The sequence below is a fragment of the Pseudomonas sp. dw_612 genome, from assembly GCF_018449725.1.
Taxonomy (GTDB): Bacteria; Pseudomonadota; Gammaproteobacteria; order Pseudomonadales; family Pseudomonadaceae; genus Aquipseudomonas.
Genome location: NZ_JAAVVC010000015.1, coordinates 57,451 through 112,675, shown reverse-complemented (window position 1 = coordinate 112,675; position 55,225 = coordinate 57,451). Strand labels below are relative to the sequence as shown.

The following is a 55,225-nucleotide window of genomic DNA, read 5'->3' as shown; positions in this document are numbered from 1 at the left end:
AGTGCTTGACGAAGGTGATGATGCGTTCGCTGGCCATTTCGATCAGCGACGCATAGGGCCGGGCATAAATCGAATTGCTGGCGGCGATCCAGTGCATGGGATAGTGCGCCAGTTCGAGGTTGCGCACGCTTTCGTGGCGGATCAGGTCGGTCTGGAACACGATGTCCAGATAGCCCTTTTGCAGTTGTTCGCAGAGGTTGCGCGCGGCGTCGGCGGTGATTTCGATTTCCACGGCGGGGAAGGTTTGCATCAGGGTCGACATCAACGGGCTGAGCCAGGTGTGGATGACCGTGTCCATCACGCCGATGCGCACCAGGCCCTGTTGCGGACTGGTGTTGTCCAGCGAGTGCTTCAACGCACGCTGGACCTCAAGCATTTGCTCGGCATAGTCGAGCACCTTCAGGCCTTCGGGCGTCAGCGACACCCCGCGCGAGTCCCGCACAAACAGGCGCAGGCCCAACTCGTCTTCCAGCGCCGCGATCCGGCTGGAGATCGCGGCCTGGGTGCTGAACATTTTCTCGGCGGTCAGGCTGAAGCTTTGCAGGCGGGCGACCCAGACGAAGGTTTCGAGGAATTTGAGGTTCATGGCGGCGCTCTTGGTGTTGTGGTTCTTATGAAGAGGACTGGTTGCAATTGTTACTCCAGAGTCGGCCATTGAGCGCATCAAATTTTCTTATGCCTGACCTCGCTTTTTTCCCGTTTGACGCCGCCGCGCCCTGACGCGAAGAATCCGCTCCCGACGCCGTTCATTGCGTCAGCTCCCCCATGACCACTTTATAAAAACAATATCGGACGCGACGCCACGCCCCCGAGAGGGTCCGCTCGTGTCTGCAAAAGGAGCACGGCATGCGCCATTTCAATTCCCCCCAGCGGCTGTACACCCCGGTCGGCACCTTGCTCGGCTTGAGCCTGATCGGTGTGCCCAGCGCCCAGGCGGATTTTATCGCTGACAGCAAAGGCAGCCTCGAAGCGCGTAACTTCTACTTCAACCGCGATTTCCGTCAGGACGGTTCCCGGGACAAAGCCGAGGAGTGGGCCCAGGGTTTTCTGCTGCGGATGGAGTCCGGCTACACCGCCGGCACCCTGGGTTTTGGCCTGGATGCGCTGGGCATGGCCGGTTTCAAACTGGACTCCGGCGGCGGTACGGCAGGCACTAATCTGTTGCCACCGGATTTGTCCGGCGGTTCGCAGGATCAATATGGCGAACTGGGCCTGACCGCCAAAGTGCGCTTGTCCAACAGCACGCTGAAGCTGGGAACGTTGCAGATCAAGGACCCGGTGATCAGTTCCAACGACACGCGTCTGTTGCCCGGTACGTTCAAGGGCGGATTGCTCAGCGTGCAGGAAATCGACCGTTTGAAGCTGACCGCCGGGCAAATCACCCAGATCAACTTTGTCGATTCCACCGACTATCAAGACATGACCGCCAACCGCATTGGCGGCAACAGCGACAAGTTCCAGTTCGCCGGGGCGGACTATCAGTTTCTGCCGAACCTCACGGCGCAATACCGCTACGGCAAACTGGAAAACATCTACCAGCAGAATTACCTAGGGTTCGTCCACACCCTGGACCTGGGCGCTGGCCATTCGTTGAAAAGCGACGTGCGCTATGCCCGCAGCGCTGAAGACGGCAGCTTTCGCAAGATCGATAACCAAGCGCTCGGAGCGCTGTTGACCTACAGCCTCGGCGGCCATGCCCTGGGTTTCGGCTACCAGCGCATGAGCGGCGACGATCCGTTTCCGTACATCGGCCGCAGCGATCCGTACCTGGTCAACTTCGTGCAGATTGGCGACTTCGCCAATATCGACGAACGCTCCTGGCAAGCCCGCTATGACTACAACTTTGCCGCACTCGGTGTGCCGGGACTGACCTTCATGACCCGCTACATCTCCGGCGACAACGTGCAGCGCAGCGCGCCGGGGGAGGGTAAGGAATGGGAGCGCAACACCGATATCGCTTATGTGGTGCAGGACGGCACGTTGAAAGGGCTAGGGGTTAAATGGCGCAATGCGTCGGTGCGTTCGAACTTCGGGAATGATCTGGATGAAAATCGGCTGATCGTCAGCTATACCGTGGGGCTTTGGTAACTCCGTTACTCAAGAAAATCTTGAGGCAACGAAGATACCTGTGGCCCAGCCCTCTCTCTGTAGCAGCTGGCGCAGCCTGCGTCCGGCTGCGCAGCAGTCGTAAACCCGGCGCTGCGGTCCGTCAGGCACACCGCGTGTAAAGGATTCACGACTGCTGCGCAGCCGAACGCAGGCTGCGCCCGCTGCTACGGGATCGCCAACCATTCGCCAACCACTTTTTGATAGTTGCCGGTGACCTTGCTCAAGTGCAGCCACTGATCAACATATTGCTTCCACGTCATGTCATCCCGCGGCAGCAGATAAGCCTTCTCGCCATACTGGAAATACTGACTCGGGTTCACAGCACACAACCCGGGCTTGAGTTTCTGCTGGTACAACGCCTCGGACGCATCGGTAATCATCACGTCAGCTTGCTTGTCGAGCAGCGCCTGAAACAGCGTCACATTGTCGTGAAGCATCAACTGCGCCTTGGGCAGGAAGGCATGCACGAACGCTTCATTGGTGCCGCCGGCCGGTTCAATCAGCCGCACCGATGGCTGGTTGATCTGCTCGATGGTCTGGTAACGCGACTGGTCTTCACAGCGCACCAGCGGCACCTTGCCATCGACGTCGAGGGTGCTGCTGAAGAAGGCTTTTTTCTGCCGCTCCAGCGTCACCGAAATCCCGCCCATCGCGATGTCGCATTTACCCGCCAGCAGGTCGGGCATCAGGGTTTTCCAGGTGGTCTGTTCCCATTTCACCTTGACCCCGAGGCTGTCGGCCAGCGAACGGGCCATCGCGATGTCGATGCCTTCGTACTCACCGTTTTCATTTTTGTAGGTGTAGGGCTTGTAGTCGCCGGTGGTGCAGACCGTCAGCAAGCCTTGCTGGATGACGCTGTCCAGGTGCGACGGCGTTTCCTGTGCGTGTACGCCCAAGGACAGGGCGAGTAATCCGCAGAGGAGCAACAGTTGTTTTTTGTTATTCATCGGTTTGGCGCTCACTTTCAAATCCTATGAGAGGTGCGCCGAGTATCGCTGAAAGCGTCAACGATGGGGGAGCGAAAGACACCCCAAGCCTGTCAGGGTGGCTTCGACCGCTTGTTCCAGCGGCGTGTGCGGCTCGGTTCCGAGCACCGCCAGCAAACGGCTGTTGTCCATGCGCAGCGGGTGTTGCCACAGGTAGCGCATCTCCAGCAGTTCACGCAGGGTGGTCACGAATGGCGCGACCAGACGCGCCAGCCACCACGGAAACGCCCGCACTTTCGCTTGGCCGCCATGCTGTTCGACGCATCGGGCAATGGCGGCGGCAATCCGGGTGCCGTCCGCGTCCCAATGCCCGGCCATGTGGAAGGACGAGAAGGGCGCCAGATTTTCCCGAACATTCAACAATTGCACGATGGTTTGCGCGGCGTCCGGCAAATAGGCCCACTGATGGCCCACGCCGGGATCGTTCGGCAGGTGAATGCGTTTCACCGCTCGCCCAGGCTTGATCATCCCCTGGGAGAACCAACTGTTGCCGGCCCGTGGACCAAAAAAATCCCCGGCCCGCAGCACAATCGCCCGCGCGCCTTGCTCGGTCGCGGTGCGCAAGCGTTGTTCGAGTTCGACGCGGATCCGGCCTTTGCGGGTTTGTGGATGCTGCGGCGAGTCCTCGGTCAACACCGGAAAGGCATCCGGGCCGAAGTTGTAGACCGTGCCCGGCAACACGATGATCGCGCCTTCCTGCAGGGCCGCGGCGATGCTGTTGTCCATCATCGGCAGCACCCAGTCATTCCAATGGTGATAGCCGGGCGGATTGACGGCGTGGATCAACACGCTGCAACCCTGTGCGGCACGCAGTACATCCTCGCGATTCAGCGCATCGCCGCGCAGATACAGAATGCCCTCGCGGGTTTCGCTGCTTTGGGTGAGCCCGCGCTGCAGCGCCTGGACGTGCCATTCTGCATCGCGCAACTGACGGGCCACTTCACCGCCGATGCCGCCCGTTGCGCCCAATACCAGAACCTTTTGCGTCATATCACCTGCTCCCGAATCAGAAACTCATTTTGACGGGGCTCGGGGATGAAAGAAATTGCTGAAAATCCACCACTAGCTATACATTTATGTATGACTAAATCCATTGGCTGGGAACTCTATCGAAGCTTTCTGGCGGTGCTGAACCACGGCTCGCTGTCCGCTGCCGCGCGGGCGCTGGGCATTACGCAGCCCACCGTGGGCCGGCACATTGCCGAGCTGGAAGCGTCGTTCAAACACACCTTATTCACCCGTTCAAGGACCGGGTTGATGCCCACCGAGGCGGCGTTGACCCTGCGCAGTTACGCCGAAGCGATGAGCAGCAACGCGGCCGCCCTGGAGCGGGCGATGGCCGGGCAGGGGCAAGCCACTGGCGGCACGGTGCGCATTACTGCCAGCGAAGTGATTGCCGTGGAGGTGCTGCCGCCCGCATTGGCGCGGCTGCGTCAGGCGCATCCGCAACTCACCCTTGAAGTGGTCGCCAGCAATCGTGTGCAGGATTTATTGCAACGGGAAGCCGACATCGCGGTGCGCATGACCCCGCCGAAACAGGAGCACCTTATTGCCCGCAGTGTCGGCAACGTCGAGATCGGGCTTTACGCCCAGGCTGAATACCTGGACCGACAGGGCACGCCTGAGAGGCCGGCGGATCTGGCACGGCACACGTTAATTGGTTTCGATACTGAAACGCCGTTCGTGCGTGCCGCGAGCAAGCTTGCACCGGGCTGGACCCGCGAAGGCCTGGCCCTGCGCTCCGACAGCGACCTGGCCCAACTCGCGATGATCCGCGCGGGTGCCGGCATCGGTTTTTGCCAGTCGCCACTGGCCAGGCGCGACGCCAATCTGGTGCGGGTTTTGCCCGAGCAGTTCGCCTTCCAACTGGACGTCTGGATCACCATGCATGAAGACCTGCGCAACAGCCCGCGCTGCAAGGTGGTTTTCGATGCCTTGGTCCAGTGTCTGCTGGCGCATACGGCTATTTGACGGCATACACCTTGCGCACATACCGCGTACTTTTCCACGCGCAGCTTGCACCCTGCGGCACGAACACGCTGTCGCCGGTGTTGACCGTCACGCTCGAGCCATCCGCGACCAGCAACGTCACGCTGCCTTCGATCAAGTGCATCAGCTCATTCAGCTTGTGCGCTCGGCCGTGGCGTTCGTAAGGCGTCGAGTCCCAGACGCCGACGCGCAGATCGGTTGCCGCGTCTTCGAAGGCATTGCGTGACCGGCATTGCGGCGTCGGGCCAATCAGTATTTGCGGCTCCGGTGCCGCTGAAGGCGAGAGCATCGCCAGTGGATCAAGCATGGTCAGGCCGGGTGTCGGCGCCTCGGTGTGCATGGCACAAAAAGCCCACTGCGTGCCGGGGTGCGCTTCGATCCGCAACGCTGTGCCGCGACCGATCACCGCGCTGGCGCCAACCCCCAGCTCCAGCGTCTGCTCCGGGGTTTTCAACACCACGTGGCCGGCGTGGACCACCAGCACTTCGGTGTGCGGGAAATCCTCGATGTCAAACACGTCGCCGGTTTCAACGATGCCGGCAGACACGCCATCGACGCCTGACCAAGCCACCTGGCGACGGTCCATAAACGGATCATTCGCATTCAACGGGAGCGTTTTGAAAGGCGTGACAACGCGGCTGCCGTCGGCGCGCGCCAACAGCAGAACGGTAGGTTGGGACATACGGGTAACGCTCCAGACAAATAAAAGGGGTGGGTCAGGTCATCAGCCGATGGCTTGGGTGACCAAAGCGAACTGGGACAGGCCGTCGGCGGCTTGTGGCGGCGTGCCACGGGCCATTTGCGCCACGGTGTCGACTGGCTTGAGACCGGCGGTTTCCAGCCAGTCGCTCAAACCGCAGTCCGCCGGGATATCGATGCGCACGAACGTCTCCGGCACCTGGGCCAGCAACACCGCGATCAGGTGTTGGGCTTGTTCGAGGTTTTCGGCAACCACCGGACCAACGCCGCGCCCTCGGCCGTAGGGACGCAACATGGCAAAGGCGCGCAGCTGGCCGTCACGCTCGATGCCGACCGAAGACTCGATGACATCGAACAGATCAGTGATCACCGTTCGGCGATCCAGCCCGGTCCCGGCGTTGGCCAGTTCCAGCACCCGCGCCTGATCAGCGTTGCGCAGTGCACGACAGGTTTCACTCTCCGCCAGCGGCTCAAGATTCGGAGCCTGCACCAGACCCTGATGTTGCTGAACCCGCCCGAATTCAACGAAGCCCTGACTGACGTACAGCGGCGCGCCGGCGAGGGTCGCGTTCAAGATCGGTGTGCGTGACTGGCACGCCTCAAGCGCTCGCTCCATCAACTGGCGACCGATGCCCTTGCCCTGATAGTCGTCGCTGACGATCACCAAGCCGATGGTGGCGAAATCCCCTTGGGGGCAGGCGAACGCCGTACCGATCAGACGCTCGCCATCGAGCGCCACAAAGCCGTCGCTGATGCGCAGCACCATCGCCCAATCGTCCAGCCGATGGGGCCACTTCAATTGCACGGACAAGGCATGGGCAGCGGTCAGATCGGCAGCGGTCATCGGTCGATAAAGGTAAGGGGCGGACATGGCGAGTCTCCGTTGAACAAGGTACGCGTGCGGCCGGTTGTCCGGCGTGATGGTGCCTGTATCCCATCTGCGTGAAGGCCTGACAAGTGGCCTCGGAACATTCGGCAGATTCCGCGAGGCAGAGGCCACAAGACCACACTTACTACTAAATTGCACCGCAAGGTCGGCAGCAAATGCCAGGGCTTTTTTTCTACGATGGAAGCCTGAGTCAATGACTCGCCGACCCTATTTGGAGTGCTCCATGGATAGCTTCGATCCTCGTCTTATCGCTGTGCGCAGCGCTCACTTTATCGGCGGCCAATACCGCGATGCGCCATCGGGGCTGGAGGTGGTGCGCCCGTCCGACGGCGAGGTCTACGCCGAGCTGCCGATCGCCGATGCCGACCTGGTGGACGAAGCCGTCAACAATGCCTGGCAGGCCTTCAACCGCAGCGATTGGGCCAGCCGTCCGCCCCGGGAGCGCGCGCGAGTGATGCGGCGTTGGGCCGATTTGATCGAAGCGGACGCCGAGATCCTTGCACCGCTGGAAGCCGTCGGTTCGACCCGCCCGCATAAAGATGTGATCGCCTGGGACATTCCTTATGTCGCCGAGGGCATTCGCTTCTTTGCCGAATTGGCGGACAAGCATGGTGGTCAGGTTGCGGCGACCCAGACCGATCGGCTCGGCCTGCAGATCGCCGAACCCTACGGCGTGATTGCGGCCATCGCGCCGTGGAATTTCCCGTTGAGCATGGCTTCCTGGAAGGTCGCGCCAGCACTGGCAGCAGGCAATGCCGTGGTGCTCAAGCCCTCGGAACTGACGCCATTCTCCAGCCTGCGTTTTGCCGAACTGGCCTTGCAAGCGGGGATTCCGGCGGGGATTTTCAATGTGGTGCAGGGCGATGGACGCACCACGGGCGATGCCTTGTGCCGTCACCCGCGGGTCGGCAAGGTGACCTTTACCGGCTCCACCGCGACCGGGTCGAGCATCATGTCCACCTGCGCGCTGGTCGGGCCGAAACCGGTTACGCTGGAGCTGGGTGGCAAGAGTCCGCAATTGGTGTTTGCCGATGTGCCGGACATCGCCAAAACCGCGCGCACGGTAGCGCTGGCGATTACCGGCAACGCCGGGCAGGTCTGCGTGTCCGGGTCGCGGTTGTTGATTCAGCGTTCGATCATGGAGCCGTTTGTCGCGCAGTTGCAGGCGTACTTCGAAGAACTGCGCCCTGGTCCGACCTGGTCGCCGCAGAGCACGTTGTCACCGATCATTTCCCGGCTCCAGGCCAGTCGCATCGACGGCATCGTCCAGCGCGCGCGCCAGGCCGGGGCCGAAGTGTTGACCGGCGGCGGATTGTTCGAAGGGCTGGGCGGTGCGTACTACCAACCGACGCTGTTGGCCGGCCTCGACAACCACAACCCGGCAGTCTGCGAAGAAATATTCGGCCCGGTGCTGACGGTGCAGGCGTTCGATGACGAAGAGCAGGCGCTGGACCTCGCGGCCCACGCCACGTATGGATTGGCAGCGGGCGTGCACACGGCGGACATCAACCGCGCGCTGCGACTGGTGCGCAAACTGGAAGCGGGGACGGTGTGGGTCAACCGTTACGGGCGCAGTAACGACTACATCTTGCCGACTGGCGGCTACAAGCGCTCCGGCATCGGCAAGGATCTGGGGCGTGAAGCGTTTGAAGCCAATTTGCGCTTCAAAAGCGTGCTGATCGATATCCTCCAATAGCTACTCCCGTAGCCGCTGCCGAGCCTGTGCTGGCTTGTAGCAGCTGCCGAGGCACGAGGCTGCGTTCGGCTGCGAAGCAGTCGTAAAACCTGAACGCAAGGTTTAACTGAAACACCGCGGCGCCTGATTTGGCGACTGCTTCGCAGCCGAACGCAGCCTCGTGCCTCGGCAGCTGCTACGGGCCGCGAGGCAAGCTCGAAAATCTCACCCCAACGGGCGCTTCCTCAGGGAAGCGCCCGTTTTCATTCAGCCCGGCGCAGTTTCTGCGGCCAATCGCGGCACATGCAGGCCGCACAGGGCTATAAAGGTCCATAAGAGCGCACAAATACGGGGTTTGCCCAAGGCTGGAGCGGGCCGCAAAGTCTGCTGAGGGGGGTGGCTAAAACGGTGGTTTGTATCGGGTAGAGGCTGCTTTTAACGCCATCTGCTGATTTCACGGTGTTGTAATGACGGTGTGCTGCAGCGTTGCATCAGCGCTTCGCAAACGAAGCAAATGCTCGTCGCGCCATGACCTCAACGAACTTCAGGACCGCACTCAATGAGCTTTCTTCGCCCCAAATTCATTACGTTCGACTGCTACGGTACGCTGACCAATTTCCACATGGGCACGATGACTCGCGAGCTTTTCGCCGATCGCGTCAAACCCGAGCAGATGGACCAATTCGTCAAGGATTTCTCGGCCTATCGCCTGGATCAGGTCATGGGCGACTGGATGCCCTACGACGAAATCCTCAAGACCGCCCTGGCCCGGACCTGCAAGCGTTGGGGCGTCGCCTACCGCGATGAAGGCCAGCTGTATTACGACGCCGTGCCGACCTGGGGCCCGCACCCGGACGTACCGGCCGGCCTGTCGAAAATCGCCGACACAATCCCGCTGGTGATTTTCTCCAACGCCAGCGACAGCCAGATCATGTCCAACGTCGACAAGCTCGGCGCGCCGTTCCACAAAGTCTTCACCGCCGAACAGGCCCAGGCCTACAAGCCACGTCTGGCGGCATTCGAATACATGCTCGACAACCTCAACTGTGGCCCGGAAGACATCTTGCATGTGTCCTCCAGCTTCCGTTACGACCTGATGCCGGCCCACGACATGAAGATCAAGAACAAGGCGTTCGTCGCCCGTGGCCATGAAGTCCCGGGCAATGCCTTTTACGGCTACCAGCAGATCACCGATATCGGTGGGCTCGCAGCACTGGTTGGTCTCTGAGTCGCTACTGCACAAGGGGTTAGACATGGGCAGTGAATCCTACTGGCTCGACACCGCACCGGCCTTCACCGGTGCCCAGCCCGGCGCATTGCCGGGGCAGGTTGACGTGGCCATCGTCGGTGGCGGTTTCACCGGCCTGGCGGCGGCCCGGGCATTGGCCCTCAAGGGCGCCAGCGTGGTGGTGCTCGAAGCCGGGCGGGTGATCGGCGAAGCCTCGGGGCGCAACGGTGGCCAGTGCAACACCGGGGTGGCCCAGGATTATGCCGGGCTCAGTGCCAGCCTCGGCGCCGATAAAGCGCGAGCCTATTACCAGGCTTACGAAAGCGCGGTGCAGAGCGTGGTGTCGCTGGTGGAGCAGGAGCAGATTGCCTGCGACCTGATCCGCAACGGCAAGCTCAAATTGGCCGCCAAGCCGCTGCACTATGAAGGGCTGGCGCGGACTTGCGAGTTGATTCGCAAGGAAGTCGATGCCGAGGTCGAGTTGCTGTCCGCCGAACAGACCCGCGCTGAAGTGAATTCGGCGCAGTTCCACGGTGGTTTGCTGCAGCGTAACGGCGTGCAGATGCACGTCGGGCGCTTCGGCGTCGGGCTGGCCGAAGCCGCTGCCCGCCACGGCGCACTGATCCATCAAGGCACCTCGGTGCTGGACTGGAAGGCCCAGGCCGGCGGCTATCAGGTCAACACGAGCAAGGGTTCGCTGCACGCCGGGCAAGTGTTGCTGGCCACCGGCGCCTGTCAGCACGGTGGTTTGGGCTGGTATCGGCGGCGGATCGTGCCGGTGGGCAGTTTCGTGATTGCCACCGAAGTGCTCTCAAGAGAGCTGATCGAGCAACTGCTGCCGGGCCGCCGCGCCTACGTCACCAGCCGCATGATCGGTAACTACTTCCGCCTGACCCCGGACAACCGCCTGCTGTTCGGCGGCCGCGCGCGGTTTGCGATGTCCGACAGTGTGAACGACGCCAAGAGCGGCAAGGTGCTGCAAGCGGCGATGGTGCAGATGTTCCCGCAGTTGGCCAACGTGAAAATCGATTACTGCTGGGGCGGATTGGTCGACATGACCTCTGACCGTTTGCCCCGGGCCGGCCAGCACGGCGGGGTTTATCACTCCATGGGCTACAGCGGTCATGGGGTGCAGATGTCGGTGCACATGGGCCAGGTCATGGCCGAGGTGATGGCCGGCAAGGTCGAGGCCAACCCCTGGCGCGAACTCGACTGGCCGGCGATCCCCGGGCATTTCGGCAAACCGTGGTTCCTGCCGTTTGTGGGCGCTTATTACCGCTTCCAGGACTATTTGCATTGAGTTGATGTTGTGGCGTCACCGTCGTTTGCGTTTCAACGCTCCGGACAACCCGAGCCTTCTCATTATCGACAGGTACAACTGATATGACTGACAACAAGATCGACTCACCCCTGATTTCCGGCCAGGACAGCCTGCGCGTGTTTGAAGGCCTCAATCGCGGCATGTCGCGCCGCAACGCCCTGCAAATGCTCGGCGTGGCCGGTGTTGCAGCCGCGGGCGCCGGCAGCCTGTTTGGTGCCGCCGGCAAGCTCTTCGCTGAAGAAGCCGCAACCCCAGGCAAAGGCAAACCGGGCGGACGGATTCGTGTCGCCGGCATGTCCAGCTCCACCGCCGACACCCTCGACCCGGCCAAAGGCGCACTGTCCACCGACTATGTGCGTCACTTCATGTTCTACAACGGCCTGACCCGTTTCGACACGCACCTGGTGCCGCAACTGGAACTGGCCGAACGCATCGACAATACCGACGCGACGCTGTGGACCATCACCCTGCGCAAGGACGTGACCTTCCACAACGGCAAGACCCTCAGCGCTGCGGATGTGGTGTTCTCGCTGTCGCGGCACAAGGATCCGTTGACCGGCTCCAAAGTCATGCCGCTGATGGAACAGTTCACCGAGATCAAGGCCACGGGCACCAACGAGGTGCAGATCCGCCTCAGCGCGCCGAACGCCGAGTTGCCGTCGATCCTCGCCGTGTCGCACCTGCTGATCGTTCCTGAAGGCACCACTGACTTCAACCAGGGCATCGGCACCGGGCCGTTCAAGGTCAAGGAATTCAAGCCGGGCGTGCGCTCGATTGCCGCGCGCAACACCGGCTACTGGAAGCCCGGCCTGCCGTACCTCGACGAGATCGAGTTCATCGCGATTGGCGACGAACCGTCGCGAGTCAACGCGCTGCTGTCCGGCGACGTGCACATGATTAACGAAGTCAACCCGCGTTCCACCACCCGGATCAAGGCCAGCGCGAAGCACCGGGTCGTCGATGCGCCGTCGGGCAACTACACTGACTTGATCATCCGTCAGGATCAGATGCCGGGTAAAAGCGCCGAATTCACCCAGGCCATGAAATACCTGCTGGACCGCGAACAGGTGAAATCCGCCGTATTCCGTGGTTTTGCCGTGGTCGGTAACGACCATCCGATCGCCCCCGGTTCGCGCTACTACAATGCCGACCTGCCGCAAACCGTCTACGACCCGGAAAAAGCCAAGTTCCTGCTCAAGAAGGCCGGCATGGAAAGCATCAGCATGCCGCTGGTCGCGTCGCCAGCCGCCACCGGTTCGGTGGACATCGCCGTGCTGTTGCAGCAATCGGCGAAACAGGCCGGGCTCAAGCTCGACGTCAACCGCTTGCCGAGCGACGGCTACTGGTCCAACCACTGGATGAAGCACCCGTTGAGCTTCGGCAACATCAACCCGCGACCGAATGCCGACGTGATGTTCTCGCAGTTCTTCCAGTCGAAGGCACCATGGAACGAATCCGGCTGGCAGAACGACCAGTTCGACCAGTTGCTGATGCTCGCTCGGGGCGAAACCGACGACGCCAAGCGCAGCAAGATGTACGCGGACATGCAAACCCTGGTGCATGACCACAGCGGTATCGGCGTGCCGGTGTTCATCAGCAACATCGACGGTGTCGATCAGCGCATCAAAGGCTACGGCAGCAATCCGCTGGGCGGCTTCATGGGTTACATGTTCGCCGAACAGGTCTGGCTGGACGCTTGATGGGTAGTTGGGTTGTACGTCAGGGACAGTGCAGGAGGGTAGGCGATGAATAGCAACACACTGTGGTTGATCGGCCGGCGTCTGGGCGCCGCGATCGTGACTTTGTTGATCGTGTCCATGGTCGTGTTCGCGATCACGGCGGTCTTGCCGGGGGACGCGGCGCAACAATCCCTCGGGCAGTTCGCCACGCCGGAACAGGTGGCGGCACTGCGCCTGAAACTGGGGCTCGACCAGCCCGGTGTGCTGCGTTACCTGCATTGGTTAATGAACCTGCTCAGCGGCGACATGGGCCTGTCGGTGTCCAACGCGATGCCGGTCGGCGAGTTGATGGCCGGGCGCGTGCCCAACACCCTGATGCTGGCGGCCGCCACCGCGCTGGTTTCGGTGCCGGTGGCATTGATCCTGGGCATCGGCTCGGCAATGGGCCGGGGCGGGCGCATCGACAGCTTTCTGAGCTTCTTCACCTTGGCCATGGTCGCCGTCCCGGAGTTTCTCGTGGCAACCCTGGCGGTACTGATATTTGCGGTGAACCTTGGCTGGTTGTCGGCGCTGTCCTATGCCAGCGACATCACCTCACCGTGGCAATTCATGCGCACTTATGCCTTGCCGGTGATGACTCTGTGCTGCGTGATTGTCGCGCAAATGGCCCGCATGACCCGCGCCGCCGTCATCGATCAACTCGACAGCCCTTACGTGGAAATGGCCCGGCTCAAAGGCGTCAGTCCGATGCGCATCGTGCTGCGCCACGCCTTGCCCAACGCGATCGGGCCAATTGCCAACGCCATCGCCCTGAGCCTTTCGTATTTGCTTGGCGGGGTGGTGATTGTCGAGACGATCTTCAACTACCCCGGCATCGCCAGCCTGATGGTCGATGCCGTGACCAACCGTGACATGGCGCTGGTCCAGGCCTGCACCATGCTGTTTTGTACCGCGTACCTGGGGTTGGTGCTGATTGCCGACCTGTGCGCGATTCTGTCCAATCCGAGGCTGAGAAACCAATGAACAATCTCATTGTGAAATCGACGCCTGCGACCCCCGACCTGTCGGTTGGCAAGGTGTCCCATGGCCCTGCGTGGCTGGGGCTGATCGGCGCGACGATGTGCGTGATCTGGTTGCTGGTGGCGTTCTTCGGCCCGTGGCTGGCGCCGCATCCGGTGGGCGAAGTGGTGTCCGACAATGTCTTCGACAGCATCAGTGCGCTGTACCCGTTTGGCACCGATTACCTGGGCCGCGACATGCTCAGCCGCGTGCTCGTCGGTGCGCGGTTCACCGTGGGCCTGGCGTTGATCGCTGCCGTATTGGCGAGCGGGCTGGGCACCAGTTGCGCGTTGCTGTCGGTGGTGTCGCCGAAGTGGCTGGACGAAGTGATCAGTCGCCTGATGGATGCCTTTATTTCGATCCCGAGCAAGATGCTGGCGCTGATCATGGTCTCGGCTTTCGGCTCCTCAGTGACGTTGCTGATCTGCACCGCCGTGCTGAGTTTCACCCCCGGCGCGTTCCGCATCGCCCGCAGCATGGCAGTGAACATCGAAGCCCTGGAATACGTGCAAGTCGCCCGTACCCGTGGCGAACGGCGCTTGTATATCGCTTGCGTGGAAATCCTGCCGAACATGCTCAACCCGGTGCTGACGGACCTGGGCCTGCGCTTTGGCTTCATCGTGTTGCTGCTCAGTGGCATGAGCTTCCTCGGCCTTGGCGTGCAGCCACCGGACGCCGATCTTGGCTCGCTGGTGCGGGAAAACATCGGCGGTCTCAACCAGGGCGCGCCGGCCATCGTGATTCCGGCGCTGGCCATCGGCACCCTGACCATCGGTGTGAATCTGTTTATCGACAGACTGTCGTCCCGACGTAGTCGCCGCACGGGAGGGCATTGATATGAGCGAATTGATCCGAGTCGAAGACCTGCGCGTAGTCGCCTGTGGCGAGCGCGGTGAAACGGAAATCGTCAAAGGCGTGAGCTTCGCCCTGGAAAAAGGTGAAGTGCTGGCGTTGATCGGTGAGTCCGGCTCCGGCAAGACCACCATCGCTTTGGCGCTGCTGGGCTATGCGCGACGTGGCTGCCGGTTGTCCGGCGGCGTGGTGCAGGTCGGCGAGCACGACATGCTCGCCCTCAGCGAAAAGGAATTGCAGGGCCTGCGCGGCAACCGGGTTTCGTACATCGCGCAAAGCGCGGCGGCGGCGTTCAACCCGGCGAAGAAACTGATCGACCAAGTGGTGGAAGGCGCGTTGATTCATGGCCTGGGCACCCGCGCGGTGCTGGAGGCCAAAGCCATCCAGTTATTCCGCGACCTGGCGTTGCCGGACCCGGACCACATTGGCCAGCGCTACCCGCACCAAGTGTCGGGCGGGCAATTGCAACGGGTGATGGCGGCGATGGCGCTGATCAGCGATCCGTTGCTGGTGGTGCTCGATGAGCCGACCACCGCTCTTGACGTCACCACGCAGATTGACGTGTTGAGAGCCTTCAAACGCGTGGTCCGTGAGCGTGGGGCCACGGCGGTCTACGTGTCTCACGACTTGGCCGTGGTCGCGCAAATGGCCGATCAGATCGTCGTGCTCAACGGCGGCCAGATCTTCGAACAGAGCGCCACCGCGCCATTGCTCAAAGCCCCGTCTCACGAATACACCCGCAGCCTGTTGGCGGCGGCGCGGCCGGACACGACGATTCGTCCACCCTGCGGCATAGCAGAAGACACGCCCTTGCTGACCATCCAGGGCCTGACCGCCGGTTACGGCAACAAGAACATGCACGGCATGCCGGCGATTCGCGTGCTGGAAGACATCGACCTGACTGTGCGCCGAGGCCAGGCCATCGGCGTGATCGGTGAGTCCGGTTCCGGTAAATCGACCTTGGCCCGAGTGGTCGCGGGCTTGTTGACTCCGGCGCTCGGCGACTTGACCTTCGACGGCCAGCCGTTGGGCGGCTGCTTGTCCGAGCGCACCGACGAACAATTCCGTCGCATTCAGATGGTGTTCCAGAACGCCGACACCGCGCTCAACCCGATGCACAGCGTCAGCACCATTCTGAGCCGGCCGCTGAAGATGTATTTCGGCCTCAAGGGCGCCGCTTTGCGCGAACGCATTGGCGAGTTGCTGGACCTGGTGCGCTTGCCCCGGACCATGGCCGAACGGCGGCCGAATGAATTGTCCGGCGGGCAAAAACAACGGGTCAACCTGGCCCGGGCCCTGGCGGCGAAACCGGATTTGATCCTCTGCGATGAAGTGACGTCAGCGCTGGATACGGTGGTTGGCGCCGCGATTCTCGAACTGTTGCGCGACCTGCGGCAGGAACTGGGCGTTTCCTATCTGTTTATCAGCCACGACATCTCTACCGTTCGGGCGCTGTGCGACGACATTGTGGTGATGTACAGCGGCCACAAGATCCAGGCCGGCACTCGTCAATCGTTTGCCCAGGCGCCGTTCCATCCGTACACCGATTTGTTGATCCATTCGGTGCCGGAATTGCGTCAGGGCTGGCTGGAGAACTGCGGCACCACTTGTGCCGAGCTGCCGCCGATTGGCGCCAAGGCCAACGTGCCCGAGCTATGCACCTTCCTCAGTCGTTGCCCGGTGCGGGTCGATGGCTTGTGCAATCGCACCGCGCCGAGCCGTCGGATCATCGATGGCGGCAGTGAAATCCTCTGTCACCACGACAGCGCCGAGTTGCTGAAAACCCAGCAGGATGTGATCACCATGACCCACGGAGCCTACGCATGAGGGGACGTTTTGTGAGGCTGGCCGAGCAGGGCCGGCCGACTGTCAGTTTGACCGTGGACGGTGCCGCCATCGAGGCGATGCAGGGCGACACGCTGATGGTCGCGTTGCTGACCCAGGGCAATGCGTTGCGCCAGTCGGAGTTCGATTCGGGGCGGCGCGCCGGTTTTTGCCTGATGGGCGCGTGCCAGGATTGCTGGGTCTGGACCCGCAGCGGCGAGCGTTTGCGGGCGTGCTCCAATGAAGTCCGCGAAGGGCTGGACATCGTCACAACACAACCGGAGGCGACATGGCCACTGCACGGATAGTCATTGTTGGCGCCGGGCCGGCCGGTATTCGCTGTGCCGAGGCTTTGTTGGCGGCGGGTTTCAAACCGATTTTGATTGATGAAAATCGTCGGGACGGCGGGCAGATTTATCGGCGCCAGCCGGAAGGGTTTACCCGTAACTACGCGACGCTGTACGGCACCGAAGCGCACAAGGCTCGCGACCTGCACGACAGTTTTGATCGTCTGCGTGGCGCTATTGATTACCGCCCCGATACCCTGGTGTGGAACCTGACGCCGGGGCAATTGTGCTGCGTCAGCCAAGGCAAACACTCGACGGTGGATTACGACGCGCTGATCCTTTGCACCGGCGCCACCGACCGCTTGATGCCGATTGAAGGCTGGCAATTGGCGGGGACCTACAGCCTCGGTGGGGCGCAAATTGCGCTCAAGTCCCAGGCAGTTTCCATTGGCCACAGCGTGGTGTTCATGGGCAGCGGGCCGTTGCTGTACCTGGTCGCCAGTCAATATGTGAAGGCGGGTGCGACGGTGGCGGCAGTGCTCGATACCTCGCCGTTCAGCAAACGCATCGGTGCCTTGCCCAAACTGTTGGCGCGGCCCGGATTGCTGTTCACCGGAATGAAACTGTTGGCGCAGTTGTATCGGGCCAAGATTCCGGTGCACCTCGGCATTAAGCCGCTGCAAGTGCTGGGTGATGCGGCCAGCGGAGTCAGCGGCGTGCGGGTGCTGACGGCTCGCGGCGAGACGTTGAATGTGGATTGCGATGCCGTGGCGCTGGGTTATCACTTGCGCCCGGAAACCCAACTGGCGGACCTGGCCGGGTGCCGCATGCGCTTCGACGAGGCGTCCGGCCAATGGTGGCTGGCAGTGGATGAGGAAGGCCGGACCTCGGTCAGCGGCGTGTATGCCGCTGGCGACGGTTCGAAGATTCGCGGTGCCGACGCCGCCGAGCACGCCGGACGCCTGGTGGCCATGGCACTGCTGGAAGACCTGCAGCAACCGGTAAACGCCGGGTTGCGCGACGAACAACGCCAGGCCCTGGCGGTCATGGATCAGTTCCGCCTCGGTCTGGCCCAGGCGTTTCCCTGGCCAGCGGAACAAGCCAAAGCCTTGCCCGACAGCGCCATCGTTTGCCGTTGCGAGATGATCAGCGCTGGTGAACTGCGCCGTACCGTCAGCGAGAAGGGCGCCTGCGAAGTCAATCGGGCCAAGGCCTTCAGTCGGGTCGGCATGGGCCGTTGCCAGGGCCGTTATTGCTCCCAGGCCGGCGCGGAAGTGATTGCCGCAGCGGCGGGCGTCAGCGTGCAGCAAGTCGGCCGTCAACGCGGCCAGGCGCCGGTCAAACCCCTTTCGATGCTCACTGAAGAGGTGTCGCCATGACGGTTCAAAAAGCCGATGTGCTGATTGTCGGCGGCGGCCTGATGGGCTCGGCAGCGGCGTTTTTCCTGCGCCGGCGCGGGCAGTCGGTGATCCTGCTGGAACGTGACCAGATTGGTCAGTACGCCAGCGGCGTGAACTTCGGCAACGTGCGGCGGCAGGGGCGCTACCTCGGGCAACTGGCGTTGGCCAACCGCTCCTGGGCATTGTGGAAACGTTTGCCGGAACTGATCGACGATGATCTGGAATTCATCGCCAGCGGGCATATGCGCGTGTGTTATCGCGAAGATGAAATTGCCGAGCTGGAGGCCTACGCCGCTGCGCCAGAAGCTGCGCAACTGGACCTGAAGATTTATCGTGGAGACGAATTGCATCAGCGGTTTCCGTTCCTCGGGCCGGATGTGAAGGGCGGCTCTTATGCGCCTCACGACGGTCACGCCAATCCGCGTTTGGCGGCGCCGGCATTTGCCCGGGCGGCACGGCGTCTTGGCGCACAGATTGAAGAGCAGACCGAAGTGGCCGAGGTGCAGAAAGTCGGCGGCGAGTTCAGCGTGACGACCACGGACGGCCGTCAGTTCAGCGCCGCGCAACTGCTGATCACGGCCGGTGCGTGGGGGCAAAAACTCTCGGATCAGTTCGGCGAACCGGTGCCGCTGGATACTCACGGCCCGCAAATGGCGGTGACCGAACCGGTGCCTTACGCCTTGCCAACAGTGATCGGCGTCTACACCAAGATTCCCGAAGAAGTGATCTACTTCCGGCAGATTCCGCGCGGCAACATTGTTATCGGCGGTGGTTATCGCAGCAAACCGGACATGCTCAATCGCCGGGCCTACGTCGAGCCGCGCAGTATCCTCAATCAAATGGATCAAATGCGCCGCCTGTTGCCGGGTGTCGGCAACCTCAACATCATCCGCGTCTGGAGCGGCATCGAAGGCTACTTGCCAGACTCCTTGCCGATCATGGGCCCGAGTGGCACTGTCGACGGGTTGTTCTACGCGTTCGGCTTCTGCGGTCACGGCTTCCAGCTCGGCCCCGGCGTCGGCGACGTGATGGCCGAACTGATCAGCACCGGCAGCACCAGCACTTCGATTGAGCCGTTCTCCATTCGCCGGTTCGCCCATTTAGCCGAGCAACGGAGCAAGGCCTCATGAAACCCCGTGTACTGGATATTCTCAAACGCCTGATGGCCTTCGATACCGTGTCTTCGGAGTCGAACATGGCCCTGATTGAATACGTGCGCGACCTGCTGCTGAGCAAGGGCATCGAGTCGCTGATCGTCAAGGATGAAACCGGCAAGAAGGCCAACCTGTTCGCCAGCACTGGCCCGAAAGACCTGCCGGGGATTCTGTTGTCCGGCCACACCGACGTGGTGCCGGCGGCGGGGCAGGCCTGGACCGTGCCGCCGTTCCAGGCGACGGTGCAAGACGGCAAGATCTACGGGCGCGGCAGTTGCGACATGAAAGGCTTTATCGCATTGGCCATCGACGCCATGCTCGACGCCGCCGAGCATTCTCTGAGCCGACCGCTGCAACTGGCGCTGTCCCATGACGAAGAGACCGGGTGCGTCGGCGTGCGTCGTTTGCTTGATGTGCTGCACCTGACGCCGGTAAGGCCGTTTTTGTGCCTGATCGGTGAACCGACCAACATGCAATTCGTACTCGGGCACAAGGGCAAGGGCTCATACCGCACTTACTGTCGGGGCCTGGAGGCGCATTCGTCGTTGGCGCCGCGCTCGGTCAACGCCATCCACGTGGCCTGCGATTTCATCGCCGCGCTGCGCCAAAGCCAGCAGCAGCTTCAAGAACAGGGCGCCCAGGATGCCGACTACGACGTGCCTTACAGCACCGTGCATGTCGGGCAGATCGGCGGCGGCCGGGCGCTGAACATCGTGCCGAACCTGTGCACCCTGGACTTCGAAGTGCGCAACTTGCCGGCGGATAATCTGGAGCAGTTTCTGGAACAGATGCAGGAACGCGCGGAAATCATCGTGCGCGAGGCGCGGTTGCTGTCGAGCGTGGCGGCCATCGAGATCGAAACCCTCAATGTCTATCCCGGCCTCGATACGCATCCGAGCGTCGAAGCGGTGCGCTTCCTGAAAAACTTCGCCGCGCCGGATACCGGGACGGCGAAGGTTTCGTTTGGCACCGAAGGTGGGTTGTTCAAGCAACGCCTGGATGTGCCGGTGGTGGTCTGCGGGCCGGGCTCGATCGAACAGGCGCACAAGCCGGACGAGTTTATCGAGATCAGTCAGATGGAGGCCGGGGAGCGGTTTCTAGAGGGTTTGCTCGGTTCCCTGAAGTTGTAGAGATCAAATGTGGGAGCGGGCTTGCTCGCGAAGGCGGCCTAACATTCAACATCATCGTTGACTGAAACACCGCCTTCGCGAGCAAGCCCGCTCCCACAGGTTTTTTGTGTTTGTCTGATAGGCCACAAATCTGCTGTCCCGCCGCCAATTACAGCATCCGACACTGTCCTGAAATCGCTTTCAGCATCCTCATCCGCAGCACCTCCATAGACTTAAGCCTGTCTCGGATCAGGACTCGACCATGCTCAAGAATCGTTTGAAAGACCCCAGCCTTTTGGCAGAACTCGCGTATGTGGACGGGCAGTGGATCGGCGCCGACAACGCCGCGACCCTGGAGGTCATCGACCCGGCCAGCGGTCAGTTGCTCGCTCGCGTACCGGCCATGCAAGGCACGGAAACCCGGCGTGCCATCGAGGCCGCCGACGAAGCCTGGCCGGCCTGGCGCGCACGCCCGGCAGCCGAACGTGCGGCGCTGTTGGAGCACTGGTATCAGGCCATGCTCGACAACCTCGACGACCTGGCGCTGATCATGACCTGCGAACAGGGCAAACCGCTGAACGAAGCCAAAGGCGAAATCCGCTACGGCGCCGGTTTCGTCAAATGGTTCGCCGAAGAGGCCCGGCGGGTCTACGGCGAAACCATGCCGGCCCCCAGCGGCGACCGTCGATTGCTCACGCTCAAACAACCGGTGGGCGTCTGCGCCGCGATCACTCCGTGGAATTTCCCCAACGCCATGATCACCCGCAAGTGCGCACCGGCATTGGCCGCAGGTTGCCCGATCATCGTCAAACCGTCGGACCTGACGCCGCTGTCGGCCCTGGCCCTGGCGGTACTGGCTGAACGCGTCGGCATCCCGGCCGGGGTGTTCAACGTGTTGACCGGCATGCCCACCGGCATCGGCGAAGAGCTGACCGGCAACCCGACGGTGCGCAAGATTTCCTTCACGGGTTCCACCGCCGTGGGCCGCTTGCTGATGCGCCAGAGTGCCGAACACATCAAGCGCTTGAGCCTGGAACTCGGTGGGAACGCGCCATTTATCGTGTTCGACGACGCTGACCTTGAGCAGGCCGTGGCCGGGATCATGCTCAGCAAGTTTCGCAACGCCGGGCAAACCTGCGTCTGCGCCAATCGGATTCTGGTGCAGGACGGCATCTACGAACGCTTCGCTCAGCGTTTGGTGGAGGAGGTCGGCAAGCTCAAGGTCGGCAACGGCCTCGACGCCGACGTCACCATCGGTCCGCTGATCAACCCGGCTGCCGTGAGCAAGGTTGCCCGGCATATCGACGACGCCCTGAGCCAAGGCGCAACGCTGCTTTGCGGTGGCATTCCCGAGGGCGACAGTCAGTTCGTGCAACCCACGGTCCTCGGCGACACCCACGCCGGCATGTTGCTGGCCAACGAAGAAACCTTCGGCCCGGTCGCACCGCTGATGCGGTTTACCTCTGAGGCCGAAGCCCTCGCACTGGCCAACGCCACGCCTTACGGTCTGGGCGCCTACTATTTCACCCAGGACTTGCGCCGGTCGTGGCGTTTCGGCGAGGCGCTGGAGTTCGGCATGGTCGGCCTCAACACCGGGATCATTTCCATGGAAGTCGCGCCGTTTGGCGGCATCAAGCAATCCGGCCTGGGCCGTGAAGGCAGCAAGTACGGGCTGGATGAATACCTTGAAGTCAAAGCCTTCCACATCGGCGGGCTGTAATTCACAGACACTGGGGGAGGCACGTTGATGAGCAAGACATTCAGAATCGCTGCGATTGCCGGCGATGGCATCGGCAAGGAAGTGCTGCCGGAAGGGTTGTGCGTGCTGGAGCAGGCGGCGAAAAAATGGCAGCTCGATTTGAGCATCGAAGTGCTCGACTGGGCGCACTGCGATTACTACATGGAACACGGGCAGATGATGCCCGACGACTGGTTCGAACAGCTCAAGGGCTTCGATGCGATCTACTTCGGCGCCGTGGGCTGGCCGGACAAGGTGCCGGATCACATTTCCCTGTGGGGCTCGCTGCTGAAGTTTCGCCGCGACTTCGACCAGTACGTGAACATCCGCCCGGTGCGGCTGTTTCCCGGCGTGCCGTGCCCGTTGGCCGGACGCAAGCCGGGGGACATCGATTTTGTGGTGATCCGCGAGAACACCGAGGGTGAATATTCCTCGGTCGGCGGCAAGATGTTTGAAGGCACCGAGCATGAATTTGTGCTGCAAGAATCGGTGTTCACCCGTCGTGGCGTGGACCGGATTCTCAAATTCGCCTTCGACCTGGCCCAGACCCGACCGCGCAAGCGGCTGACGGCGGCAACCAAGTCCAACGGAATTTCCATCAGCATGCCGTACTGGGACGAGCGCACGGCGTTGATGGCGGCGAAGTACCCGGACATTACCTGGGACAAGCAACACATCGACATTCTTTGCGCGCGTTTCGTGCTGCAACCGGACCGGTTTGATGTGGTGGTGGCGTCGAACCTGTTTGGCGACATCCTTTCCGATCTGGGGCCGGCGTGTGCCGGGACCATCGGCATTGCGCCTTCGGCCAACCTTGATCCGGAGCGGCGGTTCCCGTCGTTGTTTGAGCCGGTGCACGGTTCGGCGCCGGATATTTATGGGCAGAACATTGCCAATCCGATTGCGATGATCTGGTCCGGGGCGTTGATGCTGGATTTCCTGGGCAATGGCGACGAGCGCTATCGCGCGGCGCATGATGGAATTTTACAGGCGATTGAGCGGGTGATTGCCGACGGGCCGATCACGCCGGATCTGGGCGGGAAGGGCTCGACGCAGGATGTAGGTAAGGCGATTGCTGATCGGCTTTGAGTGTGTGGGGCGGCTTGAGAATCACCCCTCACCCTAGCCCTCTCCCCAAAGGGGCGAGGGGACCGACCGAGTTGTTTATTTGAGCTACATCGACCTGAAAGTCCTGAGTCGAACTCGGGTCTGAAAAGCATGAAGATCGGCGCCCTTTCCCTCTCTCCCCATTGGGGAGAGGGCTGGGGTGAGGGGACCGACCGAGTTGTTTATTTGAGCTACATCGACCTGAAAGTCCTGAGTCGACCTCGGGTCTGAAAAGCATGAAGATCGGCTCCCTTTCCCTCTCTCCCCATTGGGGAGAGGGCTGGGGTGAGGGGACCGACCGAGTTGTTTATTTGAGCTACATCGACCTGAAAATCCTGAGTCGAACTCGGGTCTGAAAAGCATGAAGATCGGCTCCCTTTCCCCCTCTCCCCATTGGGGAGAGGGCTGGGGTGAGGGGGTGGTTTGGCAGACACCCAACACAGCAAGTCGTACGCGCTCAATACCCCTGTTGTCGGTCGATCTTGCCCTCCATCGATTGGCCCCGCTCAAACCGCCGAATATTCTCCAACAACACCCCAAACGCACTCTCCGGCTGGGTCATCGCGGCAATATGCGGTGTCAGCAGAATCTGCGGGTGTCCCCAGAACGGATGCTCCGCCGGCGCCGGTTCCTGCTGCAGCACATCCAGTACCGCGCCGCTGAGCTGCCCGTTGTCCAGCGCTTCCAGCAGATCGCCTTCCACCAGATGCCCACCCCGACCCATATTGATCAGCGCCGCACCCCGAGGCAGTTGCCGGAACAGTTCACGATCCAGAATCCCCCGGGTCTGTTCAGTCAGCGGCAGCACGCACAACAGAATGTCGCATTGGCTGAGAAACGCCGGCAGTTGCTCATTGCCTGCATAACAATCCACGCCATCAATCCCATGCGCACTGCGTGCCCAGCCTTTCAGCGCAAATCCTAACGGCTGCAATGTCGCCAGAATCTGTTGCGCCTGAGTGCCGAGCCCCATTACGCCGACCCGACGCTTGCTCGCCGGTTGCAGCAAGTGCGCCTGCCAACACCGCGCCATCTGTTGTTGCCGATAACGCAGCATGTCCCGATGCAGGCTCAACACGGCAAAACTCGCGTACTCGCACATGCCACGGGTGATGCCAGGATCGAGCAACCGCACCACCGGCAAACTCGCCGGTATACGGCTGAGGTCCAGTTGATCGACCCCGGCAGACAGCGCGAACAACACCTTCAGGTTCGGTAACAACGTTTGCAGATCATCCGGTGCCTGCCACGCGGCCAGGTATTCAATCTGCGAAGGATCGCCAATATCCGGCCAGGCGCGCCATTCGATATCCGGGGCGTGTTCGGCAAACAGCGCTTGCCACTGTTCGCCGCGCACAGGGTCAGCTTTATACAGCAGGGCCATGGGCAATTCCTGAAAGGGTGAAGGTGCTTTCATCATCGCCCAATGCCAGCGCAGGATCTGTCGAAAGCGCCGGGTTAAACGCGCGGCACCATGCTGTATCGGCCAGTCGACGGCAGATTCGGCGGGCTGAAGGAATCTGCCGTTTGGCAGGGTGAAAACAGTCGATCCGAATTTCTCAGGGGCCAAGTTCGGCGTAGTTCGTTTCGCCCAGGCCTTAACCTGAACACCATCGCAACCACCTCCCGGTTGCCGGACTCACGATGGGAAATGCCATGAATAGCAAAGTCGATGAAACCCCTCATTTGCTCCGTCAGCGCGATCAATTCGTGCCGCGTGGCCTGGTCACCGCTCACCCGTTGGTGATAGATCGCGCCCAAGGTGCCGAGTTGTGGGATGTGGACGGCAAGCGCTACCTGGATTTTGTCGGCGGCATCGGTGTGTTGAACATCGGCCACAACCACCCGAAAGTGGTGGCGGCGGTACAGGCGCAATTGCAAAAGGTGTCCCACGCGTGTTTCCAGGTGGTTGCCTACAAACCTTATCTGGATCTGGCCCAGCGCCTGTGTGAAATGATCGGCGGTAAGGAAGCCTATAAAGCGGCGTTCTTCACCTCCGGCGCCGAGGCTGTGGAGAACGCGGTGAAGATCGCCCGGGCCCACACCAGCCGTTCGGCGGTGATTGCCTTTCGTGGCGGTTTCCATGGTCGCACCTTGCTCGGCACCACGCTGACCGGCATGAGCCAGCCGTACAAACAGAACTTCGGACCGTTCGCGCCGGAGGTGTTTCACACGCCGTATCCGAATGCCTATCGCGGCGTCACCAGCGACATGGCGCTCAAGGCACTGGACGAATTGCTCGCCACTCAAGTGGCACCGGAGCGGGTCGCTGCGATCATCATCGAGCCGGTGCAGGGCGACGGTGGTTTCCTCTCGGCGCCGGTAGCGTTCCTCAAAGGCCTGCGCGCCTTGACTGAGAAACACGGCATCGTGCTGATTCTCGACGAAATCCAGACCGGTTTCGGCCGCACCGGCAAATGGTTCGGTTTTCAGCACGCCGGTATCCAGCCGGACCTGGTGACGGTTGCCAAGAGTCTGGCCGGTGGCTTGCCGCTGTCGGGGGTAGTCGGCAAAGCCGCGATCATGGACGCGCCGCTGCCCGGTGGCCTGGGCGGCACCTATGGCGGCAACGCGTTGTCATGCGCGGCGGCACTCGCGGTGATTGATGCCTTCGAGGAAGAACAGTTGCTGGCGCGGGGCGAAGTGTTAGGCGAGCGTTTGCGTCAGGGATTGCTGCGCTTGCAGAGCCGTCACCCGCAAATCGGCGATGTGCGCGGCGTCGGCTTCATGCTGGCGATTGAGCTGATCAAACCGGATGAGGCTCGCACGCCGGACGCCGACCTCAATCAGCGGCTGATCGATGAAGCGCGCAAGGGCGGTCTATTGGTGATCAAGTGCGGCGTGTATCGCAACGTCCTGCGTTTCCTTGCGCCATTGGTGGCCACTGAAGCCCAGGTCGACGAAGCGCTGCAGATTCTCGAAACCGCTTTGGCACGCGTCTTGAACTGAGCTTCTGCAGGCGTGGGGCGCTGCTGCAAGGCATCGCCCGTGAGCCGTTATGGAGCATGGAGGGATGGAATGCATCATCGGAGGCTTTGCACACCATGGGGCTGACTGAATATCGAGCGCTGCTCATCGATTGCGATGAAGTCCTGGTCGATCGCGACTCGGGGGTCTGGGCGGCATTGCAACCGCTACTCGACACCCGGGGCGGGCACCCGGACAAGGAACAGGTGCTGGCCGAATATGGTGAGGTGGTGCGCGCACTGTATCCGCGCTTCGGTGAGCTAGGCTTCAGTGGACTGCTGTGTTTCGCCCATCGCCAGTTGGCCGAGCGCTGGGGCCTGAAAGCCAGTTGGGAGGAGGGCATGAGCTTCGCCCGTTCGGTGGCCGGCTGGTCGCTGTTCGAGGACGCGCCGGGTGCGATGTTGTACCTGCGCAAGTTCTATCGGCTGCTGGTGCAGGGCGATCGTGATGCCGAGGATCGCGGGTTACTGTGTGAACGTCTGGGGATCATGCCCGATGACTTTATCTCGCTGGCCAGCGATCCGTTGCAAGATGCGGACTGGCTGCAGGCCAATGCGTTCAAGCCCGGCGAGATCCTGCAAGTGACCCGGCCGTCTGCCAGTCGACAGGCGAGTCGCGATGTGTGCCTGATTTGTCGTGGCCGGGTCAAACACCCGACGCCTTGCGCGGCGGATTACTGCATCAACAGCATGGCGGATCTGGTGGCTCAGCATCAGCTGTCTTTACGGCGCTGATTTTGCTAGAAGATTGTCTTACAAACGGCAGTCAAGAGGTACGCAATGGAAGGTTTAGTAAAACTGGACCGAATCGACATCAGCATCCTGGTTGAGTTGCAAAAGGATGGGCGCATGACCAACGTCAGCCTCGCCGATGCCGTGGGATTATCGGCCAGCCCCTGCCTGCAACGGGTCAAGCGACTGGAATCGGCCGGGTACATTTCCAGCTACAAGGCGCACCTGAACCTGGCGAAAATCACCGATTCGGTGACGGTCTTCACCGAAATCACCCTCAGCGACCACAAACGCGAAGACTTCGCCAAGTTCGAATCCAACATTCGCCTGGTGGACGAAGTGCTCGAATGCCATTTGATCAGCGGTGGCTACGATTACCTCGTGCGCTTCATGACCCGCAGCATCCAGCATTACCAGGAAGTGATCGAAAGCCTGCTCGACAAAAACATCGGCATCTCCAAGTACTTCAGCTACATCGTCATCAAGTCGCCTGTGCTCAAGGACGGCGTGCCGTTGCGCAAGTTGTTACGGCACTGATAGGCGCAATTCCCAACCCGACACAAATCCCCCTGTGGGAGCGGGCTTGCTCGCGAAGGCGGAGTGTCAGTCGATATTTGCATTGACTGAGACACCGCCTTCGCGAGCAGGCTCGCTCCCACAATTGTTTCGCGGAGTCGCAATGCACCGCGTTTGGACACGAGTCCGCGAGAATCCCCCAACCCGCCTCATCCTGGCGCAAGCCGCATAAACCGCTGTTTCCCCCTGCAAAAACAGTTGCCGATAGCCCCACACGCATTGATTTCGAAACAACGCGCAAAAGTCTTCGCGCTGTAATGCGTACAGAGAGAGGGGCGCGGTTTATGAAGTCGCTGATTTCGGGAGGATGAAGCGTCGGCAGTACATCGCGGAATAACACCAATCGGAGCCAAAAAAATGCGAATGAGCAACGCAAAAGCACTGTTGGGTTACGGCATCTTCCTGCTGGCTGGCAGCAGCGAAGCGCATCAGATCTGGTACGAACAGCCGCCCGGGCAACCGTTGGCGTTGTACTACGGGGAATACGACAAAAACATGCTGGAAGTGACGCCGGGCGGGATGGACCGGTTTCAGCAGCTCAAGGGATGGTCGCTTGGCAACAATTCGAAACCATTGAATCTGACGTTGCAGCGTCAGGCTTTTTCGGTGGCCCATCAGGCCAGGAGCGATGACTCCCTGCTGGCCCAGGACCCGCATTATCCGATCTTCGACCTGCATGAAGCGGACAAGGCGCTGAAAACCTACTGGACGCCGGCAACCCGCTGGGTCGGCGATTTACGCGCGCGCACCCCGGAACTGACCCTGGACATCGTGCCTACCGGCCTCGTTGACGGGAACAAGGCGCAGTTCCAAGTGTACTATTCGCAAAAACCGCTGGCGGATCAGGACGTTATGCTGGAAACCGGTTCCGGTGAAGTCTTTACCCGGCGCACCGATGCGACGGGCAAGGTCAGCTTCGAGTTGCCCTGGCAGGGGACGTATGTGGTGGCCGTCGAATACAAGGACCGCACGCCCGGTGAGCGGGTCAGTCCGCAAGGCAAGATCGAGCCGTACGACCTGAAGAGCTTCAGTTCGACGCTGTCGTTCTATCGCGCTCAGGGCAAGCCGCCGTTGCCCAGGGCTCCGTCGCAACTGCCAGCCTCCGAAGTCGCCCGGTTGAAGAAACAGGCCTGATCCATCCTTACAGGAATTATTGATATGTCCCATTCTTCAGGATTGGCCGGGCAGGCGGGAAGTATTTCCCCAGCGCTCGCCACCCCCGCTGTGAAAGCCAACATCCGCATGCTGGCGATCGATGCCCTGCGCGGTTTCGTCATGCTGTTGATGCTGATCGACCACGTGCGCGAAACCTTTCTGCTGCACCGTCAGGTCACCGACCCGATCGATGCCCTGAGCGTGACGCCAGACTTGTACTTCACCCGCATGCTCAGCGAAATCTGCGCCCCGGTATTTATCTTCCTCACGGGTCTGTCGGCCTGGCTCTACAGCCAGAAACACACCGCCAGCGAAACCTCGGTCTTCCTGCTCAAGCGCGGGTTCTTTCTGGTGTTTCTGGAAATCACCTTCGTCTGCTTCGCCTGGAACGCCGAGTTCCCGCCCAAGACGCTGTGGTTGCAAGTGATCTGGTGCATCGGCATCTGCATGATCGTGCTGGCCGGGTTGCTGCACTTCAAACGCAGCTGGTTGATCGTGCTGGGGCTGGCCATCGTTGCCGGGCATAACCTATTCGATAACGTCGTCGTCGGACCGGAATCGCCATTCTATGTGCCGTGGTCGATCCTGCATCAGAAGGTGTTTATCGACATCACCGAATTCACCCGGGCCCGCACCACGTATCCGGTGCTGCCGTGGATTGGCGTGATCCTGTTGGGCTGGGCCATCGGGCCGTGGTTCGGCAAGGACATGGACCCGGCGGAGCGGATTTCCCGCTTGGTCAAACTCGGCGTCGGCCTGCTGGTGGCGTTCGTGTTCATCCGCTACTTGAACGTCTATGGCGAGAAGCCTTGGGTGCAAACCGGTGACTCGCTGCGCACCTTCATGAGCTTTATGAGCGCGAAGAAATACCCGCCGTCGCTGATGTTCCTGATGCCGACCCTCGGTCTGGGGCTGCTTCTGCTGGCATTGTTCGAGAAGTTGCAGGATCGCTGGTCCACCGCGACGCTGGCTATCTACGGCGGGGCGCCGATGTTCTTCTATTTGCTGCACCTTTACGTACTCAAGGCCATGTACCTGGTGGCCGTCGCGATCTGGGGCGCCAATCAGGGCGCGTACTACGGCTTCGATAACCTGCCGACCGTGTGGCTGTGGAGCGTGATCCTCGGGGTGTTGCTGTTTTTCCCGACGCGCTGGTTCGCCAGCCTCAAGCAACGCCGTCGCGACATCGCGATCCTCAAATACCTCTGAGGTGCCCAAGGGCGTTCCTCCGATGGGAGGGACGCGTTGCAAAGCCCGAATTCCGTGGAGTTGCCCTGTGAAAACCCTATCGACACATACCCTGCTATTGGCATTGGGCGGGCAATCGCTGTTCGCCCTGGCTTCAGAGCAAGACAACGCAAAAGGCTTTATCGAGGACAGTCAGTGGAACCTGCTCAACCGCAGCGTCTACGACCGCCGCGATTACGAACACGGTGCGCTGAGTAACGGTGCACGCAATGCCTACAAACCCCGCGCCCAGCGCAGCGACCTCGCCGAGGAATGGGCCTACGGCCTGATGGCCGATTTCACCTCCGGCTACACACGCGGCACCGTAGGCTTCGGCCTCGACGCTCACGCCTATTCCGGCTGGAAACTGGACAGCGGAGGCGGGCGGGCCGGCAAGGCGCGGTTGCTCGGCGTGGATAACGACGGTCACCCCAAGGATGAATTCAGTCGCGCGGGGGCCGTGGCTAAACTGCGCTTTTCTTCAACCGAACTGCGTTACGGCGAGCAGAGGGTGAAAACTCCGGTGTTCGGCTCATCCGATAGCCGCCTACTGCCGGAAACCGCCACTGGTTGGCTACTGACCAGCCGCGAATTGCCCGCCACCACGCTCTACGGCGGACACTTCAACGAAAGCACCGACCGCAACGCCACCAGCCATGACCAGGGATTTGTAGTCAATTACTCCAATGGCAAACAGGGCGACCGCTTTGATCTGGTGGGCGTACGCAACACCGCGCTCAAAGGGTTGAACGCCAGCCTGTTCAGTGCGGTCTACGCCGACACCTGGCGTCAGCACTATCTGGGCGCGGTCTACACCCAGCCGTTGGCGGATGGGCAGGACCTGACCTTCGACCTCAATCTTTATCGCACCCAGGACACCGGCAAAGCCTTGTCCGGCCGGATCGATAACACCACCTGGAGTTTTCTGACGACCTATAAGGCTGGTTCCCACAGCTTTGGTCTGGGTTATCAGAAAGTCGACGGCGATACGCCCTACGACTACGTCACCCGAGGTGCTATCTATTTGAGCAACGCCGTGGCCCTGTCCGACTTCAATGCGCCGCAGGAGGCCTCCTGGCAGGCGCGCTACGACCTGAACCTGGCCGGCTACGGCATCCCCGGCCTGACCTTCGGCGCATTGTATGTGCGCGGCAGCGGCATCGACGGCAGCCACATGGACCCGAGCGGCGGTTACAAATGGCTCGGTTACGGGCAGGGCGGCAAGCACTGGGAACGGGATCTGCAGGCCAAATACGTGGTGCAATCCGGCGCGGCGAAAAACCTGGCGTTTACCTTGCGTCATGCAGTGCATCGTGGGAATGCAGCGCAGGCGGAGCTGGATGCCAATCAGATTCGGTTGGCGGTGGAGTATCCGCTGGGTGGGAAATTCTGAGAGAACAAACGGCGCCAGGGGCGAACGCGGTACGTTCAGCCCGGTAGAAATTTTTTTGAAATCAAGGGGTTGCCAGCTTCGGGAAATCAGTACATAATTCACGCCATCGAAAGCACTGACCGCTGAAAAAGCTCAATGTTTTCAAAGAGTTAGAGAATGATTCGATTATGTCTCGAAGCTCAGCGTTTGTATGCATTTGGTGTCGTGCTACTGACATCAGATGTTTGAGGCCGAGTAGCAAAATGGTTATGCAGCGGATTGCAAATCCGCCTACGCCGGTTCGATTCCGACCTCGGCCTCCACTTTAAACGAGCTCCGTAGATCCTTGATCTACGGAGCTTTTTTATTTTCGCCGCCCTGCAAGATTTAGTCTTGAAAAGGGCATCTGCGAACTTGCTTCACAGGGGAGGGATGTATATATTTCCACCTCTGCTGCACAAGCGTCAGAGACTGCCAGATGTTTATCCGGCAACCTTCAGACCGCTTCACCGCGCTACCGCCCGAATGGCGAAACTGGTAGACGCATGGGACTTAAAATCCCCCGCTCGTAAGGGCGTGCCGGTTCGATTCCGGCTTCGGGCACCATCTAAAATCAAGGGTTTGCGAGCGAAAGCTAATGCAAACCCTTGTTTGTTTCCGGGCCGTTATTTTGGAGCGGGACTGCAATTCTGCGGTTCAGTTGCTCCAGCATTGAATAACCCACTCCCGACGTGAAGCCATTTTTCAGCCCCCGGTCCTGCTACGCTTTGAATGCCTCGAATGGAGTCGGGCGTCATCTAAAGGTAATGCGCTGGACTGTCGAGGTTGCGGATGTGAAAGGCCGAATGGTGGGTGCCGCCATCACCCTGGTGGTGATTGGTGTTACGACTCAAGCATTGATGGAGTGGAAGGCTGTCGAAAGCCAACGACGTATTGAGGCGTGCAAAGCTGCACAGCAGCATATGACAACCCTGGAAATTCAAACGCGAGCGATGGCTGTTGGTCTGTCTGTCGAAGGTTATGCTGACGCCGAGAAGGCGGAAGCAGGCAAACTCATCAAGGCCCTGGATGCCGCGAATAATGAAGCGGAAGTTGAAACCGTCATCAATGCGCATGCGGCAGAGCTGGAGTCGCAGGACGCCGCGGTCGATGCCGAAGTAAAAAACCAGGGCAGCCAGCTTTTTCTCGAGCAGCAGCTCAAAAAACAGCGAATATCCCCGGATATCAGGCAGGAAATCAACCGTGCCGAGAAAGCCGTCGCTGACGCCTGCGCTTAGCTTTTTCGAGCTGTAAATTATTTTAAATCAAGGGTTTGCGAGCGAAAGCTGATGCAAGCCCTTGTTTATTTTCAATCCGCTATTTTGTTAGGCATTACCAGTGATCGGCCTCTATGAATCATTTCAGTGAGTCCGGGCTCAACTGATCCAGAAGCATTGGCTTCTCAGTGGTGACAAGACCGGAGGGGTGGAGGCATGACATCTGTCGACGATTTCAGGATCAAATCACATGAGCTTCTTGTGGATCTCGATGCTGCAACTTCGGAAATGATGAAGCTGATCTCATCCCGGTCCGTGTCTGGACCGATCTGGGAGGAAGCCGTCAAGCGTCAGCACGACGCCTATGTGCAATGGAATGCCTTTATCAATAGTCGCGACGGAAGCAATCCACCCGATACCCCGCCAGTCGCCTGAACAGACCGGAACGGGCACCGTTGCGGATCGCTAATGGAAATGCACTGTGTCAGCTAAACAAACGGCTGCCCTCTGAATCCTCGCGGCAGTCTTTGCATTCCCGCCATCGCGGTCAGGCGCTGAACCCACTCTGCACGCCAGTCATTGGCGGTATGAGTGATCTTGGCCTTGCGCGCTGCGCGCCTTGCCGCATTGCGTTCGTCCTTTCGAGCATCCTTGAACGCATCGGTGTTGCGGCAGCTTCTACATTTGACCTGGGCAAGTATTTTGCTAGAAACCAGTTTTTTGCCTGTATGACCGCAGGCCAGATGCCCGCCGACTTTAAAGTGAGTGACCATTGGGACGTCTCCTTCGTGACGTGTGATCGTTTGACCTCCAGCCGTTGGCAGCGTTCGTTGGTGGACCCAGGGGCAAAAAAATGGCCCGCATGCGGGCGGGCCAAGGGATTCTTCAAAGGAGTGATTCCACAGTAGGGCGTCGCTTGTGAACAGGATGTGAAAACATTGGCGCAAAAAAAAGCCCAGCGCCAAGCCGGGTTGCGGGTGTGGAAGGAGGCTATCAGGCAGGCAGGGTCTCGGTGACAACGTTGTCGCCGTTCATGCTTCCTGAATCAGGCCTGTCCTTGAGTCGAATGATTATCTGAACCGTGGCAGTGGCGGTTCGACGGGGTGAAGCGAAGACAGCGTGCTGCGAATCAGCGGTGCGTCTTTCTCGATGTCGTTCAGCCGGTCACGAATTTTCAGGGCCGTCGGATGCCCGCCTTGATGATCGACCCAGTCGGCAATTTCCTTACAAGCGGCCGCGAGGCGAGCCTGACGGGAGTCAAGCAGGGTGAGCAGGGTGGTGATGGACTCTTTTTCGGACATGACACACCTCCATTTAAAGCAAACCTGGCAGTTGCAGCAAAAAGCCCGCGGGTGCGAGCTCTCTGCCGATGGGGTCGCTGGTCCTTCAGCTGATTTCAGTATAGACCCGGTAAAAAATCTTGAACCCTTTCAGCTTTGCCGGGCTGTCACTTGTGAGCGCGCGTTGAGCTGGCGGCATTCACGTCGGGCGTCTTCTTCGAGATCGTAACCATCACCGATAAAGCCACGGGTGCGGGTGTCGGCGATGCGGTACCAGACGGCGGCGTCAGGTGGCGCGTGGTTTACTTCTCCAGCCCGGCGGCCATGAATGATGATCTTGTTGCAACGTTTCACAACGAAAATGTCTTCCATGGCACCACCGCAGCTGATTCGTGTTGAGATCAACTATAGAAGCCCTGTGCAATCGTGCAAAAAATAGACAGGTCAGTTCGTCGGTTGGTTGCCTGTACAAGGCCTCCGTGGGAACTGCTGAAGGCTGCGATTTTTTTGATCTTGACCTAAAAAAGCAAAGCCAAAAGATCGCAGCCTTCGGCAGCTCCTACAGGATGCAGTCAGGATTGTTCGGCGGCGGCGACCATTTTTTCCAAATACATCGCCAACCCGACCTCTTCAGCCCTGAGCCCTTTACGAACCCGCGGCCGTGGCAATTCAGCCAAGGCGCCGAGCAGAAAGCCCTCCAGCACCGCCGGGTGGATGTAGCACTTGCGGCACACCGCCGGGGTGTTACCCAGTTGTTTGGCGACGTTCTTCACCATTTCCACCACATGCCGCTTGGCATCGGATTCCGGTTCCCATTGCAGTTCCCGCAACACCGACAACGCCAGTGCGCTGCCGGCCCAGGTGCGGTAATCCTTGGCCGTGAAGTCGGCGCCGGTGAGGGTTTGCAGGTAGGCGTTGACGTCGGAGGAACTGACGGTGTGTCGCTCGCCGTTTTCGTCGAGGTACTGAAACAGGTTCTGTCCGGGAATTTCCAGGCAGCGCTTGATGATTCGCGCCAGACGCCGATCCCTGACGGTGATCTGGTGTTCGACGCCACTCTTGCCGCGAAACTGGAACAGGATCGCACTGCCATTGACCTCGACGTGCCGGTTACGCAGGGTGGTCAGCCCATAGGATCGGTTGTCCCGGGCATATTGGGTATTGCCGACACGGATCAGCGTCGCGTCGAGCAAGGTGATGATCGTGGCCATAACCTTGTCACGACTGAATCCCGGCGCCGCCAGCAGGGCTTCCAGTTGCTTGCGCAGATTCGGCAGCGCCAGCCCGAAATCCCGCAGGCGCGAGTACTTGTCGGCATCGCGCACTTCGCGCCAGCGCGCGTGATAACGGTATTGCTTGCGGTCCCGGGCGTCGCGTCCGGTGGCTTGCAAGTGGCCGCGCGGGTCGGCGCTGATCCACACGTCGGTGTAGGCGGGCGGCACCGCCAGGGCGTTGATGCGTTTTATCTCGTCAGGGTCGGTAATGCGTTGGCCCGCCGGATCGAAATAACAGAACTTGCCCCGCAGTTTCTTGCGGGTGATGCCGGGCTGGGTGTCATCGACGTAATGCAGGTCGGGCGGCAACACATCGGTCAGCGCGGTGTCAGGCATGGCGGTAGTCCTTGGCAACGAATCGAGGGCTGGTACAGCCATTGACCGCGCGCTATCGCCGTGGTGCCAACCGATTCAGGCCAGCACGGCCACTGCCTTGATCTGCGCCCATAACGCCTGGCCAGGATGGAGGCCCAGTTGATCCCGAGAGTAGCGGGTGATCCGCGCCAGCAACGGCGTGCCGCCCGCGTCCAGACGGATCAGCACATGGGCGGCGTTGTCGGCGCTGAGTTCACTGATTACCGTGACCGGCAGGCGATTGAGGATGCTGCTTTGCTCAACGCTGTGCAGGCTCAAGCTGACATCCCGCGCCTGGACTTTGCAGCGCAAGACCTGACCTTCGATCATCGGCGCATGGGCCACGCGCAGGTTCAAACCGCAATTGGGCAGTTGCAAGGTCAGCAGTTGATAGTCGGCGTCGTAGGCGCTGACGTGTCCTTCAATCACCACACCAGCGTCATCACCCTGCGCCAAAGGCAGGTCGAGGCGGGCCAGGGTTTCGCCGATCGGGCCGCTGGCCAGGGCCTTGCCGTCGCTGAGCAGCACAATATGATCGGCCAGCCGCGCCACTTCATCCTGGGAGTGACTGACGTACAGCACCGGAATGTCCAGTTCGTCGTGCAGCCGTTGCAGGTACGGCAGGATTTCGTTTTTGCGCTGGCTATCCAGTGCCGCCAGCGGTTCGTCCATCAGCAGCAGTTTCGGGCTGGTGAGCAGGGCGCGGGCGATGCCGACACGTTGGCGTTCGCCGCCGGACAAGTGCTGCGGATGACGGTCCAGCAGATGGCCGATGCCCAGCAATTCGGTGGCATGAGCCATATCCACGCGGCGTTGCGGCTTCGGAATGCGCGTGAGGCCGAATTCAAGGTTGGCCAGCACCGACAAATGCGGAAACAGGCTCGCCTCCTGGAAGACGTAACCGATGGCGCGCTTGTGCGGCGGGACGAAAATCTTCTGGCGGCTGTCCTGCCAGATTTCATCGTTGATCTGGATGAAGCCTTCTTCGGCCTTCTCCAGCCCGGCGATGCAGCGCAGGCAAGTGGTTTTGCCTGAGCCGGAATGGCCAAACAGCGCGGTGACGCCACGCCCGGGCAATTGCAAATCCACATCCAGGGCGAACCCCGAGTAACTCAGTTTCAGACGGGTTTGAATCATCAATCAGCTCCAACCCGCTTTGGTTTTACGGCTGGAGTAGAGCGCCAGCAACACCAGGAAAGAGAACACCAGCATCGCCCCGGCCAGCCAATGGGCCTGGGCATATTCCATGGCTTCGACGTGATCGTAGATCTGCACCGACACGACGCGGGTCTTGTCCGGGATGTTGCCGCCGATCATCAGCACCACGCCGAATTCGCCGACGGTATGGGCGAATCCCAGTATCGCAGCAGTGATAAAACCGGGGCGGGCCAGGGGCAGGATGACGCTGAAAAACGTGTCCCAGGGATTAGCGCGCAACGTGGCGGCGACTTCCAGAGGGCGAGTGCCGATCGCGGAAAAGGCGTTTTGCAGCGGCTGCACCACGAACGGCATCGAATAGAGCACCGAGCCGATCACCAACCCCGCAAAACTGAAAGTGAGGGTGCCGAACCCCAGTGATTGGGTGAACTGACCGACGAAGCCATGAGGCCCGAGCGCCAGTAATAAATAGAAGCCAATCACCGTGGGCGGCAACACCAGGGGCAGGGCGACGATCGCCCCGACCGGGCCACGCAACCAGGAACGGGTGCGCGACAGCCATAACGCAATCGGAGTGCCGATAACCAGCAGGATAACGGTCGTCAGGGACGCCAGTTTCAGGGTCAGCCAGATGGCGGAAAAATCGGCACTCGTGAGCGTCATTTAGAGTTGGTAACCGTAGGACTTGATGACAGCAGCGGCTTTCGGACCTTTCAGGTATTCAACCAGTGCCTTGGCAGCCGGGTTGTCTTTGCCTTTGTTGAGGATCACCGCGTCTTGTTTGATCGGGTCGTGCAGGCTGGCCGGAACGATCCACGCCGAACCGCTGGTGACTTTGCCGTCTTTGTAGATCTGCGACAAGGCCACAAAGCCCAGTTCTGCGTTACCAGTTGATACGAACTGGTAGGCCTGGGTGATGTTCTGGCCTTCAACGATCTTGTCCTTGACCTTGTCGGTCAGGCCTTCTTTAGCCAATACCTGGGTCGCGGCCAAGCCATACGGCGCGGCTTTCGGGTTGGCGATGGACAGGTGCTGGTACTCGTTTTTCTTCAATACTTCGCCCTTGCCATCGACATAACCTTCCTTGGCCGACCACAGCGCCAGGGTGCCGATGGCGTAGGTGAAGCGCGAGCCTTTGACGGTGTCGCCTTCGGTTTCAAGTTTTTGCGGGGTGGTGTCGTCCGCCGAGAGGAACACTTCGAACGGCGCGCCGTTCTTGATCTGGGTGTAGAACTGACCGGTCGCGCCATAGGCCGCTACCAGTTTGTGCCCGGTGTCTTTTTCGAAATCGGCGGCAATCGCCTGGATCGGTGCGGTGAAGTTGGCGGCGACAGCCACCTGGACTTCATCCGCCTGGGCCGAGCCGAAAGCGAATACGGCGAGCAGGCTCGCCAGGCAAGTAGGGGCAAAACGTGAGGCACGAATGGTCATGGAACGGCTCCGTGGTAGGCAAATGCAGTGGGCAGTTTTTATAGGGGGTGAACTGCGCCGATGCGAGGGGTGAAACGCTATATATCGGAATATATAGCGAAATGCCTGCAAACGGAACTTGTTGGTATTGCGGCGGTGGCAGGACCCCGCAATCCCTTGTGGGAGCGGGCTTGCTCGCGAAGGCGGTGTGTCAGTCGACATCAATGTTGAATGTGCCGGCCTCTTCGCGAGCAAGCCCGCTCCCACAGGGTTTGTATTGGCCTGGAGGATTAGCGTTGAGTCAGTTTTGCCAACGCGTCTTCAGCCAAGCGTCGGGTCAACTCTGCCGTGGGCAGTTCAACACCCAATCGGAACGCCTGCCCGGCCCACAGGTTGGCGAAATCCGCCGGATCCTTGGCCCGCAACGGCATCAGCGCACCGCCGGCCAGTGGGAAGGCCGGGGCTTTATCACTCATCGGGCCCAGTTCCCGCATCACTCGATTCATTAGCCCGCGAGCAGGGCGTCCGGTGAAAAGATTGGTGACCGCCGTGTCGCTTTCCTTGGCGGTGCGCAACGCCTTGTGGTGCGCCGCGCTGATCCTGGCTTCTGGCGTGAACAAATACGCTGTCCCCACTTGTACCGCCGAGGCGCCCAGGTGAAACGCAGCGGCAATTCCTCGGGCGTCAGTGATTCCGCCCGCCGCGATCACCGGCACTTTCACGGCATCGACGATCTGCGGCACCAGCGCGAAAGTCCCGACCTGACTGGTCAAGTCAGCGCTGAGAAACATCCCGCGATGACCACCGGCCTCGTACCCCATGGCGATAATCGCGTCGCAGCCGCGCTGCTCCAGCCACACGGCCTCTTCAACGGTCGTTGCCGACGACAGAATCTTTGCCCCGGTAGCTTTCACCCGATCCAGCAGGGATTTCTCCGGCAGGCCGAAGTGGAAACTCACCACCTCGGGGTGAAATTCTTCGATTAAGGCACAAGCGGCCTCGTCGAACGGTGCACGATTGGACACCGGCGTCGGCGCGTCGAAATCTGCGCCCAGTTCACGGTAATAAGGCTCCAGCAGATTCTTCCAGTCCCGGGCCTTTTGCTCGTCGGGCGCTGGCGGTTGATGGCAGAAAAAGTTGACGTTGAACGGACGTTGGCTGTGCTGGCGGATGGTTTTCAGCTCTTCGCGCAACTGCTCGATGCTCAACAGCGCGGCAGGCAACGAGCCCAGGCCGCCGGCGTTACTCGCCGCAATCACCATGGCGGAATCGTGGGCGCCGGCCATCGGCGCCTGGATGATCGGCAACTCGATCCCGAGCAGGTCAAGAATGCGGGTGTCTGGCCATTGGCTCATTTGAATCATCTCCGACATCGACGGTAATGCCCGTTTTGTATCAGCAACGAGGAGGGCAGGCCAGTCGGTTTTTCTGAACGGTCCGGGTCGGTTTTTCAGAATGGACCGACGCCGGTGTTTATGCCTGCGGCAGCCAGGGGGCCGCGAGTGCCAGCGCTCCATGACCACCGCGACGGACGCAGGCCAGCACCTGCACCCAGGTCAGTTCGGTCAGGCGAACCTGGGAGGCCGGCACCACGCGTACTTCGCCCGACGTGCCGCCCGCCGGGCCTGCATCGAGGATAAACACCGAAAACCACGCCTGCTGCTGTTCGAGCACCAGGCAAAATAACCAGCCGTCGTCCTCGTTGATCAACCCGACTTTGGTGCCCTCGACATTTTCCAGGCCCGCCAAGTGCGCCGTTGCATCTTTGAGGAGGGTATACCCGGGTACTTTGCCGAGCACATTGTCTTCCAGCGCATTGAACAGCGCGGTCCCCAATCGGGTCCCGGCTAGCAATCCGGCGAAAAAACAGATCAACACCAGCACCACCAACGCCACGAGAGTGAACAGCGTGACCCCGGCCACGCTGTACTCGGCAAACATCGGCAGCAGTTTGTGAATAGGCTCGCGCAACAGATGCACGCCTTTTTCCAGCAGCAAAAAGACCAGCACCAGCGGCAGGATAAACAGCAGCCCTCCGGCGACTGTGGTTTTGATAAAACGAAACATGGCAGCCCCTTCAGCGATCACTCAACGGAATTTCAGCGACGATGGAATCCGCCACCACCCCCTCCGCCGAACGAGCGATTCATGACCTGGGAGGAGTTGTGATAGTTGTTGAAACGTTCATTGCCGAACGAGCGCGCCGCCGATTCGCGGTTGAGATTCTGCAACTGGGCAGTGTTGGCCGGGTTGACCCGTGTCTCACCGCCCTTGACCATCGATTGCCAGCCGTCGTCGGTCTTTTTGTAGACGTTGCCGTCATGCCCGGCGTAGACGTTGTCGCCCACCTTGGCGGCGCCGCTGTTGCGCCCGCGTATGCCGCCGTACTGGGTGGTGTTGCCGGTGTTGGGGTTGTAGACGGCGCCGCGATTGGCCGTGACCTGAGTGCCGTTGCGCACGTTGCCCGCCGTCACTTTACCGCCGGCAATGGCGCCGCCGTCAGGACCTACCGCAACCCCGCTGCGACCCGCCGCATAGTTGCCGTTGTAAACGTTGTGCACCGCGCCGCGCTGACCGGCCGTGGCAATACCTGTGCGGGAGTTATAGGAAGAACCGACCTGACCGGCCCAGCGATTGCCGGTCCAGGCGTTGTAGCCCGCACCGTAGCGGCTGACCGAGGCGCGATCGCCCCATTGGCGATAAATGTTGCCGGTGCTGCCTGCCCAGCCACCCGGCCCCCAGGCCACCGCGCCGCCGTGATAACCATAAGCCGCGCCACCCCATGGCATCGGTGCCGGGTAAAGGTGCGGGCCCCACGCGTAACCCCAGCCGTAATTGCCCCACCATGGGTAGGCACCCCAGCCCCAACCCATGGCCACGGTGCTGCCGCCCCAACTCCAGCCAAATCCGAAACCGAAGGTCCATCCCGTCCATGGGGTGTAGCGAATCGCGACGCCAAACCCGTAAGTCACCGGCGGCCCGTACCAAACGCTGCCGACCCACGGTGTATACGGATAACCGGTGCCATAAACCACCACACCGCTGGCCGGATCCACCGTGGAACCCTGATACCCCGGCGTATAACCCACGACCACCGTATCGCCATTGGCCTCATAAACTTTCACGTAGGTGATGTAGTGCATCGGTGAACTGGGCGGAATCGAGTAAATCACTGCCGGCACCGAGGTGGCGACCGACCACGGCCCCTGAACCGACGTGGCGTTGAACCAGATACCGTTCTCGACCGCGTACCAACTCTTGGCGTCGACCATGATGATCGGCGTCGGCGTGTTCACCACGTATTGCAGTGGCGTACCGCTGATAGCCTTGAGTTGCGGTTCGCCGTCGAATGGCGGCGCGGTCATTTTCACCTGGCTTTTCTTGATGGCCGAAGTCTGCGGGATGGTCGCTGCAATCGCCGCCTCCCGGGCCTGGGGCGTGCCGGCCACCGAGGCTTTGACGTTTTCTTTGGCACTGTCATCGGGGATGTTGGCGAAGTCGGCCGGCAATTTGTCCGCCGGGGCGAAGGTCCACGGGCCTTGCATGTCCGTCGCCTTGAACCAGCGTCCGGAGATCAGCACATAGCTGTCCTGATCCCCGATTTCCTTGAAGATATGCCCGGTGGTGTTGGTCACATACAGCAACTGGGTGCCCTGGATCGGCTGCCATTGCGGTGCGCCGTCGGTAACGATCAACTCGGTGGGTGTCGTTGCGAGATGGATCTGTGGGATAGGTGGCTTGGCCAGCGTAGGAATTTTATCTTTCGGATCGCTCTGCCCCGTCAGCAAATCCACCTGACGACTCTGGATCGCCGCTTTCTTGGCTTTTTCCAGATCGGCGGGAGGCGAGGGCAGCGGCGCATACGGACCGCCGAGTTGGTCGGCGACCATCCAGCCGTCAAACACATGCAGATAATGTTTGCCCTGAGCATCCTTGAGCAGCAACGGACGGGTATTGATCACCCGTTGCAACGCCGTGCCGTCCACCGGCCGGTAAGCCGGCTCGCCGTCGATGTAGACCAACAGCGCGGGGACGTCGGAGGTAATAATGGTCGGCGGGGTGTTTTTGATCGGATCGCTGCTGGATTTTTGCTCGGCTGCGAGGACACCGACAGCCGCTTCGAGTTGGTCCAGGGAAATGGTCTTCTTGCGGTTCGCGGCGTCTTTTTTCAGGGCGGCGACCCACGCGTCGGATTGCGCGGCGCTGGACGGAAAATCGGCTTTGATGAGGGTGTATTGATCCAGCGCCACCCAGCGAGTGGCTTTGTCCACGAGGGTATGGGCGCTGAACTGGACGATGCCGTAGGTAGATTTTCCATCGGCCCCGGTAGCTTCGACCGCTGCCCGCGCCTGAAGGGTATAACCGTCCCAACTGTCGAGTTGCGGCTGATAGATCGTCAGCTTGGTATTATCGGCGGTCAGCACTTGTGGCCAAGTCGGGCTCGCCGCCGCCTCAGTGGCAGGCGCGGGTGGCGGCGCCGCCTGGACGCTGTTGAACGCCAGTAAACAGAGCATCAGCAAAACGGTAAACGAGCGAAGGCAAGGCATTGTCAGCTCCATCGACAGGACGGTTTTTTCAGGATTTCGGGGCCGCGAAAAAAGCATAGCCGCCGGTATTGGAAACGCTCGGCGGATTTGGCGATTGGATGAAAGTCGGGTAGGGCAATGTGTTGCTTTGTGTTATTTCAATGACACCACACCCTCAGCGAACCCATTGGGAGGCAGCGATGTTCAAAGGCATTTTGATCGACAAAGACGACAGCGGTTACCGGGCCACACTGCAAGAGATCAATGACGATCAGTTGCCCGAGGGCGATGTGACGGTGCGCGTGGCGTACAGCACGCTGAATTTCAAGGATGGCCTGGCGATCACCGGCAGCAGCCCAGTGGTGCGAAAATTCCCCATGGTGCCGGGGATCGATCTGGCGGGCAGCGTCGAAGTCAGCGGGCATCCGGACTACAAGGTCGGTGACCTCGTCGTACTGAATGGCTGGGGCGTGGGCGAAGGGCATTGGGGCGGATTGGCGCAGAAAGCACGGCTCAATGGCGACTGGCTGATCCCGCTGCCGAAGGCTTTCACGACGGCCCAAGCGATGGCCATCGGCACGGCCGGTTATACGGCAATGCTCTGCATCCTGGCGCTGGAGCACAATGGCGTCACGCCGGATCAGGGCGACGTGCTGGTGACTGGCGCCAACGGTGGGGTCGGCAGTTTTGCCATCGCACTGTTAAGCAAGCTTGGCTACCGGGTGGTTGCGTCGACCGGCCGCACTTCGGAGCACGATTACCTTAAACAGTTGGGCGCCAGCGAAATCATCGACCGCGCCACATTGTCCGAGCCGGGTAAACCATTGGCCAAGGAACGTTGGGCCGCAGTGATCGATTCGGTCGGAAGTCACACCCTGGCCAACGCCTGTGCCAGCACCAAAGCCAACGGCACGGTCGCCGCGTGTGGCCTTGCCCAAGGCATGGATTTCCCGGCCTCCGTTGCGCCCTTCATTTTGCGTGGCGTGACCCTCGCCGGGATCAACAGCGTGACCCAACCGAAAGCCAAGCGCGTGCAGGCCTGGAATCGCTTGGCCGAGGATCTGGACTTCGCTTTGTTGCCACTGATCAGCCACGAAATCGGCTTGAGCGAAGCGATCGATGCGGCTCCGCGCTTGCTCGCCGGTCAACTGCGGGGAAGGGTTGTCGTCGACGTCAATCGCTGACAAGGTAGGCGCCGTTGCGGCTCGAAAGGGTCGCAAATCCCAATGAAAAGGAGTGGCGCCTCAATGGAAGTCAAACAGGTTTACGTGGCCCCCTTCAGCGTTTCGGGCTTGAAAGTACGCACCCGTAACAGTGCCGAGCTCGCCGCTGAAACGGCGAAGATTGGTCCGATGTGGGGGCGTTTTTTCAGCGAAGGGTTGAATGAACGTATCGCACCGCAGCAAGCCACCTCAACGATTTACGGCGTGTATTCCGGGTACGAATCCGATGCCTCGGGCGCGTTCGACGTCACGGCCGGGATGGCAGTCGAGGAACCCGCGCAAGGTTACGAAACCATCAACATCGAAGAGGGCCGGTACCTGGTATTCGAGGGCACCGGACCGATGCCTGATACCGTGATCAGTGCCTGGCAATCGATCTGGAATTACTTCGAGGCAAATCCGCAGATCCAGCGCCGATTCACCACCGACTTCGAAGCCTACGACGGCCCCGAGTCAGTCGCGGTGCATCTCGGCATCGTCTAAGGCTGGGTTTCGCGCTCAAGCAACTGCTGCTTGCGTTCCACACCCCAGCGATAGCCCGACAGGTTGCCGTCGCTGCGCACCACCCGGTGACAGGGGATCGCCACGGCCAGGCTGTTCGCGCCACAGGCCTGGGCCACGGCGCGCACCGCTTTGGGCGAACCGATGCGTTGGGCAATATCGGCGTAGCTCGCGGTGCTGCCGGCGGGAATTTCCCGCAGGGCTTGCCAGACGCGTTCCTGAAACGCTGTGCCTTGCACGTCCAGAGGCAAGTCCAGGCCAATGGCCGGCGCTTCGATAAACCCGACAACTTGCGCGATCAATTGCTCGAAGCCGTGATCGGCGCCAATCAGGTTGGCGCGTCGAAACTTGTCCTGCAGATCGCACACCAGTTGATGGGGATCGTCTCCCAACAGAATGGCGCAAATACCCCGTTCGCTTTGCGCCACCAGAATCGCCCCGAGCGAACATTGGCCGACGGCAAAGCGGATGTCGTTGTTCTGACCTTCGGCGCGGTAATCGCCGGGTTTCATGCCCAATAACTGATCGGCGGCCTCGTAGAAGCGGCTGTTGGAATTGAAACCCGCGTCGTACAGCGCGTCAGTTACCGAACCGCCGTCGCTCAAGCGTTCGCGAACCTTGCGTGAGCGGTGGGCGGTCGCATAGCCCTTGGGCGTCAGGCCGGTCACGGCTTTAAACACGCGATGGAAGTGAAAACTGCTCAGGCCCGCCGTGTCGGCCAGTTCACCCAACTCCGGCACGCTTTCAGCCGATTCGATTTGACGGCAGGCAGCCGCTACCGTCGCTGCATGCTGGGCGGCCACGTCGCTTTGATCCTTTGCCGCTCGTTTGCTGGGGCGATAACCCGCTGCCTGGGCCTGTTCGGCGGTATCGAAGAATTCAACATTCTGCGGTTTCGGCAAACGCGCCAGACTGCTGGGGCGGCAATAGATGCCGGTGGTTTTCACCGCATACACAAACTGCCCGTCAGCCTTGGGGTCGCGGGCGACCACGGCGGCCCAGCGAGGGTCATTCTCGGTCGCGATCTTGCTCGAAGAGGTGGTCATGGCTTCAGGTCCGTTGACGGGTTTCATGCAGATTAAGCCGTTGGCAGAGGTGTAGCACTCCGGGTCTTGCGGTCAAATTCAACCCGCGGTACGAAACGTAAAATTGATCCGCATCTCGCCCAGTTGCGCATGCTGGCCGTCCTTGATCGGCAAGACGCCGTGATAACGCAAGCGATCAACCCCGCCCCAGACCACGATGTCCCCGTGAAACAACGGCACGCGCTGGCTCTTGTCACTGCGCTCGAATCCACCGAACAAGAACATCGCCGGCAAACCCAAGGACACCGAGACGATGGGCGCGGCGTAGGAACCTTCGTCTTTATCCTGATGCAATGACATCTTGGCGCCCGGGATATAGCGGTTGATCAGGCAGGAATCAGGCACGAAGTCGGCAAATCCTGCTTCCCGCGCCGCCGCTTGCGCCAGCTCGAAAAACACCTCGGGCATCGCTGGCCAGGGTTTACCGGTTTGTGGGTCGTTGCGGGTGTAACGGTAGCCGCTGCGGTCCGTGGTCCAGCCCAGAATGCCGCAACTGCTCAGGGCCACCGACATGGTAAAACCGCCGGGCGTGACCATTTGCCGAAACGGCGCGGCCAGCAGCACTGCTTCCAGCGCCGGCAGCAGTCGATCGATCAAGGGCAGGGCAAAGCCCCGGAGGATGTAGGACTGTTCACCGATCTGCTCGCGGCGGGGCGTTTGCTCGGGCTCGCTGTCGGCGAACAAGTCGAGGGTCGTCGGATTCATAAGCTCATAACGCATCGTGGAAGATGATTCCAAGGGTATGCCGTTTTCCGCTGTGCAGGCGACTGACGCCGTGGCGCATCGTGACTCGGTAATAACCGCGAACACCTTTGACCGGGCGCTGGCTGACGGCAAAGATCAAACCGTCGCCTTTCCTCAAGCCAATCACGTGGGGCCGTGACTGCATTCGCGGGCGCTGCTCGGTCAGTACGAACTCGCCACCGGTGAAGTCTTCTTCAGGTTCTGACAGAAGAATCGCCACTTGCAGTGGGAAAACATGCTCGCCGTACAGGTCCTGATGCAAGCAGTTGTAATCTTGAGGGCCATATTGCAGCAACAGCGGCGTCGGGCGTTCCTGACCAGCGGCGTGGCAGCGTTCGAGAAACGCGTCATGGCTATCGGGGAATCGGGTCGGCAGGTCCATCTGCTCGTACCAGCGATTGGCGATGGGCACCAATCGCGGGTAGAGCGCGCTGCGCAAGCGGGCCACAGGGTCCGGCAACGGGTACCTGAAGTACTTGTACTCCCCGCGCCCAAAGCCGTGGCGGGCCATCATTACTTGTGAGCGGAAGGGCTCCGGCCGGGGGTACAACGCGCTGATCTGGTCACAGGTTTCTTGGCTCAACAGCGAACGGATGATAGCGCAACCGTCCTGATCAAGTTGTTGTTCCAACGACGCCCAGTCGAGTTTGATCATTGTTGCGCCTCACGTTCCAGCAACTGCCGCTTGCGTTCCAGCCCCCAGCGGTAACCGCCGAGGTTGCCGTCCTGACGCAGCACCCGATGGCACGGCACGATAACGGCGATCGGGTTGGCGCCGCAGGCATTGGCCACTGCGCGAAAAGCCTTGGGCTGGTCGAGACGTTGCGCAATCTCGCGATAGCTGGCGGTTTGCCCCGCCGGAATTTGCCGCAGGGCGTCCCAGACTTGGCGCTGAAAGGCGCTGCCTGCCAGATCCAGCGGCAAATCGAAGGCCAGGTGTGGATTGTCGAGATGGCGCAAGGTCTGCTGCAACTGCGGCATCAAACCCTCGTCGCGTTTGAGTTCGCCGCTGAAGCGCCGCGCCAGGTCGCGCTCAAGGATTGCCAGGTCATCACCGAGCAGCAGCGCACACAGGCCCTTGTCACTGAAAGCCAGCAACAACACACCCAGCGCACACGTGCCGCTGATGTAGCGAATCGAGGAAGTAGACATGTTCTGACTCCTTAACCAAAGGTTGAGGGGGCCAGTCTAGGGAGCGTCGATCAAGGGAACACTCCGGCGCTTGCGGTCGAATTCGGGCGGGGAGCTGACGTCCGAGGTGTCGCTCCCAGTCGCGTTACAGCGCTTTGCTGACGCTGATGTCGCTGATCACGTCTTCGCTCTGGCCGTGAATGGCATCCAGTGCAGCTTTGGCTTCTTCTTCAGAGCCGTTGACGAGCTGGGCGAATTCGAAGCGGCGTTCGCCGTTGAGTTTGTATTTGATGACGTACTTGGTCGTTTGGGCCACGGTCATGACTGCCTGTTTGCGTGTGTGGGCGTTAACTCAGCTCAGCTTTGTGCTGGAGCGGCGGACGATCTTGATCGAGTGAGTCAGGGTAGGCTTGCGCGTAACGCTGATGGCTTTGCGGCTGTTGACCATGTCGATGGTGATGTTCCAGAAACCGGTACTCGGTGCAGTAATGCGCGCCGGGAACGTGTCGAATGCGCCGCCGTGGTAAGTATGACGGCCGCCGTTCTTGAAGCTGCGGAAGTTGGCGTCGTTCATCAAGCGGATGTTGCACATTTGGGAGCACTGGATGACGACAATGTCGTCTTCATTGAGGTGCTCGCGCTGGTGGATAAATTTCATGAGGCGCCTCCAGAAGGGCTTTTTCTACAAAATCAAAACGATAGCAGGGCAATTGGCGCAGTTTATCAGCCTGAACGGGTTATTATCCGGCTGTCAGCATCGTGTTTGACAATTTAAAACAGTTATTCGGAATTCTATGAGCGATAAATGCAACGAGCCTCGGAGAAAAACAGTCTTTACGCTGTCGGAGGGTCTTTATCGGAGGTTTAGTATGAAATGGGGTGTCCTGGTCCTGCCACTGGCGTTGGCGGTGAGTGGTTGTGCAAATGTCGCAGAAATTAACGAGTCGCTGCCGACCATGAGCGTAATCTCAGGCAAAAAGCCCCATGAGTATGCGCAGTGCCTGGTCGAAAAACTGGCTTCCAGTCGCGGAGCCTTGCAAGTGGAGCCGCACAAAGAGGGTGTGCGTGTGATTGTTCCGGGGAAACTTTCCTCAGGCCCGGCTGCAGTATTTGATATCGAAGACCGCTCTGGCGGCAGCGGTATCAAGTTGCATGAACGCATGTCCAACGTACCGATACGCCCGAAAGATGTACAGAATGCCGCCAATGCGTGCATTTCCGGCTGATAGACTATCGACAGTCAACCTGATGCCGCCAAAGCACTGCTTTGGCGGCATTGTCATTTCTGGAGCCGCGCATGAAGCGAGAGCAAGTACGGGAGCGCCATGCAGAGGGCCATATCTCTGCCACCCACGTGATTCAGAACCCCGCGAATCCGGGGGAATGGATTGTGTTTTTCAAGAAGAGCGCCGGGCGCAGTTATTTCCTGGTGGATGATAATGATGAAGTCGAATCTTTCAGTAACCTCGACGATTTGATCGAGACCGTGCGCGGCCTCGGGATCAAGTTTGCCGAAATCCACATGTAGGGCAGGGCGCCTTACTTGCAGACCACCACCACGCTGCGGTTCTTGAAGTTACCGACGTCGACGCCCAGGGTCTTGTCGCTTTCTTTGGTGGAAGGTGTGCCGTCGGTGCCCACGATCCGGTAACCGGTGCCAGCGCACGAGTCATCGGCTTTTTCGTAGCAGGTGGCCCAGGAGTTGGCCTCCCCGGAGCAGTCGATGGTCAGGCCTTGCTCGCCATTGTTCAGGTAGGTTTTTTCGGAAGTCGCGCAGCCAGTGAGCGCCAGTACCGCAATCAGTGCCAGAAGTTTGTTCATGTCGTTGTCGTCGTCAGATGATGGGGCTAAGCCTGTGACAGCAGCGGTGTCAAAAGGTTATAGCGATTGGCCACTTTGTTGCAGGCGAACATAAAAAAGCCCTGCGCGAGCAGGGCTTGGGTCGAGTCGGGTGCTTCTCAGGACTTGTCCTTACCGCGACGCTTCGGGGCTGGGTGTTCGAGTTCCAATACCGATGCTACTTCAATCGCCAACGCCTCGGTCGGAAAAGGCCCGGCAATATTCTCGCCGCTGGCACTGTCTACCCACCACTGGCCGTCTTTCGCCTGATTGATCAGGAACCCATTGACACTTTTTGCTACCGACATCTATCTGCCTCGTTGGCTGGTTCAATCGCGCCATGATAACGCCAAATGCCCTCAACGGGGGCTGATGGGCGTATGGTGATGTGATTGTCGGTCAGTGCAAAGCCGATGGTCTGTGCTATCTATAAAAGCTTACGGGAACTATCCGCCAGAATATTTCTCTATGATGGCATCGGTTAGCCAGTGCGGGGCATTGTAAGGTGCGCGCCGCCTGATTAGACTGCGCCGAAACTCGAACACACAGCCCTTTCAAGGACTTATATGATCAAGAAATGCTTGTTCCCAGCAGCCGGTTACGGTACTCGCTTCCTGCCAGCGACTAAAGCCATGCCCAAAGAAATGCTGCCGGTGGTAAACAAGCCACTGATCCAGTACGGCGTCGAAGAAGCACTGGACGCTGGGTTGACCGAAATCTCCATCGTGACCGGCCGCGGCAAACGCGCCCTGGAAGACCACTTCGACATCAGCTACGAGCTGGAAAACCAGATCAAGGGCACCGACAAGGAAAAATACCTGGTCGGCATCCGTAAACTGCTCGACGAGTGCTCGTTCTCCTACACTCGCCAGACCGAAATGAAAGGCCTGGGCCACGCGATCCTGACCGGCCGTCCGCTGATCGGCGACGAACCTTTCGCCGTGGTACTGGCGGATGACTTGTGCGTCAACCTCGACGGTGACGGCGTGCTGACCCAGATGGTCAAGCTGTACAAACAGTACCGCTGCTCGATCATTGCAATCCAGGAAGTTGATCCACTGGAAACCAACAAGTACGGCGTGATCGCCGGCGACTTGATCGGCGACGACCTGTACCGTGTACGCAACATGGTTGAGAAACCAGCGCCGGAAGATGCACCGTCGAACCTGGCGATCATCGGCCGTTACATCCTGACGCCGGACATCTTCGACCTGATTAAGCAAACCGAGCCAGGCAAGGGCGGCGAGATCCAGATCACCGACGCCCTGATGAAGCAGGCGCAAAACGGTTGCGTAATTGCCTACAAGTTCAAGGGCAAGCGTTTCGACTGCGGCGGCGCTGAAGGCTACATCGAAGCGACCAACTTCTGCTTCGAGAACTTCTACAAGACCGGCAAGGCTTACTGATAGCGCCTTAACCACTTGTATTGAGAAAACCACCTTCGGGTGGTTTTTTCGTTTTCCGGCCCCATATTGTTCGCAGCGTTTGCCCAATGGGCGTCTGCGGGTATGCTGATGGCCTGCCGAGGAGATAGAAATGGCCTACGATTTTGACCTTTATGTGATTGGCGCCGGTTCCGGCGGTGTACGGGCTGCGCGATTCGCTGCCGGTTTCGGCGCGAAAGTGGCCGTGGCCGAAAGCCGCTACCTGGGCGGTACGTGCGTGAACGTCGGCTGCGTGCCGAAAAAACTGCTGGTCTACGGTGCGCACTTCGCCGAAGACTTTGAGCAGTCTTCCGGCTTCGGCTGGAGCCTGGGTGAGGCGAAGTTCGATTGGGCGACGCTGATCGCCAACAAGGATCGCGAGATCAATCGCCTCAACGGTATTTATCGCAACCTGCTGGTCAACAGCGGCGTGACCTTACATGAAGGCCACGCCAAGATCATTGATCCGAATACGGTCGAGATCAATGGCGAACGCTACAGCGCCAAGAATATCCTGATTGCTACGGGCGGCTGGCCGCAGATCCCGGAGATTCCGGGGCATGAGCACGCGATCAGCTCCAATCAGGCGTTCTTCCTCAAAGAGTTGCCAAAGCGCGTCCTGGTGGTCGGCGGTGGTTACATCGCGGTGGAATTCGCCGGGATTTTCCACGGTTTGGGCGCACACACCACGCTGCTGTATCGCGGCGATCTGTTCCTGCGCGGCTTTGACGGCGCGGTGCGCAAGCACTTGCAGGAAGAGCTGACCAAGCGCGGCATGGATCTGCAGTTCAACTCGGATATCGAGCGCATTGAGAAATTCGCCGACGGCAGCCTGAAAGCGACCCTCAAGGATGGTCGCGAGCTGGAAGCCGATTGCGTGTTTTATGCGACCGGGCGGCGTCCAATGCTGGACAACCTCGGGCTGGAGAACACCGGCGTCAAACTCGACAAGAAAGGTTTCGTTGAAGTCGATGAGCAATATCAAACCGCCGAGCCGTCGATCCTGGCCCTGGGCGATGTGATCGGTCGCGTGCAACTGACTCCGGTGGCGCTGGCAGAAGGCATGGCGGTTGCGCGGCGTCTGTTCAAGCCTGAGCAGTATCGTCCGGTGGATTACAAGATGATCCCGACGGCGGTGTTCAGTTTGCCGAATATCGGCACCGTCGGCTTGAGCGAAGAAGAGGCCCGTGAGGCCGGGCACGACGTGGTGATTTACGAAAGCCGTTTCCGGCCGATGAAGCTGACCCTGACCGAGTGTCAGGAGCGCACGCTGATGAAACTGGTGGTGGATGCCAAGACCGACAAGGTCTTGGGTTGCCACATGGTCGGTCCGGACGCTGGCGAAATCGTGCAAGGCCTGGCGATTGCCCTGAAGGCCGGCGCCACCAAGCGCGATTTCGACGAGACCATCGGCGTGCATCCAACGGCCGCCGAAGAGTTCGTCACCATGCGTACGCCTGTCGCGGGTTAATCGTCCTTTGCTGCGTCTGGCGCGGTCGCAACGACTGCCGCCAGACGCACGCTTTCATCCAGGCTGGCCTGGGTCTTCGCCAATTCGATTTCCAATGACTGATTGATCTGCGACTGCTCGTCGACGCTCTGCTTCAGCGCCTGACTTTCCAGCAGGGCGATGCGCAAGCGTTCCTGAAGGAGGGTGCGTTCGCTGTCGACGCGGTTGGCTTGTTCCAGCAGTTGATCCTGGCGGGTGTTGGCTTGTTTGAGTTGCTCCTGCAACAGGCTCAGCTCTCTCAGGGTGCCTCGGTTCTCAGTCAGCAAACGCTCGTTGTCGCGGTGCAACTGGGTGATCTCATCCTGGCGGACGAGGGCGCTTTGCTGGGCCTGGCGCAACTCCATCTGAATCTGTTGCACTTGGCTTTCGTGGCGGCGCTGATCCTGCTCGCGCTGCTCTTTGACGGCGTTGCGATAGTGCTCCAGCGCATCCCGGGCATGCAGGTGTTTTTCTTCAAGGGAACGGATCTGCTCGTCCTTGTCTTTCAAGCGTAATTCGAAATCCGACAATGCCTGATTCAGCCCGGCGTTGCGGGTTTGCTCGGTCTGCAACATCGAGCGGGTTTCCAGCAGCGCGTCGGATTCCTGAGTGAGTGCCAGGCTTTGAATTTCATATTGCTGATGCAATTCGCTGTTGGTTTCGCGAGCCTCATCAAGCTGCGTTTCTAGCTCCTTACGCTGGCGATCGAACTGCTCGCGCGCTTGGTCGATGGGTTCTTGCGCCTGCTCCTTCAGGCGTTGCGCCAGGCGCGATACCAGTCCGGCGAGTTCGTCATCGATAGGCTCAGACGTGGCTTCGGTGCGTTCCGGGCCGCCATCCAATTCCTTTAAATACCTGTGAATCGTGGTTTTCGAGCCGGTATTGCCCATTTCAATTCGTACAGCATCAATGCTGGGGTTTTCACCACGGGCGAGGATCGCCAACCGTGCCGCTTGTACCACTGCTTTATTTACGCCGCCACGAGCCATGAGTTCTCCTACGATTTCGTACTGTGGTACATATCATCAATTACGCATTGTACCATTCATAAATAAAAGTTAAATCCCTTGGATTAATCACGCGGGATATACTGGTATTACCCCGTGTGATGAGCGGTAGACGCGGTTTTCTTCCGCCAAAACGGTACGTTTTCGAGAGTTGAGCCCATGACCGATCTGGATCGCTACCTGCAAGCCGCCACCCGCGACAACACCCGTCGCAGCTACCGGGCGGCCATCGAGCACTTCGAAGTCAGTTGGGGCGGGTTCCTGCCGGCCACCAGCGACAGCGTCGCGCGTTATCTGGTTGCGCATGCGGGCGTGCTGTCGATCAATACCTTGAAGCTGCGCCTGTCGGCATTGGCCCAATGGCACAACAGCCAGGGCTTCGCCGATCCGACCAAGGCGCCAGTGGTGCGCCAAGTGTTCAAAGGGATTCGCGCGCTGCACCCGATGCAGGAAAAACAAGCCGAGCCATTGCAGCTTCAACACTTGGAGCAAGTGGTGGCGTGGCTTGAACAGGAAGCGCAAACCGCCCGCAGTGACGGTGATCAACCCGGATTGCTAAGAGCAAGGCGTGACATGGCGCTGATCCTGCTGGGGTTCTGGCGCGGCTTTCGCAGCGATGAGCTGTGCCGATTACAGATCGAGCACGTGAAAGCCGTCGCCCAATCAGGCATCACGCTTTATCTGCCGCGTAGCAAGAGCGACCGCGAAAACCTCGGCAAGACGTATCAGACGCCAGCCTTGCAGCGCTTGTGCCCGGTGCAGGCCTACATCAATTGGATCACCGAAGCCGCACTGGTCCGTGGCCCGGTGTTCCGTGGCATTGATCGCTGGGGCCACCTGAGCGAGGAGGGCTTGCACGCCAACAGCGTGATTCCGTTGCTGCGCCAGGTGCTGGAACGCGCCGGTATTCCGGCCGAGCACTACACCAGTCACTCCTTGCGTCGCGGTTTTGCAACATGGGCCCATCAGAGTGGTTGGGACTTGAAATCGTTGATGAGCTACGTGGGCTGGAAGGATATGAAATCCGCCATGCGCTATGTTGAAGCCAGCCCGTTTCTCGGGATGACGCCCCTCGCGGAAAAAGCCATTGGCGCTGCTAAGTAAGTTTTCTTCTATTAATACTGTCGGCTAATAGCGAAAACCAATGAGCAGCATGAGCTTTGCCAATGAGCCATCCGGCGATCGAGTGGGTAGGATTCACCCCATCAACTTCTCAACTCAACTTTTCAACCCTGACGGAGAGTCACCGATGCCTATCATCAACAGCCAAGTAAAACCGTTCAAAGCTACCGCTTACAAAAATGGCGACTTCGTACAAGTGTCGGACGCTGACCTGAAAGGCAAGTGGTCTGTCGTGTTCTTCTACCCAGCTGACTTCACTTTCGTTTGCCCAACCGAACTGGAAGACCTGGCTGACAACTACGCCGCGTTCCAGAAACTGGGCGTCGAAATCTACAGCGTTTCCACTGACACCCACTTTGCTCACGCTGCCTGGCACAACACCTCGCCAGCTATCGGCAAAATCGAATACACCATGATCGGCGACCCGACCCACGCCATCTCCCGCAACTTCGACGTCCTGATCGAAGAAGTTGGCCTGGCTGACCGTGGCACCTTCGTGATCAACCCAGAAGGCCAGATCAAAATCGTTGAACTGAACGACGGCGGTGTTGGCCGTGACGCTTCCGAGCTGCTGCGCAAAATCAAGGCTGCCCAGTACGTTGCTGCTCACCCGGGCGAAGTTTGCCCAGCCAAGTGGAAAGAAGGCGAGGCCACTCTGGCTCCGTCCCTGGACCTGGTCGGCAAGATCTAAGTCTGTGACAAAAGCATCATCAGGGCGGGTTTCCGCACCTAAGTAAGCTGCAACCGCCCTCAAAAACGCCCGGGCGAGATTCGCTCGGGCGTTTTTTTTCGCCTCAAATAAAGGAATCGCCCGTATGTTGGACGCCAATCTTAAAGCCCAGTTGAAATCGTACCTGGAACGGGTCACCCAACCGATCGAGATCGTTGCCTCCCTCGACGACGGTGCGAAATCCCAGGAAATGCTCGAACTATTGAAGGACGTTGCCAGTCTTTCCACTCAAATTACCTTGCTCGACAACGGTGATGATGCTCGTAAGCCATCGTTCTCGATCAACCGCCCGGGTGCCGACATCAGTCTGCGTTTCGCCGGTATCCCCATGGGCCACGAATTCACCTCGTTGGTGCTGGCCTTGCTGCAAGTCGGCGGCCACCCTTCGAAAGCCAGTGTCGAAGTGATCGAGCAGATTCGCTCGCTCAAAGGCGAGTTCAGCTTCGAGACGTACTTCTCGCTGTCCTGCCAGAACTGCCCGGACGTGGTCCAGGCACTGAACCTGATGGCCGTGCTCAACCCGAACATCCGCCACGTTG

The 55,225-nt window shown here is 60.2% G+C and carries 57 protein-coding genes and 2 tRNA genes (2 of these 59 running past the window's edge); 34 read left to right on the top strand and 25 right to left on the bottom strand.

The window, feature by feature from the left end; translation table 11 throughout:
- Nucleotides 1–586 carry the 5' portion of a LysR family transcriptional regulator gene (locus HB680_RS21855; RefSeq protein WP_213940573.1) on the bottom strand. Its footprint begins 362 nt before the window's first position, so 586 of the gene's 948 nt are visible here — the first part of the coding sequence; it begins with the start codon at nt 584–586; its stop codon lies beyond the left edge, outside the window.
- A 260-nt stretch (nt 587–846) separates the two neighbouring features.
- Between HB680_RS21855 and HB680_RS21850 the strand changes: the two genes are divergently transcribed.
- Entirely contained in the window at nt 847–2,088 is a 1,242-nt protein-coding gene (locus tag HB680_RS21850; RefSeq protein ID WP_256735600.1) for an OprD family porin, read from the top strand.
- A gap of 185 nt (nt 2,089–2,273) precedes the next feature.
- Here HB680_RS21850 and HB680_RS21845 read toward each other — a convergent pair whose 3' ends face one another.
- Nucleotides 2,274–3,056, bottom strand: coding sequence for a transporter substrate-binding domain-containing protein (locus tag HB680_RS21845; protein WP_213940572.1), 783 nt, complete (start codon nt 3,054–3,056; stop codon nt 2,274–2,276).
- 57 nt (nt 3,057–3,113) lie between these two features.
- Nucleotides 3,114–4,085, bottom strand: coding sequence for an NAD-dependent epimerase/dehydratase family protein (locus HB680_RS21840; protein ID WP_213940571.1), 972 nt, complete (start codon nt 4,083–4,085; stop codon nt 3,114–3,116).
- Between the two features lie 90 nt (nt 4,086–4,175).
- Between HB680_RS21840 and HB680_RS21835 the strand changes: the two genes are divergently transcribed.
- On the top strand, nt 4,176–5,066 hold the full coding sequence (locus HB680_RS21835) for a LysR family transcriptional regulator (RefSeq protein ID WP_213940569.1): 891 nt from the start codon (nt 4,176–4,178) through the stop codon (nt 5,064–5,066).
- Here the strand turns inward: HB680_RS21835 and HB680_RS21830 are convergent.
- Together HB680_RS21830 and HB680_RS21825 are read right to left on the bottom strand one after the other, a co-directional pair.
- Nucleotides 5,059–5,766, bottom strand: a complete 708-nt coding sequence (locus HB680_RS21830) for a cupin domain-containing protein (protein WP_213940568.1) — start codon at nt 5,764–5,766, stop codon at nt 5,059–5,061. The genes HB680_RS21835 and HB680_RS21830 overlap by 8 nt on opposite strands.
- A gap of 42 nt (nt 5,767–5,808) precedes the next feature.
- Nucleotides 5,809–6,654 carry a GNAT family N-acetyltransferase gene (locus HB680_RS21825; RefSeq protein ID WP_213940566.1) on the bottom strand — a complete coding sequence of 282 codons (846 nt, stop codon included), beginning with the start codon at nt 6,652–6,654 and terminating at the stop codon, nt 5,809–5,811.
- A gap of 241 nt (nt 6,655–6,895) precedes the next feature.
- Here HB680_RS21825 and HB680_RS21820 point away from each other — a divergent pair, with 241 nt between their 5' ends.
- The 13 genes from HB680_RS21820 (at nt 6,896) to HB680_RS21760 (ending at nt 23,087) form a co-directional block, all read left to right on the top strand.
- A complete protein-coding gene (locus HB680_RS21820) occupies nt 6,896–8,368 on the top strand; it encodes an aldehyde dehydrogenase family protein (protein ID WP_213940565.1) in 1,473 nt (490 codons plus the stop codon).
- A gap of 538 nt (nt 8,369–8,906) precedes the next feature.
- Nucleotides 8,907–9,575 (top strand): haloacid dehalogenase type II, encoded by a 669-nt coding sequence (locus HB680_RS21815; protein WP_213940564.1) that lies wholly within the window; start codon nt 8,907–8,909, stop codon nt 9,573–9,575.
- Nucleotides 9,576–9,600: 25 nt separating this feature from the next.
- Complete coding sequence (locus HB680_RS21810) at nt 9,601–10,875, top strand: FAD-binding oxidoreductase (protein WP_213940563.1); 1,275 nt, start codon at nt 9,601–9,603, stop codon at nt 10,873–10,875.
- An 83-nt stretch (nt 10,876–10,958) separates the two neighbouring features.
- Entirely contained in the window at nt 10,959–12,596 is a 1,638-nt protein-coding gene (locus HB680_RS21805) for an ABC transporter substrate-binding protein (protein WP_213940562.1), read from the top strand.
- 45 nt (nt 12,597–12,641) lie between these two features.
- Complete coding sequence (locus HB680_RS21800; protein WP_054050496.1) at nt 12,642–13,598, top strand: ABC transporter permease; 957 nt, start codon at nt 12,642–12,644, stop codon at nt 13,596–13,598.
- The gene (locus HB680_RS21795; RefSeq protein WP_213940561.1) at nt 13,595–14,470 is read left to right on the top strand and encodes an ABC transporter permease; all 876 of its coding nucleotides are present in this window, start codon (nt 13,595–13,597) and stop codon (nt 14,468–14,470) included. The genes HB680_RS21800 and HB680_RS21795 overlap by 4 nt, the downstream gene beginning before the upstream one ends.
- Nucleotide 14,471: 1 nt before the next feature.
- Nucleotides 14,472–16,313, top strand: coding sequence for an ABC transporter ATP-binding protein (locus HB680_RS21790; RefSeq protein WP_213940560.1), 1,842 nt, complete (start codon nt 14,472–14,474; stop codon nt 16,311–16,313).
- Nucleotides 16,310–16,618, top strand: coding sequence for a (2Fe-2S)-binding protein (locus tag HB680_RS21785; protein WP_213940559.1), 309 nt, complete (start codon nt 16,310–16,312; stop codon nt 16,616–16,618). Before HB680_RS21790 ends, HB680_RS21785 begins: the two co-directional genes overlap by 4 nt.
- Nucleotides 16,600–17,976, top strand: a complete 1,377-nt coding sequence (locus HB680_RS21780) for an FAD-dependent oxidoreductase (RefSeq protein ID WP_213940557.1) — start codon at nt 16,600–16,602, stop codon at nt 17,974–17,976. Before HB680_RS21785 ends, HB680_RS21780 begins: the two co-directional genes overlap by 19 nt.
- Nucleotides 17,973–19,127 carry an FAD-binding oxidoreductase gene (locus HB680_RS21775; protein ID WP_213940556.1) on the top strand — a complete coding sequence of 385 codons (1,155 nt, stop codon included), beginning with the start codon at nt 17,973–17,975 and terminating at the stop codon, nt 19,125–19,127. Before HB680_RS21780 ends, HB680_RS21775 begins: the two co-directional genes overlap by 4 nt.
- Nucleotides 19,124–20,281, top strand: coding sequence for an acetylornithine deacetylase (gene argE, locus HB680_RS21770; protein WP_213940555.1), 1,158 nt, complete (start codon nt 19,124–19,126; stop codon nt 20,279–20,281). Before HB680_RS21775 ends, argE begins: the two co-directional genes overlap by 4 nt.
- A gap of 241 nt (nt 20,282–20,522) precedes the next feature.
- Nucleotides 20,523–21,980, top strand: coding sequence for an NAD-dependent succinate-semialdehyde dehydrogenase (locus HB680_RS21765; protein WP_213940554.1), 1,458 nt, complete (start codon nt 20,523–20,525; stop codon nt 21,978–21,980).
- Nucleotides 21,981–22,007: 27 nt separating this feature from the next.
- Complete coding sequence (locus tag HB680_RS21760) at nt 22,008–23,087, top strand: tartrate dehydrogenase (RefSeq protein WP_213940553.1); 1,080 nt, start codon at nt 22,008–22,010, stop codon at nt 23,085–23,087.
- A gap of 475 nt (nt 23,088–23,562) precedes the next feature.
- Here the strand turns inward: HB680_RS21760 and HB680_RS21755 are convergent, their stop codons facing one another.
- Complete coding sequence (locus tag HB680_RS21755; RefSeq protein WP_213940552.1) at nt 23,563–24,489, bottom strand: glyoxylate/hydroxypyruvate reductase A; 927 nt, start codon at nt 24,487–24,489, stop codon at nt 23,563–23,565.
- 272 nt (nt 24,490–24,761) lie between these two features.
- On the opposite strand from HB680_RS21755, the gene gabT reads away from it, so the two are divergent.
- From gabT to HB680_RS21705, 10 genes are all read left to right on the top strand, one after another.
- Entirely contained in the window at nt 24,762–26,054 is a 1,293-nt protein-coding gene (gabT, locus tag HB680_RS21750) for a 4-aminobutyrate--2-oxoglutarate transaminase (protein ID WP_213940551.1), read from the top strand.
- Between the two features lie 95 nt (nt 26,055–26,149).
- Nucleotides 26,150–26,806: a 2-haloalkanoic acid dehalogenase gene (locus HB680_RS21745; RefSeq protein ID WP_213940550.1), complete on the top strand. Its 657-nt coding sequence runs from the start codon at nt 26,150–26,152 to the stop codon at nt 26,804–26,806.
- 45 nt (nt 26,807–26,851) lie between these two features.
- Nucleotides 26,852–27,340, top strand: coding sequence for an Lrp/AsnC family transcriptional regulator (locus HB680_RS21740; RefSeq protein WP_008055821.1), 489 nt, complete (start codon nt 26,852–26,854; stop codon nt 27,338–27,340).
- 402 nt (nt 27,341–27,742) lie between these two features.
- Entirely contained in the window at nt 27,743–28,513 is a 771-nt protein-coding gene (locus HB680_RS21735; RefSeq protein WP_256735599.1) for a DUF4198 domain-containing protein, read from the top strand.
- Between the two features lie 24 nt (nt 28,514–28,537).
- Complete coding sequence (locus HB680_RS21730; RefSeq protein ID WP_213940548.1) at nt 28,538–29,743, top strand: heparan-alpha-glucosaminide N-acetyltransferase domain-containing protein; 1,206 nt, start codon at nt 28,538–28,540, stop codon at nt 29,741–29,743.
- A gap of 67 nt (nt 29,744–29,810) precedes the next feature.
- Nucleotides 29,811–31,154, top strand: a complete 1,344-nt coding sequence (locus tag HB680_RS21725) for an OprD family outer membrane porin (protein ID WP_213940547.1) — start codon at nt 29,811–29,813, stop codon at nt 31,152–31,154.
- A 228-nt stretch (nt 31,155–31,382) separates the two neighbouring features.
- A tRNA-Cys gene (locus HB680_RS21720) sits at nt 31,383–31,456 on the top strand.
- Between the two features lie 196 nt (nt 31,457–31,652).
- Nucleotides 31,653–31,739 (top strand) — tRNA-Leu (locus HB680_RS21715).
- A 200-nt stretch (nt 31,740–31,939) separates the two neighbouring features.
- On the top strand, nt 31,940–32,410 hold the full coding sequence (locus HB680_RS21710; protein ID WP_256735597.1) for a hypothetical protein: 471 nt from the start codon (nt 31,940–31,942) through the stop codon (nt 32,408–32,410).
- Between the two features lie 195 nt (nt 32,411–32,605).
- The gene (locus HB680_RS21705) at nt 32,606–32,824 is read left to right on the top strand and encodes a hypothetical protein (protein WP_213940546.1); all 219 of its coding nucleotides are present in this window, start codon (nt 32,606–32,608) and stop codon (nt 32,822–32,824) included.
- A 53-nt stretch (nt 32,825–32,877) separates the two neighbouring features.
- On the opposite strand, the gene HB680_RS21700 is transcribed toward HB680_RS21705, so the two are convergent.
- The 10 genes from HB680_RS21700 to HB680_RS21655 all read right to left on the bottom strand — a co-directional run bounded on the left by HB680_RS21700 (nt 32,878) and on the right by HB680_RS21655 (nt 42,412).
- Entirely contained in the window at nt 32,878–33,162 is a 285-nt protein-coding gene (locus HB680_RS21700; RefSeq protein ID WP_213940545.1) for a hypothetical protein, read from the bottom strand.
- Between the two features lie 297 nt (nt 33,163–33,459).
- On the bottom strand, nt 33,460–33,690 hold the full coding sequence (locus HB680_RS21695) for a hypothetical protein (RefSeq protein WP_133836423.1): 231 nt from the start codon (nt 33,688–33,690) through the stop codon (nt 33,460–33,462).
- Between the two features lie 129 nt (nt 33,691–33,819).
- Nucleotides 33,820–34,041: a hypothetical protein gene (locus tag HB680_RS21690; RefSeq protein ID WP_213940544.1), complete on the bottom strand. Its 222-nt coding sequence runs from the start codon at nt 34,039–34,041 to the stop codon at nt 33,820–33,822.
- A gap of 200 nt (nt 34,042–34,241) precedes the next feature.
- Complete coding sequence (locus HB680_RS21685; protein ID WP_213940542.1) at nt 34,242–35,279, bottom strand: DNA topoisomerase IB; 1,038 nt, start codon at nt 35,277–35,279, stop codon at nt 34,242–34,244.
- A gap of 75 nt (nt 35,280–35,354) precedes the next feature.
- Nucleotides 35,355–36,434 carry a molybdenum ABC transporter ATP-binding protein gene (gene modC, locus HB680_RS21680; RefSeq protein WP_213940541.1) on the bottom strand — a complete coding sequence of 360 codons (1,080 nt, stop codon included), beginning with the start codon at nt 36,432–36,434 and terminating at the stop codon, nt 35,355–35,357.
- A 3-nt stretch (nt 36,435–36,437) separates the two neighbouring features.
- Nucleotides 36,438–37,118 (bottom strand): molybdate ABC transporter permease subunit, encoded by a 681-nt coding sequence (modB, locus tag HB680_RS21675; RefSeq protein WP_163910289.1) that lies wholly within the window; start codon nt 37,116–37,118, stop codon nt 36,438–36,440.
- Nucleotides 37,119–37,886, bottom strand: coding sequence for a molybdate ABC transporter substrate-binding protein (modA, locus tag HB680_RS21670; RefSeq protein ID WP_256735596.1), 768 nt, complete (start codon nt 37,884–37,886; stop codon nt 37,119–37,121).
- Between the two features lie 269 nt (nt 37,887–38,155).
- Nucleotides 38,156–39,220 carry a nitronate monooxygenase family protein gene (locus HB680_RS21665; protein ID WP_213940539.1) on the bottom strand — a complete coding sequence of 355 codons (1,065 nt, stop codon included), beginning with the start codon at nt 39,218–39,220 and terminating at the stop codon, nt 38,156–38,158.
- Between the two features lie 118 nt (nt 39,221–39,338).
- Nucleotides 39,339–39,932, bottom strand: coding sequence for a hypothetical protein (locus tag HB680_RS21660; protein ID WP_213940538.1), 594 nt, complete (start codon nt 39,930–39,932; stop codon nt 39,339–39,341).
- Nucleotides 39,933–39,964: 32 nt separating this feature from the next.
- Nucleotides 39,965–42,412, bottom strand: coding sequence for an autotransporter (locus HB680_RS21655; protein WP_213940537.1), 2,448 nt, complete (start codon nt 42,410–42,412; stop codon nt 39,965–39,967).
- A gap of 179 nt (nt 42,413–42,591) precedes the next feature.
- Between HB680_RS21655 and HB680_RS21650 the strand changes: the two genes are divergently transcribed.
- On the top strand, nt 42,592–43,575 hold the full coding sequence (locus HB680_RS21650; protein ID WP_213940536.1) for an MDR family oxidoreductase: 984 nt from the start codon (nt 42,592–42,594) through the stop codon (nt 43,573–43,575).
- A 63-nt stretch (nt 43,576–43,638) separates the two neighbouring features.
- Nucleotides 43,639–44,097 carry a GyrI-like domain-containing protein gene (locus HB680_RS21645; protein WP_213940534.1) on the top strand — a complete coding sequence of 153 codons (459 nt, stop codon included), beginning with the start codon at nt 43,639–43,641 and terminating at the stop codon, nt 44,095–44,097.
- On the opposite strand, the gene ada is transcribed toward HB680_RS21645, so the two are convergent.
- The 6 genes from ada to HB680_RS21615 form a co-directional block, all read right to left on the bottom strand.
- Nucleotides 44,094–45,161, bottom strand: a complete 1,068-nt coding sequence (ada, locus tag HB680_RS21640; protein WP_213940533.1) for a bifunctional DNA-binding transcriptional regulator/O6-methylguanine-DNA methyltransferase Ada — start codon at nt 45,159–45,161, stop codon at nt 44,094–44,096. The genes HB680_RS21645 and ada overlap by 4 nt on opposite strands.
- Before the next feature lie 78 nt (nt 45,162–45,239).
- A complete protein-coding gene (gene alkB, locus HB680_RS21635; protein ID WP_213940532.1) occupies nt 45,240–45,920 on the bottom strand; it encodes a DNA oxidative demethylase AlkB in 681 nt (226 codons plus the stop codon).
- Entirely contained in the window at nt 45,910–46,599 is a 690-nt protein-coding gene (locus HB680_RS21630) for a 2OG-Fe(II) oxygenase (protein WP_213940530.1), read from the bottom strand. The genes alkB and HB680_RS21630 overlap by 11 nt, the downstream gene beginning before the upstream one ends.
- Nucleotides 46,596–47,096, bottom strand: coding sequence for a methylated-DNA--[protein]-cysteine S-methyltransferase (locus HB680_RS21625; protein ID WP_213940529.1), 501 nt, complete (start codon nt 47,094–47,096; stop codon nt 46,596–46,598). The genes HB680_RS21630 and HB680_RS21625 overlap by 4 nt, the downstream gene beginning before the upstream one ends.
- A 124-nt stretch (nt 47,097–47,220) precedes the next feature.
- A complete protein-coding gene (locus tag HB680_RS21620) occupies nt 47,221–47,397 on the bottom strand; it encodes a hypothetical protein (protein WP_213940527.1) in 177 nt (58 codons plus the stop codon).
- A gap of 30 nt (nt 47,398–47,427) precedes the next feature.
- Nucleotides 47,428–47,733, bottom strand: coding sequence for a DUF1883 domain-containing protein (locus HB680_RS21615; protein ID WP_054050556.1), 306 nt, complete (start codon nt 47,731–47,733; stop codon nt 47,428–47,430).
- Nucleotides 47,734–47,944: 211 nt separating this feature from the next.
- On the opposite strand from HB680_RS21615, the gene HB680_RS21610 reads away from it, so the two are divergent.
- Together HB680_RS21610 and HB680_RS21605 are read left to right on the top strand one after the other, a co-directional pair.
- On the top strand, nt 47,945–48,301 hold the full coding sequence (locus tag HB680_RS21610) for a hypothetical protein (RefSeq protein WP_213940526.1): 357 nt from the start codon (nt 47,945–47,947) through the stop codon (nt 48,299–48,301).
- A gap of 71 nt (nt 48,302–48,372) precedes the next feature.
- Complete coding sequence (locus tag HB680_RS21605) at nt 48,373–48,603, top strand: hypothetical protein (RefSeq protein WP_213940524.1); 231 nt, start codon at nt 48,373–48,375, stop codon at nt 48,601–48,603.
- An 11-nt stretch (nt 48,604–48,614) separates the two neighbouring features.
- Here the strand turns inward: HB680_RS21605 and HB680_RS21600 are convergent, their stop codons facing one another.
- Both HB680_RS21600 and HB680_RS21595 read right to left on the bottom strand, forming a co-directional pair.
- Nucleotides 48,615–48,896 carry a hypothetical protein gene (locus HB680_RS21600; RefSeq protein WP_054050561.1) on the bottom strand — a complete coding sequence of 94 codons (282 nt, stop codon included), beginning with the start codon at nt 48,894–48,896 and terminating at the stop codon, nt 48,615–48,617.
- Nucleotides 48,897–49,033: 137 nt separating this feature from the next.
- Nucleotides 49,034–49,222, bottom strand: coding sequence for a hypothetical protein (locus HB680_RS21595; protein ID WP_033055162.1), 189 nt, complete (start codon nt 49,220–49,222; stop codon nt 49,034–49,036).
- Nucleotides 49,223–49,480: 258 nt separating this feature from the next.
- Between HB680_RS21595 and galU the strand changes: the two genes are divergently transcribed.
- Both galU and gorA read left to right on the top strand, forming a co-directional pair.
- Nucleotides 49,481–50,320, top strand: a complete 840-nt coding sequence (gene galU, locus HB680_RS21590) for a UTP--glucose-1-phosphate uridylyltransferase GalU (protein ID WP_054050566.1) — start codon at nt 49,481–49,483, stop codon at nt 50,318–50,320.
- Between the two features lie 130 nt (nt 50,321–50,450).
- Nucleotides 50,451–51,809 (top strand): glutathione-disulfide reductase, encoded by a 1,359-nt coding sequence (gene gorA / locus HB680_RS21585; RefSeq protein ID WP_213940523.1) that lies wholly within the window; start codon nt 50,451–50,453, stop codon nt 51,807–51,809.
- Here the strand turns inward: gorA and HB680_RS21580 are convergent.
- On the bottom strand, nt 51,806–52,816 hold the full coding sequence (locus HB680_RS21580; protein WP_213940522.1) for a DNA-binding protein: 1,011 nt from the start codon (nt 52,814–52,816) through the stop codon (nt 51,806–51,808). The two genes, gorA and HB680_RS21580, sit on opposite strands and share 4 nt — an antisense overlap.
- 177 nt (nt 52,817–52,993) lie before the next feature.
- Between HB680_RS21580 and HB680_RS21575 the strand changes: the two genes are divergently transcribed.
- The 3 genes from HB680_RS21575 to ahpF form a co-directional block, all read left to right on the top strand.
- Entirely contained in the window at nt 52,994–53,938 is a 945-nt protein-coding gene (locus HB680_RS21575; RefSeq protein ID WP_213940521.1) for a site-specific integrase, read from the top strand.
- Between the two features lie 145 nt (nt 53,939–54,083).
- Nucleotides 54,084–54,647: an alkyl hydroperoxide reductase subunit C gene (gene ahpC / locus HB680_RS21570; RefSeq protein WP_054050573.1), complete on the top strand. Its 564-nt coding sequence runs from the start codon at nt 54,084–54,086 to the stop codon at nt 54,645–54,647.
- 124 nt (nt 54,648–54,771) lie between these two features.
- On the top strand, nt 54,772–55,225 hold the beginning of the coding sequence (gene ahpF / locus HB680_RS21565) for an alkyl hydroperoxide reductase subunit F (protein ID WP_163910275.1). The gene runs 1,112 nt beyond the window's last position; the window shows 454 of its 1,566 coding nt (coding positions 1–454); it begins with the start codon at nt 54,772–54,774; the stop codon falls past the right edge of the window.

What these genes read in the sequence shown, in the direction of transcription:
- HB680_RS21810 (WP_213940563.1), top strand. Translation starts at nt 9,601, where the DNA reads ATGGGCAGTGAATCCTACTGGCTCGACACCGCACCGGCCTTCACCGGT.
- HB680_RS21615 (WP_054050556.1), bottom strand. Translation starts at nt 47,733, where the DNA reads ATGAAATTTATCCACCAGCGCGAGCACCTCAATGAAGACGACATTGTC.
- HB680_RS21840 (WP_213940571.1), bottom strand. Translation starts at nt 4,085, where the DNA reads ATGACGCAAAAGGTTCTGGTATTGGGCGCAACGGGCGGCATCGGCGGT.
- HB680_RS21745 (WP_213940550.1), top strand. Translation starts at nt 26,150, where the DNA reads ATGGGGCTGACTGAATATCGAGCGCTGCTCATCGATTGCGATGAAGTC.
- HB680_RS21650 (WP_213940536.1), top strand. Translation starts at nt 42,592, where the DNA reads ATGTTCAAAGGCATTTTGATCGACAAAGACGACAGCGGTTACCGGGCC.
- gorA (WP_213940523.1), top strand. Translation starts at nt 50,451, where the DNA reads ATGGCCTACGATTTTGACCTTTATGTGATTGGCGCCGGTTCCGGCGGT.
- HB680_RS21600 (WP_054050561.1), bottom strand. Translation starts at nt 48,896, where the DNA reads ATGAACAAACTTCTGGCACTGATTGCGGTACTGGCGCTCACTGGCTGC.
- HB680_RS21735 (WP_256735599.1), top strand. Translation starts at nt 27,743, where the DNA reads ATGAGCAACGCAAAAGCACTGTTGGGTTACGGCATCTTCCTGCTGGCT.
- HB680_RS21845 (WP_213940572.1), bottom strand. Translation starts at nt 3,056, where the DNA reads ATGAATAACAAAAAACAACTGTTGCTCCTCTGCGGATTACTCGCCCTG.
- HB680_RS21660 (WP_213940538.1), bottom strand. Translation starts at nt 39,932, where the DNA reads ATGTTTCGTTTTATCAAAACCACAGTCGCCGGAGGGCTGCTGTTTATC.
- HB680_RS21835 (WP_213940569.1), top strand. Translation starts at nt 4,176, where the DNA reads ATGACTAAATCCATTGGCTGGGAACTCTATCGAAGCTTTCTGGCGGTG.
- argE (WP_213940555.1), top strand. Translation starts at nt 19,124, where the DNA reads ATGAAACCCCGTGTACTGGATATTCTCAAACGCCTGATGGCCTTCGAT.
- HB680_RS21610 (WP_213940526.1), top strand. Translation starts at nt 47,945, where the DNA reads ATGAAATGGGGTGTCCTGGTCCTGCCACTGGCGTTGGCGGTGAGTGGT.
- HB680_RS21685 (WP_213940542.1), bottom strand. Translation starts at nt 35,279, where the DNA reads ATGCCTGACACCGCGCTGACCGATGTGTTGCCGCCCGACCTGCATTAC.
- HB680_RS21665 (WP_213940539.1), bottom strand. Translation starts at nt 39,220, where the DNA reads ATGAGCCAATGGCCAGACACCCGCATTCTTGACCTGCTCGGGATCGAG.
- HB680_RS21620 (WP_213940527.1), bottom strand. Translation starts at nt 47,397, where the DNA reads ATGACCGTGGCCCAAACGACCAAGTACGTCATCAAATACAAACTCAAC.
- HB680_RS21780 (WP_213940557.1), top strand. Translation starts at nt 16,600, where the DNA reads ATGGCCACTGCACGGATAGTCATTGTTGGCGCCGGGCCGGCCGGTATT.
- HB680_RS21785 (WP_213940559.1), top strand. Translation starts at nt 16,310, where the DNA reads ATGAGGGGACGTTTTGTGAGGCTGGCCGAGCAGGGCCGGCCGACTGTC.
- HB680_RS21595 (WP_033055162.1), bottom strand. Translation starts at nt 49,222, where the DNA reads ATGTCGGTAGCAAAAAGTGTCAATGGGTTCCTGATCAATCAGGCGAAA.
- modB (WP_163910289.1), bottom strand. Translation starts at nt 37,118, where the DNA reads ATGACGCTCACGAGTGCCGATTTTTCCGCCATCTGGCTGACCCTGAAA.
- HB680_RS21700 (WP_213940545.1), bottom strand. Translation starts at nt 33,162, where the DNA reads ATGGTCACTCACTTTAAAGTCGGCGGGCATCTGGCCTGCGGTCATACA.
- HB680_RS21775 (WP_213940556.1), top strand. Translation starts at nt 17,973, where the DNA reads ATGACGGTTCAAAAAGCCGATGTGCTGATTGTCGGCGGCGGCCTGATG.
- HB680_RS21710 (WP_256735597.1), top strand. Translation starts at nt 31,940, where the DNA reads ATGCGCTGGACTGTCGAGGTTGCGGATGTGAAAGGCCGAATGGTGGGT.
- ada (WP_213940533.1), bottom strand. Translation starts at nt 45,161, where the DNA reads ATGACCACCTCTTCGAGCAAGATCGCGACCGAGAATGACCCTCGCTGG.
- HB680_RS21805 (WP_213940562.1), top strand. Translation starts at nt 10,959, where the DNA reads ATGACTGACAACAAGATCGACTCACCCCTGATTTCCGGCCAGGACAGC.
- HB680_RS21790 (WP_213940560.1), top strand. Translation starts at nt 14,472, where the DNA reads ATGAGCGAATTGATCCGAGTCGAAGACCTGCGCGTAGTCGCCTGTGGC.
- HB680_RS21655 (WP_213940537.1), bottom strand. Translation starts at nt 42,412, where the DNA reads ATGCCTTGCCTTCGCTCGTTTACCGTTTTGCTGATGCTCTGTTTACTG.
- HB680_RS21740 (WP_008055821.1), top strand. Translation starts at nt 26,852, where the DNA reads ATGGAAGGTTTAGTAAAACTGGACCGAATCGACATCAGCATCCTGGTT.
- HB680_RS21630 (WP_213940530.1), bottom strand. Translation starts at nt 46,599, where the DNA reads ATGATCAAACTCGACTGGGCGTCGTTGGAACAACAACTTGATCAGGAC.
- HB680_RS21575 (WP_213940521.1), top strand. Translation starts at nt 52,994, where the DNA reads ATGACCGATCTGGATCGCTACCTGCAAGCCGCCACCCGCGACAACACC.
- HB680_RS21765 (WP_213940554.1), top strand. Translation starts at nt 20,523, where the DNA reads ATGCTCAAGAATCGTTTGAAAGACCCCAGCCTTTTGGCAGAACTCGCG.
- alkB (WP_213940532.1), bottom strand. Translation starts at nt 45,920, where the DNA reads ATGCGTTATGAGCTTATGAATCCGACGACCCTCGACTTGTTCGCCGAC.
- HB680_RS21800 (WP_054050496.1), top strand. Translation starts at nt 12,642, where the DNA reads ATGAATAGCAACACACTGTGGTTGATCGGCCGGCGTCTGGGCGCCGCG.
- HB680_RS21695 (WP_133836423.1), bottom strand. Translation starts at nt 33,690, where the DNA reads ATGTCCGAAAAAGAGTCCATCACCACCCTGCTCACCCTGCTTGACTCC.
- HB680_RS21730 (WP_213940548.1), top strand. Translation starts at nt 28,538, where the DNA reads ATGTCCCATTCTTCAGGATTGGCCGGGCAGGCGGGAAGTATTTCCCCA.
- galU (WP_054050566.1), top strand. Translation starts at nt 49,481, where the DNA reads ATGATCAAGAAATGCTTGTTCCCAGCAGCCGGTTACGGTACTCGCTTC.
- HB680_RS21705 (WP_213940546.1), top strand. Translation starts at nt 32,606, where the DNA reads ATGACATCTGTCGACGATTTCAGGATCAAATCACATGAGCTTCTTGTG.
- gabT (WP_213940551.1), top strand. Translation starts at nt 24,762, where the DNA reads ATGAATAGCAAAGTCGATGAAACCCCTCATTTGCTCCGTCAGCGCGAT.
- ahpC (WP_054050573.1), top strand. Translation starts at nt 54,084, where the DNA reads ATGCCTATCATCAACAGCCAAGTAAAACCGTTCAAAGCTACCGCTTAC.
- HB680_RS21820 (WP_213940565.1), top strand. Translation starts at nt 6,896, where the DNA reads ATGGATAGCTTCGATCCTCGTCTTATCGCTGTGCGCAGCGCTCACTTT.
- modA (WP_256735596.1), bottom strand. Translation starts at nt 37,886, where the DNA reads ATGACCATTCGTGCCTCACGTTTTGCCCCTACTTGCCTGGCGAGCCTG.
- HB680_RS21815 (WP_213940564.1), top strand. Translation starts at nt 8,907, where the DNA reads ATGAGCTTTCTTCGCCCCAAATTCATTACGTTCGACTGCTACGGTACG.
- HB680_RS21850 (WP_256735600.1), top strand. Translation starts at nt 847, where the DNA reads ATGCGCCATTTCAATTCCCCCCAGCGGCTGTACACCCCGGTCGGCACC.
- HB680_RS21625 (WP_213940529.1), bottom strand. Translation starts at nt 47,096, where the DNA reads ATGTCTACTTCCTCGATTCGCTACATCAGCGGCACGTGTGCGCTGGGT.
- HB680_RS21825 (WP_213940566.1), bottom strand. Translation starts at nt 6,654, where the DNA reads ATGTCCGCCCCTTACCTTTATCGACCGATGACCGCTGCCGATCTGACC.
- modC (WP_213940541.1), bottom strand. Translation starts at nt 36,434, where the DNA reads ATGATTCAAACCCGTCTGAAACTGAGTTACTCGGGGTTCGCCCTGGAT.
- HB680_RS21690 (WP_213940544.1), bottom strand. Translation starts at nt 34,041, where the DNA reads ATGGAAGACATTTTCGTTGTGAAACGTTGCAACAAGATCATCATTCAT.
- HB680_RS21830 (WP_213940568.1), bottom strand. Translation starts at nt 5,766, where the DNA reads ATGTCCCAACCTACCGTTCTGCTGTTGGCGCGCGCCGACGGCAGCCGC.
- HB680_RS21760 (WP_213940553.1), top strand. Translation starts at nt 22,008, where the DNA reads ATGAGCAAGACATTCAGAATCGCTGCGATTGCCGGCGATGGCATCGGC.
- HB680_RS21755 (WP_213940552.1), bottom strand. Translation starts at nt 24,489, where the DNA reads ATGGCCCTGCTGTATAAAGCTGACCCTGTGCGCGGCGAACAGTGGCAA.
- HB680_RS21580 (WP_213940522.1), bottom strand. Translation starts at nt 52,816, where the DNA reads ATGGCTCGTGGCGGCGTAAATAAAGCAGTGGTACAAGCGGCACGGTTG.
- HB680_RS21645 (WP_213940534.1), top strand. Translation starts at nt 43,639, where the DNA reads ATGGAAGTCAAACAGGTTTACGTGGCCCCCTTCAGCGTTTCGGGCTTG.
- HB680_RS21795 (WP_213940561.1), top strand. Translation starts at nt 13,595, where the DNA reads ATGAACAATCTCATTGTGAAATCGACGCCTGCGACCCCCGACCTGTCG.
- HB680_RS21605 (WP_213940524.1), top strand. Translation starts at nt 48,373, where the DNA reads ATGAAGCGAGAGCAAGTACGGGAGCGCCATGCAGAGGGCCATATCTCT.